This is a genomic window from Streptomyces sp. JNUCC 64, from assembly GCF_054484115.1.
Genome location: NZ_CM137015.1, coordinates 3,108,923 through 3,166,593, shown reverse-complemented (window position 1 = coordinate 3,166,593; position 57,671 = coordinate 3,108,923). Strand labels below are relative to the sequence as shown.

Sequence of the window (57,671 nt, the reverse complement as noted above, 5' to 3'; positions counted from 1 at the left end):
GTCCGCGACCGCCTCGGCGACACCCTGCGGCTCACCGCCGAACTCACCCCGCCGCCGCCCGCTCCGGAACCCTCCCCCCGCGCGCCCTGGCCGCAGACCACGATCGGCGAGCTGGCCCGGGCGGGCGCGGTCACCCTGCGCACCGCCACCCTGCACGCGGCACCGGCCACCGGCGGCACCCCGTCCGCCGCCTCCGGCGCCCTGGAGTCCGCCTCCGGCACCCGCGTCCCCGTCCTCACCGACCACGACGTCCTCGCCGGGGGCCCGCCCTCCGGGGAGCTGCCCGGGGGCGAACTCCCCGACGACACCGTGCTCACCGAACCCGGTGACGTGGTGGTTCCCGTCCTCGGCGGCGGCGCCGTGGCCCGGGTCGTCGGCCCGGAGGCGGGGGCGGCGCTCGGCCGCAACCTCACCCTGCTGCGTCCCGACCCCGCCGCGCTCGACCCCTGGTTCCTCGCCGGGTTCCTGCGCGGCACCGCCAACAACCGCCAGGCCAGCAGCTACGCCTCCACGGCCACCCGGCTCGACGTCCGCCGGGTGCAGGTGCCGCGCATCCCGCTGGACCAGCAGCGCCGCTACGGCGACCGGTTCCGCACCCTCGCCGCCTTCGAGGACGCGCTGCGGCTGGCCGGGGCGCTCGGCGAACGGCTGGTGCGCGGGATGCACGACGGCCTCACGGACGGAACGGTCGCCCCCGGCCCGTCGTCCCCGGACGCCCCCGCACCCACCCCGCCGTCCTGACCCCGTAGCTCCCGGTCTCGTCCGCCCCGGTCTCGTCCGCCCCGGGCCGTCGCCGGTCGATCCGCTGATCCGTCCGCGAGGAGCCGGAGGGACCGGAGGAGCGTGGTGCCGGAAGCCGGAAGCCGGAAGCCGGAAGCCGGAAGCGGGAAGCGGGAAGCGGGCACAGGGGCGGGCGCGTGGGCAGGGGACGGGTACACCGGGGCGGGCGGGGGTGGAGGTCAACGCCGGGACGAGACGGACGAGTCACCGCAAAACCTCCGCTCTCCCCCGGCGCGCGACAAGGGTTCGACTGATCGCCGGAGCGGGTGCCGGATCCGGGTTATACGCTCGAATCCCGCACCATCCGCATGTCACCACAGACGCCCCACCAGGCGTCTCCGGTCACCTCAGGAGAGCCATGCACGGCCACGGCGCCCCACCACGACAGCCACAGCGGCCGGGGGACGGGGTGCTGGCGCTGCTCCGGGTGCTCTTCCTGGTGCTGTGCCTGGGCAGTTGCGGGATGCTCGCGTGGGGTGCCCTGCTGAGGATCGCCCTGCTGACCCGCAGAACGCGCGACTGGGTCTACTTCGCCGCCTCGGTCGTGGTGCTCGTCGTCGCGCTCGGACTGCTGGTCTCGGACGGCACGGACGACCTGACCACCTGGCGCGGCAACACCGGCATGGCGGTCCTGCTGCTGATGGCGGTCGTCGTCGCGGTGTACTTCGTCCAGACCGACATGCGGCACTTCCAGACCCCGCCGCCCGCCGCCCCGTACGCGGCCGGTCCGCCCGCCGGGCCCTCCGCTCCGGCCCCCGGCTACGGCTACCCCCCGCTCCAGCACCGGACCCCGCCGACCCCGCCCGGCCCCTACGGAACCGTCCCCTCGTACCCCGGCCAGGCCGCCCCGCCCCCGCCGTACCCCCAGGGCACCCCGGTCCCCGGTCCGCCCGCGTACCCGGACCCCCGCCAGACCCCGCCGCCGCACCAGACCCCGGTCCCGTCCCCGCACCACACCCCGCCCCCGCAACCGCGCCCGGCCGCCCGCATCGACCAGGTCCGCGCCGAACTCGACGAACTGAGCGACTACCTGCGCCGCCAGGACCAGAGCCCGGACCAGGGCCAGGCGCAGGGGTACGGTCCCGGCCAGGGCCAGGGGTACAACAGCGGCAACAGCGGCACCGGCCGTGACGGCCACGACGGTGACGGCCACGGACGGCACCGCGACGGGGGGAACCACTGGTGACCGGAGGACGCGTCGTCGCCGACCGCTACGCCCTGTCCACCCTGATCGGACAGGGCGGCATGGGCCAGGTCTGGACGGCCTACGACCAGCGCCTGGACCGCCGGGTGGCCGTGAAGCTGCTCCGCCCCGACAAGGTCGCGGGCCCCGGCAGCGCCGAGACCGAGGAACTGCGCCGCCGCTTCGTCCGCGAGTGCCGGGTCACCGCCCAGGTCGACCACCCCGGCCTGGTCACCGTGCACGACGCGGGCAGCGAGGACGACGACCTCTACCTCGTGATGCAGTACGTCGACGGGGCCGACCTCGCCGACCACCTCGCCGAACACGACCCCTACCCGTGGCCCTGGGCGGTCGCCGTCGCCGCGCAACTGTGCGCGGTGCTCTCCGCCGTGCACGCCGTGCCGATCGTCCACCGCGACCTCAAGCCCCGCAACGTGATGGTCCGCCAGGACGGCACGGTCACCGTCCTCGACCTCGGTGTCGCCTCCGTGATGGACAGCGACACCACCCGTCTCACCCACACCGGCTCGCCCATCGGCAGCCCCGCCTACATGGCCCCCGAACAGGCCATGGGCGGCGCCGTCGGCCCGTACACCGACCTCTACGCGCTCGGCGCGCTGCTCCACGAACTCCTCAGCGGGGAGGTGCCCTTCGCCGGGTCCACCGCGCTCGGGGTGCTCCACCGCCATCTGTACGAGCCCCCGCTGCCGGTCCGGCGGCTGCGCCCCGAGGTCCCCGAACCCCTGGAACGCCTGGTCCTCGCGCTCCTCGCCAAGGACCCCCAGCACCGCCCGGCCACTGCCCAGCAGGTGTACGAGCACCTGCTGCCGCTGCTGCCGTCCCGGGGCACCCCCACCGGCGGCCCGCTCGACCCCACCCGCCCCTTCCTGCGTCCGCACGCCCCCTGGCCGGACCGCGCGGTCGTCCCCGCGCCCCGCCCCGGGGGCCCCGCCCCGGCCACCACCACCGGTCCCGGCGGACGGCCCGACGTGGCGGCCGCCGTCGACGAGGTCAAACGGCTGCTGGGGGAGGGCGGCATCACCCAGGCCGTCGACATCCTCGGCTCGATCCTCCCGGCCGCCGCCGCCCAGCACGGCGAGCGCTCCCCGGTCGTCCGCACCCTGCGCAAGCAGTACGCGACCACCCTCATGGACGACGGCCAGTACCGGCGGGCGCTGCCCGAACTGCGGCTGCTCGCCGACGAGCGCGCCGCCGAGGCGGGCCCCGCCGACCCCCAGGCCCTGCGCTTCCGCTACGACGCCGCGCACTGTCTGGAGCAGCTCGGGGAACCCGCCGCCGCGCTCGCCGAGTACCGGGCCCTGCTGCCCCACTTCGAACACCGCGACAACCCGTACGCGGAGAACCCGTACACGGCCGCCGACCCGGACCTCCCGTTCGAGATCCGCCGCCGCATCGGGCAGCTGCTGCTGGCCCTCGGTGACCGGGCGGCCGCCCACGACACCCTGGTACGGCTGCTGCACGACGCCCAGGGACGGCACGGCCCCGCCCACCCGATCCCGGCAGAGGTCCGGCGCACCCTCCAGTGGCTGGGCCAGGTCGGGGGCTGATCCCGCCCGGCGGCGGCGCCCGGCCGTCCCGGCGTCGGGACGGCACGGGGACGGTACGGCACGGGGACGGGGACGGGACGGGGAACGGTCCCGTCCCGGGGCGCGAGGGGCCGGGGTGACACGCGTACCCCGGCCGGAGGCGGCTCGTTGAGGCATCGGGGCCCCGCCGCCGTGGCGGAACGCCCCCGCCACTTCGGCGGAATCAGGTCTGCCGAACCAGTGGCCGAACCCCCGGCCACTGCCTACCATCGATCACCGCTGGACTTTGTGCACCGAAGCACAATCTCGCCGCCGGGAGGCTCCTTTGCACCGCCGCCGTCGCAACGCAGTCACTCTCTCCGCCGCCGCCCTGCTCGCGGCGACCCCCCTGCTCACCGCGTGCGGCAACGACGCCCGCCCGGGCGCGGCGGCCGTCGTCGGCGAGCAGCGGATCACCGTGGAACAGCTGGAGGGCCGGGTCAACGCGGTGCGGGCCGCCCAGCGCGCGGCCGTGAAGGACGACGCCCAGTACGAGCAGGTCCTCACCCAGACCGGGGAGCTGACCCGCTCCACCCTGCACACCATGGTCCTGGACCGGGTGCTCGACCGGGCCGTCGAGGACGCCGGGGTCACGGTGACCCGCAAGGACGTCCAGGAACTGCGCAAGGGGCTGGCCCAGCAGGCGGGCGGGGAGAAGGGGCTCCAGGCCGCCTGGCTCCAGCAGTACAACGTGCCGCCGGGGCAGCTCGACGCCAGTCTGCGCACCGAGGTCGCCGCCCAGAAGCTCTCCGAGCGGCTCGGCGCGGACATGAACACCCCGGCCGGACAGCAGGCGTTCTGGAAGGCCCTCAACGCGGCCTCCGACCAGCTCGACGTCCGGCTTAACCCCCGCTACGGCGAGTGGGCCGTGGGCGAGGGCGGCCGGGTCGGCCGGGTGGACGCGTCCACCCCGTGGGTCCGCGAGATCACCGAGCCCGCCCCGGCGGCCACCACCACCTGACCCCGCGCCGCACGAGCCCCGCGCCCCGCGCGCGGGGCCGCCCGGACCCGCGCCGGACCGGGCGACGACCCCGGACGGCTTCCGGACGGCCTCCCCGTCCGGGACCCGTTCCGGCGGACCGTCCGGGGGTGGGCTAGGTTCGTCGGGTGAGTGAGAACGACGTCGTCGGACCGGCGGGACGGATCGTCCTGGTCACCACCAGCCACCGGGTCGCCCCGGGCCTGCTGTCCTGGCCCGCCTGGCAGACCCTGCGCACCGCCGACCGCGTGTGGTGCGCGGACCCCGGCCACCCCCAGCTCCCCTATATCCGGGAGGCCGGGATCGAGGTGGAGACCGCGGCCCCGGACGCGGCGGAGCTGGTCGCGTCCGCCGAGGGCCGCACGGTCGCCGTCCTCGCCCTCGGGGAGGGGGAGCAGCGGCTCACCGACGGTCTGGCCCGGCTCGCGGGCTCCGGCCGGTTCAGCATGCCCGACCTGGAACTGCTGCCCGCCTCCTACGATCTCCCCGGCGCCCGGCTGCTGGACCTCGTCCAGCTCATGGACCAGATCCGCCGCGACTGCCCCTGGTCCTCGGTCCGCACCCACGAGGACCTGGCCAAGCACGCCCTGGAGGAGTCGTACGAACTCGTCGAGGCCATCGAGACCGGTGACCGCGACGAACTGCGCGAGGAACTCGGCGACCTGCTCCTCCAGGTGGTGTTCCACGCGCGCATCGCGGAGGAGGCCGGGGAGGACGCCTTCTCGATCGACGACGTGGCCGCCGGGATCGTCACCAAGCTGGTCCACCGCCATCCGCACCTCTTCGGCGACGAGACCGCCGAGACGCCCGAGGACGTCCGGGCGATCTGGCTGCGCGCCAAGGCGGAGGAGAAGCGGCGCGCCTCGGTCACCGACGGCGTCCCGCTCGCCCAGCCCGGCCTGGCGCTCGCCGCGAAGCTCGGCTCCCGGGTCCGCTCCGCCGGACTGGACGTCCCGCCGCCCAGCGGCGAGGGCGTCGGCTACGCGCTGCTGGCGCTCGCCGTCCGCGCCGAGGCCGAGGGCACCGACCCCGAGGCCGCCCTGCGCGCGGCGGCCCGCGCCTACCGGGACGCGATCCGCGCGGCCGAACGGCCGGGCGGCGCCGAGAGCGTCTCCGGGGACGAGCCCGGCGACGACCGGTCCGGCGACGACCGGTCCGGGGACGCCTGAGGTGACGCGCACCCCGCCCGGGCCCGTCCCGCCCGGGCCGGACCCGTCCGAGCCCGATCCGGCCGGTTCCGTGCCACCCGGGCCCGCCCCGTCCGCGCCCGCCACACCGCTCGGGGAGCAAGCCGTCCCGCCCGGGGAGCCCCCCGCACCGTCGGAGGACCCAGTCACGGCACCGGGGGAGCCCGCCACCGCGCCGGAGCGGCCCACCGGACCGCCGGGGGAGCCGCCCACCGGACCAGGGCGGTCCGCGCCCCCGCCGTCCCCGTCGGCCCCCGCCCTGTTCACCTGGGAGTTCGCCACCGATCCCTACCCGGCGTACGCCTGGCTGCGCGAGCACGCCCCCGTGCACCGCACCCGGCTGCCGAGCGGGGTGGAGGCATGGCTCGTCACCCGGTACGCCGACGCCCGGCAGGCCCTCGCGGACGCGCGGCTGAGCAAGAACCCGGCCCACCACGACGAGCCCGAGCACGCCCGGGGCAAGACGGGCATCCCGGGCGAGCGCAAGGCCGAGCTGATGACGCATCTGCTCAACATCGACCCGCCCGACCACACCCGGCTGCGCCGACTGGTCTCGAAGGCGTTCACCCCGCGCCGGGTGGCCGCGTTCGAGCCCCGGGTGCGGGAGCTGACGGACCGCTTCATCGACGGTTTCGCGGCGCGCGGCGAGGCCGACCTGATCCACGAGTTCGCTTTCCCGCTGCCCATCTACGCCATCTGCGACCTGCTGGGCGTCCCCGCCGAGGACCAGGACGACTTCCGGGACTGGGCGGGCATGATGATCCGCCACGGCGGCGGGCCCCGGGGCGGGGTGGCGCGCAGCGTGAAGAAGATGCGCGGCTACCTCGTGGAGCTGATCCACCGCAAGCGGGAGACCCTCGGGGAGGAGGGGGACGACGATCTGATCTCGGGTCTGATCCGGGCCTCCGATCACGGGGAGCACCTCACCGAGGGCGAGGCCGCGGCGATGGCGTTCATCCTGCTGTTCGCCGGGTTCGAGACGACCGTGAACCTCATCGGCAACGGACTGTTCGCCCTGCTCAACCACCCCGCGCAGCGGGCCTCGCTGGAACGCGCGCTGGCGGGGGACGACCCCGGTCCGCTGGACACGGCGGTCGAGGAGCTGTTGCGGTTCGACGGCCCCGTGGAGATCGCCACCTGGCGGTTCGCCACCGAGCCGCTGCGGCTGGGCGGCCGGGAGATCGGCCGGGGCGATCCGGTGCTGGTCGTCCTGGCGGCGGCCAACCGGGACCCGGCCCGCTTCGACCGTCCGGACGTCCTCGACCTGACCCGCCGTGACAACCCCCACCTCGGCTACGGCCACGGCATCCACTACTGTCTGGGCGCCCCGCTGGCCCGGCTGGAGGGGCGGACGGCGCTGGCCACTCTGCTACGACGACTGCCGGACCTGCGACTGGACGCCGCGCCGGAGGACTTGCGGTGGCGGGGCGGTCTGATCATGCGCGGTCTGCGGACGCTCCCGGTGCGGTTCACCCCGCGCTGAGGCACCCACCAGGGCCCCACCGAGGTCCCGCCGAGCCCCCACCGAGGTCCCGCCGAAGTCCTGACGAGTCCCGCGCCGAGACCCCCGCCCGGAGGACTCCCGGGTCCCGCGCCGAGGCCCGGTAACCCGCCGGAACGCCCCGGGGAACCCCGGGGAACCCCGGAGAACCGCCCGGACCGCCGGAAGTGCGCCGGGCGGGCGCCCGGGTCGGTCCCCGGGCGCCGCGCCGCGCGAGGAGTGGCCGGATCGCCGCCCGCGAACGTTCCCGGCGGACCGGACGATTCGCCCGCCGGGAACGGCGCGGGCCCGCACCGGCGCGCCCGGTTCCGTCCCGTCGGACCGACCACGCCGACGGAAATTCCCGCACCCGCGCCGACCTGGGATTCCACCCCCTCACCAGGGCGGGGGAGAAGCCCGTCTTCGTCCCGTTTGCGAGGGGGCGTGAGAAGGGCCTCCGCCCTGTCAACAAGCCCTGGTGCCGCAGAAGTTGAAGCGCGAACCGGGTTTGGCCGTGAGACGTCCACGATCCGCCGCGCTGACGGACCATCAGATTCGTGATGCGGGCGTGATCCGTACTGCATTGACTTGTGACAGGCGTTCGACTCCCGCTACGTTCACGACGACTCGGCGGTCCCCAGTCGCCGTGGTCGGTCCCGCTGTCGTACGAAAGGCCACCGCATGCTCTCCGGGAACGGTCGTCACCGACGCCCCCGACAGGCCCCCGCTCTGGTCGTCGCCGCCGGAGTCACCAGCTCCGCCATCGCCATCCCGTTGCTCGGGGCGACCGGCGCGCACGCGGCGGAGGCCGCGACCTGGGACCGGCTGGCGGAGTGCGAGAGCGGCGGAGCCTGGAGCTCCGACGAGGGCAACGGCTTCTACGGCGGTCTCCAGATCAGCCAGGAGGCATGGGACCAGCACGGCGGTCTCGACTACGCGCTCAGCCCCGACCAGGCCAGCCGCTCCCAGCAGATCGCGGTCGGCGAGCGCATCCTGGCCGCCTCGGGACCCGCCGCCTGGCCGGGTTGCGGCGAGGCCGTGAAGCTCACCAAGGGCGGACCCAAGGCCGATGTGGACCCGGGCGGTCCGGGCTCCGGCCGGAGCGACTCCGGGAGCGTCTCCGCCGGGGTGACGGCGGGCAAGACGGACACCTCCCGCTCCACCGCCGACCAGGCCCCCGCCACCAAGTCCCCCGATTCCAAGCCCTCGTCCGGCGCGACCGGCTCCGCCGAGCCGTCCGACCCGGCCTCCCCGTCGGCGCCCGCGACCGGTTCCACGGGGTCCACCGGCTCCGGCGAGCCCACGGACGACACGACCGGTTCCGCCGGTCCCACCGACTCCGCCGACCCCTCCACCAGCCCCTCCGAGGAGCCGGGTTCCTCCCCCTCCACGGACCCGTCACCCGGCGGGACCGAGCCGGGCGGGACCGAGAGCCCCGGCGAGGGCACCGGCAGCGGCTCCGCCGAACCCGGTACGGAGTCCCCGTCCAGCTCCCCGACCCCGGACGGCGCCGCCGCCTCCGAGATCCCGGCGGACGCGACGGCCGAGGCGGGCGCGGGCCGTCACCGTGGCGAGGCGGCGGCCGAGGACGCCGCCGCGTCCCGTGCCGAGGAGAGTGCCGGACGCCATGCCTCGCGCGCGGCGACTCGTGACGAACTGGACAAGTCGTACACGGTCCAGTCCGGTGACAACCTGTCGGCCATCGCCGACTCCCAGGGGGTCGAGGGGGGTTGGACCGCCCTCTACGACGGCAACAAGGGCACCGTCGGAGCCGACCCGGACCACATCCTCCCTGGCCAGAGCCTCGACCTCGCCCCCGAAAAAGCCGAGAAGCAGCAGTAGTTAGACCCTGAATGTCCTAATTTGGTGCGGGGGGCGGAAGTGAGACATGGGTCTCAGAGAGCCCGCTGGGCTTTGAGTTTCGCCCCCGCCCATGTCTACGGTCAGAGCCGTTCGCCGATGCGGACACCGATCGCCGTCACGCCGAATCCTGCCGACGGAGGCTCGGGAAACTCGACGCGTGAAGCGCCGTTGGCAGGAGCGGGGGACCCAAGGTAAGCGCCGTACGGGGCCGCCCCGGGAGTCGTCAGGACTCCCGGAGGGCAGCCGGACGGCTAGGGGTGGAGCCGCGCGCTGGACGCGCGGCCGGGCACTCACTCGGCCCGAACCCGACAGCTCACCTCGTACGGCGTCGGTGAGGGGATGACTCATGCTGCTTTCCGGCAAGGGCAAGCACCGCAAGCCCAGCAAGGCCACCCGTATCGTCACCCTGGCGGGTGTGACCGGAGCGGCTGTCGCCGCCCCGCTGATGACGGCGACCAGCGCGTCCGCCGCCACCGCCGCCGAGTGGGACCGCGTCGCCCAGTGCGAGTCCGGCGGCAACTGGTCCATCAACACCGGCAACGGCTACTACGGCGGCCTCCAGTTCTCCGCCTCCACCTGGGCCGCCTTCGGCGGCACCAAGTACGCGGCCACCGCCAACCAGGCCACCAAGGCGCAGCAGATCGAGATCGCCGAGAAGGTCCTCGCCGGACAGGGCAAGGGTGCCTGGCCGAGCTGTGGCGTCGGCCTCTCCAACACCCCCTACGGTGGTGGCGCCGCCGCCCCCGCGCAGCCGCAGCAGCAGGCCCCGGCCCAGCAGGCCCCGGTCCAGCAGCAGGCCGCTCCCAAGCCGCAGGCCCAGCCGCAGCAGACCGAGCAGCGCGCCTCCCGCGCCCAGGACCGCGCCCCGGCCGCCCAGCCCGCGCAGTCCGCCCCCGCCAAGACGGTGGAGACCCCCACCGGCAAGAAGGTGCAGAAGGGCGACGGCGAGTACAAGGTCGTCAAGGGCGACACCCTGAGCGACATCGCCGAGGCCGAGGGCGTCAAGGGCGGCTGGCAGAAGCTGTACGAGCTGAACGACGACATCGTCGACGACGCCGACGTGATCTACCCGGGCCAGCAGCTCCACCTCTCCTGACCCACCCCGTCCGTCCGGGCCCGGTGCCCCGGCCCCCGCGCCCCGCGCGGGACCGGAGCCCCGGCACCCCACCCGGACCTCCGGACCCCACCCCCGGCTCCGGCCCGCCCCGGCCGTGAGCCGCACCCCCGGTCCGGGCCGCGCCCCGGCCCGGCCGGGAAGCCCGTCCCCTCGGGCGGTCCGCCCCGGCGCGCGCACCCCCGCGCGCCGGGGCGGCGGTGCGTCCGGCCCCGGAAAAGCTCAGGTGAAGCCCCCCGGACACATTTGTTTGCGTTCGGAACAATTTGGTTTCCGTTTGTCCACAGGGCGGGCTGCCGAGTGGCCGGAGCCCCGGGGGCCGTTAGGCTCAGGGGCGGCGGGGTCACCGGCCCCGCGTACCCGCGTCACATCCCAGAAGGAGATGCTCGTGCCGTCCATCGACGTCGTCGTAGCCCGGGAAATCCTGGACTCCCGAGGCAATCCCACGGTCGAGGTCGAGGTCGGCCTCGACGACGGCAGCACCGGCCGTGCCGCCGTTCCGTCCGGCGCCTCCACGGGCGCCTTCGAAGCCCTCGAACTGCGGGACGGCGACGCCAACCGTTACGGCGGCAAGGGCGTCGAGAAGGCCGTCCTCGCGGTCATCGAGCAGATTGGCCCGGAGCTCGTCGGCTACGACGCCACCGAGCAGCGCCTGATCGACCAGGCCATGTTCGACCTGGACGCCACCCCGGACAAGTCGTCGCTCGGCGCCAACGCCATCCTCGGCGTCTCGCTCGCCGTCGCGCACGCCGCCTCCGAGGCCAGCGACCTGCCGCTCTTCCGTTACCTGGGCGGCCCCAACGCGCACCTCCTGCCGGTGCCGATGATGAACATCCTGAACGGCGGCTCGCACGCCGACTCCAACGTGGACATCCAGGAGTTCATGATCGCGCCGATCGGCGCCGAGTCCTTCTCCGAGGCCCTGCGCTGGGGCACCGAGGTCTACCACACCCTCAAGAAGGTGCTGAAGGCCAAGGGCCTCAACACCGGCCTCGGCGACGAGGGCGGCTTCGCCCCGAACCTCGGCTCCAACCGCGAGGCCCTCGACCTCATCCTCGAAGCGATCAAGGAGGCCGGTTACGTCCCCGGCCAGCAGGTCGCCCTCGCCCTCGACGTCGCCGCCTCCGAGTTCTACAAGGACGGCGTGTACGTCTTCGAGGGCAAGGAGCGCACCGCCGCCGAGATGACCGACTACTACGCGGAGCTCGTCGACGCGTACCCGCTGGTCTCCATCGAGGACCCGCTGTTCGAGGACGACTGGGCGGGCTGGAACGAGATCACCTCCCGCCTCGGCGACAAGGTGCAGCTCGTCGGCGACGACCTCTTCGTCACCAACCCGGAGCGCCTGGCCCGGGGCATCGAGGAGAACTCCGCGAACGCCCTGCTCGTCAAGGTCAACCAGATCGGTTCGCTGACCGAGACCCTGGACGCCGTCGAGCTGGCCCAGCGCAGCGGCTTCAAGTGCATGATGAGCCACCGCTCCGGCGAGACCGAGGACGTCACCATCGCCGACCTCGCCGTCGCCACCAACTGCGGCCAGATCAAGACCGGCGCCCCGGCCCGCTCCGAGCGCGTCGCCAAGTACAACCAGCTGCTGCGCATCGAGGAGATCCTCGACGACGCCGCCGTCTACGCGGGTCGCAGCGCCTTCCCGCGCTTCAAGGGCTGATCACCCGATCACCCACGGCCACCCCGTCCGGCCCCCGCCCGGGCCCGGACGAGGGTGGCTGCGGACGTCCCCGCACCCGGTCCCGTACCGTGTGCGGGGACGTACGCACATCACGGGAGTGACGGGGAGGCCGAGAGATGGCCGTCAAGGACCGGGACCGGTTCTCGACCGCGACCAGGCTGCGGGTGCTCGGGGAGCAGACCGCCGCCCGGGTGTACCGCTCCCAGACCCGGCGCCAGGCCCGCCGCTCGCGCCTCACCGGCCGGGCCGCCCTGCTGACCCTGGTGCTTTGCTCGCTGGTCGTGGCGCTCGCCTTCCCGATACGGCAGTACGTCTCCCAGCGCGCCGACATCGCGGACCAGCTCCGCGAGCGCGAGGACGCCCGCGCCCGGGTCGAACGGCTCCGGGACGAGAAGGCCCGCTGGCAGGACGACGCCTACGCGGAGCAGCGCGTCAGGGAGCGGCTGCACTACGTGCTGCCCGGCGAGATCGGCTACACCGTGGTCGACCCGCGCGGCGAGGACGACCACCGGGCCGACCGGAGCGCCCCCGACCGCCCCTGGTACACCACCCTGTGGGGCGCCCTGGACCGCGCCGACGCCGCGACCCCCGCCCCGTCCCCTTCTCCCTGACCTCTCCCTGACGACCCCCGCCCCCACCCCGACCCGACCGACACCCCGGGAACCCCCGGGAAGCGCCCGAAACGGAAAGACGCAGCCCCAGGCATGGAAACCGCTCCGCCGACCACCCCGCGCACCGAGCCGACCGACGCCGACGTCGCGGCCTTCAAGGAACAGCTCGGACGGCCCCCGCGCGGTCTGCGCGCCATCGCGCACCGCTGCCCCTGCGGGCTGCCGGACGTCGTGGAGACCGCCCCGAAGCTCCCCGACGGCACCCCCTTCCCGACGCTCTACTACCTGACGTGCCCGCGCGCCAACTCGGCGATCGGCACCCTGGAGGCGGACGGCGTGATGAAGGAGATGACGGAGCGCCTGGGCACCGACCCGGAGCTGGCCGCCGCCTACCGGGCCGCGCACGAGGACTACATCCGGCGCCGCGACGAGATCGAGGAGCTGACCGGCTTCCCCAGCGCGGGCGGCATGCCCGACCGCGTCAAGTGCCTGCACGTGCTGGTCGCCCACTCGCTGGCAGCGGGCCCCGGGGTCAACCCGCTCGGCGACGAGGCGATCGCCCTGCTGCCCGAGTGGTGGCGCAAGGGCCCCTGCGTGACGCCCGTGACGGACGCCGCCGAGGCGCCCGCCCCGGCCGCCGGGGGCCGGCAGTGACCCGGGTCGCCGCCATCGACTGCGGGACCAACTCCATCCGGCTGCTGGTCGCGGACGTCGACCCGGCGACGGGCGCCCTCACCGACCTCGACCGCCGGATGACGATCGTCCGCCTCGGCCAGGGCGTGGACCGCACCGGACGGCTCGCCCCCGAGGCGCTGGAGCGCACCTTCGCCGCCTGCCGGGAGTACGCGGCGGTGATCGCGGAGCACGGGGCCGAGCGCCTCCGCTTCGTCGCCACCTCCGCCAGCCGGGACGCCGAGAACCGCGACGACTTCGTCCGGGGCGTCCGGGAGATCCTCGGCGTGGACCCCGAGGTGATCACCGGCGACCAGGAGGCCGAGTTCTCCTTCACCGGCGCCACCCGGGGCCTGACCGGCCGCGCCGACCTGGACCGCCCCTATCTGGTGGTCGACATCGGCGGCGGCTCCACCGAGTTCGTCGTCGGCGACGACCACGTACGCGCGGCCCGCTCGGTGGACATCGGCTGCGTCCGGATGACCGAACGCCACCTCGCCCACGACGGCACGGTCACCGACCCGCCGACCCCGGAGCGGGTGGCGGCGATCCGCGCGGACGTCGAGGCCGCCCTCGACCTCGCCGAACAGACCGTCCCGCTGCGCGAGGCCCGCACCCTGGTCGGCCTCGCGGGCTCCGTCACCACGGTCGCCGCGATCGCCCTGGACCTGCCCGCGTACGACTCGTCCGCGATCCACCACTCCCGGATCCCCTACGAGCGGGTCCGCGCGATCACCGAACGCCTGCTGACCTCCACCCACGCCGAACGCGCCGCGATCCCGGTGCTCCACCCGGGCCGCGTCGACGTGATCGGCCCCGGCGCCCTGGTACTGCTGGCGATCATGGAGCGCACCGGCGCGAGCGAGGTCGTGGTCAGCGAACACGACATCCTGGACGGCATCGCCTTCTCCGTCGCGGAGACGGCGACCCCGCCCGCCCCGACCGCCACCGACCGGGCCTGACGCCCCGTCCGGCACGGCTGACCGGCCCCGGCACACCGTGCGTGCGCCGGGGCCGTCGTGCGCGCGCCGGACGGGTGGGCCGCAGCCTGCGGCCCGGCCGCTGGTCCGTGGTGGCCGTTCGCGCGGTTCCCCGCGCCCCTGGCTTCCGCCTCGGGCGGTGCGTCGTCTTCCTCGGGTCCGTGGTGGCTGGTCGCGCAGTTCCCCGCGCCCCTGACGGGGCGCCCTGCGGGGGCGCGGGGAACCGCCCGAGTGGCCACCACGGGCCCGTCCCCGCCCCGGCGCGGCACTCACCACCGCCCGGCGGCCGGGCCGGTCAACGCGCGACGGCTCGTCCGTCCACGTGCGTCCGTGCGATTCCGTCCGCCCTGGGAACGGGCGGAGTCCAGGCGTACGGTCGTCACGCCGAGCGGCACGGTACGAAGGAGGGCACGGGGTGAACGAGACGGCGGACAGCTGGACCACCGTCGTGGACGGCAGAGAGGTCGCGTTGCCGTCCACGATCGCGGAGGTGCGAGCGGCCCTCCCCGAAGGGCAACGGGGCGCCTTCGACGCGGAGATCACCACGGTCGTGGGCCCGGAGATCCCCCTCCGCCTGGCGCTATGGGCGCTGCGCACGGTTCCCGGCGCCCAGGAGGAGACGGACGCCCAAGTGAACCGGCTGCGGGCCGGTGACTACACCGGGGTCACCTTCCTCGACGACGAGGGGGCCTGACGGATGCCCTATCGCATCGCCTACGCCGCGCAGGCGGAGACGGCCCGCCGCCGACTGTCCGCTCAGCGCCGGGACGCGCTGGACAAGGGCATGCGGACGACCATCGGCCGCGACCCGTACGGCCACGGTTCGGTGGAGGCCCGGCGCGGCGAACGGGACTACCGCGAGGCCACCGTCACGGCCGCCGACGCCATCGTCGTCTACTACGTGAGCGGTTCCGGCGCGCTCACCGTCACGGCGGTCCGGCTCATCACGCTGTGAGGGTCGGGCCCCGCCCCGGCGGTACTCACCACCGCCCGGGCGGGCCGCCCCCGGCGGTTCGGGGCGCGGCCGTCACCTCCGCCCACACGCACTTGCCCAGGGGCAGTTCGGTCACGCCCCACCGCCCCGGGCACACCGCGTCGAGGATGACGAGGCCGCGTCCCCGGCCGCGTACGGCGGACTCGGGTCTGGGACGCGGGTGCCGCCGGACCGGGTCGTGGACCTCCACCCGGGTGCGGACGTCGTCGGCGTCGACGACGAGACGCAGGAGCTCACCGGGTCCGGTGCCGTAGCGGATGCCGTTGGTGACCAGTTCGCTGGTGACCAGGACGACCGTTTCGAGGTGGTCGTCGGAGGCGCCGGGCAGCTGACGTCGCACCTGGTCGCGGACGAACTCCCGGGCCGTCCTCGCTGACCCGGGCTCACCGGCCAGCAGGAGGACGGGAGGTGGTCCATCGGGTGAGGCGCGGCGGGCTCCGGTGTCCGGACGGAGGTCCGGAACGCGAGCGGAGCGGGCGCCCGGCTGAGGGCGCTCGGACTGTTCCATGGGCTCACTTCCCTTGTCGGAGAGACGACTTCGGTGGCAGGGGACCCGACGCATCGCCAGCAAGGTAGAGCAGTAGCCCTATTCAACGCTACTAGTAGCGCTACATGTGGGCGTGATCTACCCTCTTTCGTGTAGCGCTGCACTCGGTCAGGATGGATGTGGCACACGCGAAGCGGGAAAGGGAGACGGGCATGGCCCAGGTGGGATACGAGGGGATCGCGGCCTACTACCGCCAGCGGATCCAGGACGGAGCCCTCGAACCGGGGGCCACGATGCCGTCGCTGCGTGAGGTCTGCGAACGGTTCGGGGTCGCGAACACGACCGCGAACCGCGCGTACCGCGTGCTCAAGGCCGAGGGGCTGACCCTGCCCAGGGCGGGCGTCGGCACGGTCGTCGCGGGGCCGATCAGCAACAACATCCCGGCCCGGGTGCGCTTGTACGAGTCGACCGGCACGGCCCTGGGCGGCGGCGAGACCTCCCGCATCGTCGAGGTCGGAACGGTGGGCGCGGACGAACTGGTCGCCCCGCGCCTCGACGTCGCCCCGGGCACCCCGGTCCACGTCCGCCGACGGATCGTCAGCCGCGAGAACGCGCCGGTGCACGTCAGCAGTTCGTACTATCCGGCCCATGTGGTGGCCGTGACGCCCGAACTGGCCGAGCCCGTCTCCACCGGAGGGTCCAGGGAACTGGCCGCGGAGCGGCTCGGGGTGGCGCAGGACAGGGTGCTGGAAGAGGTGACGTCCCGGCTGCCCACCGCCGCCGAGAAGGACGCCCTGGGGCTGACGGCCCATGTCGTCGTGACCCAGGTGGTGCGGACCGTGTACCTGGCCGACGGCCGTGTGGTGGAGGTCGCCGTCAAGGTCTCCGGCGGGTCCACGATCCTGCGCTGGGACACCCCGCTGCGTTAGTCGCGCGTCGCGACCGGGGTGCGGACGGGACCGGGTGCGGGGAATCCCGCGCCGTACGCGAGCGGACCAAGAGGAGAGAAGCCTTGACCGAGACCGACGGAGCCCGACTGTTCCGGGAGGCGTGGATCGCGGGGGTGCGCGCCCACTTCCCCGGTGAGCCGAAGCCCGGGTACGTCACCCCGTGGGACGGGACGCCCGAGTGGGAGCGGTCGGCCGCCGGAGCGGTGTACGCGCAGGTGCGGCAGTTCCTCGACGTGAGCGAGGGGCACGCGGCACGGCTGACCCGGGAGCAGAAGGGCCGGTTCGTCGCCACCGCCTGGACCGCGCAGATGTACCGCCACTTCGGGGACCCCAAGCCGGGCTACGTCGCCGACTGGCCGGACCTGCCCGCGTGGCAGCGGGAGACCGACGCCGACATCTTCGAGGCGATCGAGGCGGCCGGACGCTGACGCGGGGCCCGGGGTGCGCCCGTCGCGGTCGGGGCACCTCAGGGCCTCACAGCCCCCGGTAGACGTCCCGCCGGTCGCCCACCTTGACCACTAGGACGAGGAGTTCGCCGTCCTCGACCCGGTAGGCGACCCGGTAGGGGCCGACCCGGAGCCGGTAGAGCCCGGAGGGGCCGGTGAGCCGTTTGACGTCGGCGTCCTCGCGGTACGGGTCGTCGCCGAGCGCGGTCAGCGCGGTCAGGACGCGCATCGCGGCGGTCCGGTCGAGGGCCCGCAACTGCCGTTGGGCGGCGGCCGTGAACCGGAAGGCGTACTTCACGCGACGCCCCGGTCCGGCTCCGCGAAGAGGTCGGCCAGCAGTTCGGCCATCGACACGGTGGGACCCCCTTCGGCCAGGACGGCCTCCGCCTCACGGGCCAGCAGGACGTCGGCTGCCTCCTCCAGCGCCTCGAACTCGGCGATGGGCACCACGGCGGCCACCGGCACCCCGTTGCGGGTGATCACGGTGGGGGTGCCCCGCTCGGCGTGGTTGATGTGGTCGGAGAGATGGGCCCGGGCCTCCCGGACGGTCACGGTGTTCTTCTCCACGTGGTCCATGAGGAGAAGTGTACGCGTGAGCGTGTACACGGGAGTGGGATTCGAGTGGTCGGCCGTCCCGGGGTGCCCTGCCGCCGAGCCCCCGCCGACCGCGTTCCCCGAGTCTTCGGGAGGGCCTCCGGGGGCCCTCCCGAAGACCCTCCGAGGGGCCCCGGAAGGCCCTCCGGGAGCCCTCCCAGGCACTCCGTGCCAGAAAGTTCGTGAAGTTCTTCACAAGGAAAAAGTCCCAGGCGGGGGCCCTGAAGCCCGTCGAGACCCCTACCTAAGGGTCCAAGGTCCCGAGTCGGTCCAGGGTGGGGTGTTCCCGGCGTGTTACGCGGACGGGGGGATCAAGGGGTCCGAGGGGGGTCCGGAAGGTCGACGGCGCAGCTCAGACGGTATTGACAGGGGTGTCCCAACGTATCGGGGACGTTGCGGGTTCCCCCCGGTGCGCATGACCTGTGTCACGCGGGTCGCGCACTATAGCAGAGGGTCCCCCCAACCTTGTGAAGGGGCGCACGAAGTACCCCTGCCGACCGGGTGGATACTCGATGGCATGAGCACCACGGAGCGTCCCAGGATCCTCGTAGTAGGCGGTGGGTACGTCGGTCTGTACGCGGCGCGCCGCATTCTGAAGAAGATGCGGTACGGCGAGGCGACGGTTACGGTCGTCGACCCGCGGTCGTACATGACGTACCAGCCCTTCCTGCCCGAAACCGCCGCCGGAAACATCTCCCCGCGGCACGTCGTCGTCCCGCTGCGACGCGTGCTCCCCAAGGCGGAGGTCCTCACCGGCCGGGTCACCACCATCGACCAGGACCGCAAGGTCGCCACCGTCGCGCCGCTCGTGGGCGACGCGTACGAGCTGCCCTTCGACTACCTGGTCATCGCGCTCGGTGCCGTCTCCCGCACCTTCCCGATCCCCGGCCTCGCCGAGCAGGGCATCGGCATGAAGGGCGTCGAGGAGGCCATCGGCCTGCGCAACCACGTGCTGGCGCAGCTGGACAAGGCCGACTCCACGACCGACGAGGAGGTCCGCCGCAAGGCGCTGACCTTCGTCTTCGTCGGCGGTGGCTTCGCCGGCGCCGAGACCATCGGCGAGGTCGAGGACATGGCCCGGGACGCGGCCAAGTACTACACCACCGTCTCCCGCGAGGACATGCGCTTCGTCCTCGTCGACGCCGCCGACAAGATCCTCCCCGAGGTCGGCCCCAAGCTCGGCCAGTACGGCAAGGAGCACCTGGAGGGCCGTGGGGTGGAGATCTACCTCAACACCTCCATGGACTCCTGCGTCGACGGCCACGTGGTGCTGAAGAACGGCCTGGAGGTCGACGCCGGCACCATCGTGTGGACCGCCGGTGTGAAGCCCAACCCGGCGCTCGCCCGCTTCGGCCTGCCGCTCGGCCCGCGCGGCCACGTGGACACCCAGACCACCCTCCAGGTGCAGGGCTCCGACTACATCTGGGCCGCGGGCGACAACGCCCAGGTCCCCGACGTGGTCGGCCGCAAGGCCGGGAACCCGAACGCCTGGTGCCCGCCCAACGCCCAGCACGCGCTGCGCCAGGCCAAGGTCCTCGGCGACAACGTCATCTCCGGCATGCGGGGCTTCCCGCAGCAGGAGTACAGCCACGCCAACAAGGGCGCGGTGGCGGGCCTCGGCCTGCACAAGGGCGTGGCGATGATCGTCATGGGCAAGTTCAAGATCAAGCTCCGTGGCCGTCTCGCCTGGTACATGCACCGTGGCTACCACGGCATGGCCATGCCGACCTTCAACCGGAAGATCCGGGTCCTCGCGGACTGGACGCTCGGTATGTTCCTCAAGCGCGAGGTCGTCTCGCTCGGCGCCATCGAGACCCCCCGCGAGGAGTTCTACGAGGCCGCCAAGCCCACCCCGCCGCCCGCCGCGAAGCAGGAGAAGCGGGAGCAGCTCAGCGCCTGATCCGCGCGCTCCAGCACAGCCCGAGGGGCCGTCCGCCATCCGTGGTGCGGACGGCCCCTCGGGCGTTCCCGGCCCCGCACGGTCCGCCGTTCCCGGCTCCGCGCGGCCCGCCGCGCCCGCTCCTCGCCGGGCGCCGTGCCCGTGTCCGCCGGGTGCGGTCCCGGCTCCTGCCGGGCGGGCTCCCCGGGCTCCCGCCGGGGCCGTCCCTGTTTCCACGGGGTGCCGTTCCCGCTTCCACGGGTCCTGTCGTCCCCGCTCCCGCAGCGCGTGTTCCCTGCTCCGGACGGTCCTGCCCCCGCGTCCGCCGGGCGTGTTCCCCGGGCTCCCGCCGGGCGCCGCCCCCGCGTCCGCCGGGCGTGCTCCCCGCTCCCGCCCGGAGTGGGTCCCCGGCCACACCGGGGGCGGGTCCCGGACTGGCCGGGCGTGGTCCTCCGTCCCCGCCGTGCGGGTTCCGCCACCCGGAGGGAGCTGGCGGGAATACGCCGGGCGCACCCGGTGACGGGACTGCCCACCGCCCCCGCCGGTGTTTACGTGGTGATGGTCCGTCATCCCGCCCCACCACGGAGGACACCCGCGATGCAGCCAGCCGCCCACCGGATCCGCACCCTCGTGGAACGTCTGTCGGGGGCCCCGCTCCCGCTGCGCGTCCGCGCCTGGGACGGTTCGGAGTCCGACCCTCCGGTCCCGGCCGCCGACCGGGCCGGGACCCCGCCCCCGACCCTGGTGGTCCGTCATCGCAGGGCCCTGCGCCGACTGCTGTGGAAGCCGGGGGAACTGGGGCTGGCCCGGGGCTGGGTCGCCGGGGAGCTCGACGTCGAGGGCGATCTGTACGAGGCGCTGGACCGGCTCGCCGGGCTGGCCTGGGAGCGGGAGGAGGGGGCCCCGGGGCTGCTGGGCTCCCTGCGCGACCCGTCGGTGCGCGCGGCGGCCCGTTCCTTCGCCGTCCTGGCCCGTCCGCTGCCGCCGCCGTCGCCGCCCCGCGAGGAGCGTCCGCGCGGCGGCGACCGTCCGCACCGGCACACCCGCCGCAGCGACCGACGGGCCGTCAGCCACCACTACGACGTGGGCAACGACTTCTACGCGCTGGTCCTCGGCCCCTCGATGGTCTACTCCTGCGGGTACTGGGACGACCCGGGCTCCCCGCCGGACGGCGGCCCGGTGACCCCGGGGGCCGCGGGGACCCTGGAGGACGCCCAGCGGGACAAGTTGGAGCTGGTCTGCCGCAAGTTGCGGCTGGGGCCCGGCACCCGGCTGCTGGACGTCGGCTGCGGCTGGGGCTCCCTGGCCCTGCACGCCGCCCGGGAGCACGGGGCGCGGGTCGTCGGCGTCACCCTCTCCCGGGAACAGGCCGCGTACGCCCGCAAGCGGGTCGCCGACGAGGGCCTGGCCGACCTGGTGGAGATCCGCGTCCAGGACTACCGGGACGTCACCGACGGGCCGTACGACGCCGTCTCCTCCATCGGGATGGCGGAACACGTCGGCGCGGACCGCTACCTGGAGTACGCCCGCGCCCTGTACGGGCTGCTGCGGCCCGGCGGACGGCTGCTCAACCACCAGATCGCCCGCCGTCCGCTCGACGACGAGTCGGCCTACCGGGTGGACGCGTTCATCGACGCGTACGTCTTCCCGGACGGGGAGCTGGCACCGGTCGGCACCACGGTGAGCGTCCTGGAACGGGCCGGGTTCGAGGTCCGCGACCTGGAGTCGATCCGTGAGCACTACGCCCTCACCCTGCGCCGCTGGGTGGCCAACCTGGAGGCGGACTGGGACCGGGCGGTCCGGCTCGTCTCCCCGGGCCGGGCCCGCGTCTGGCGGCTCTACATGGCCGCGTCCGCGCTCTCCTTCGAACGCAACCGGATCGGCGTCAACCAGGTCCTCGCCGTCCGCGCCGGGGACTCCGGGACCGCCGGACTGCCCCTGCGCGCCCGGGTGTGGACCGAGGACGCGGGCCCGGCGGCGGGACTGGCGGCGGGCCCGGGACGGGAGGACGCGCCGGACGGAGCCGCGTCCTGACCCCGTCCCCGCGCCCCGCCCGTCCCCGTACCAGTGCCGTCCCCGTGCCCGTCCCCGTCCCCGTGCCCGTCCCCGCTCCGGTCCCGGCCCCGTCCGTCCTCATCCCGTTGCGGCCCCGCGCGGGCCCCTGGCGCGGTGTCCGGCAAGGGGACGGCCGGTACCGGGAACGGGACGGGCCCCGGTACCGGAGGGGTCCGGTACCGGGGCCCGGGAGCGGCCGCTCCGGGAGGGGGCCCGGCGCGCTACTCCGTCTTGATCGCCGTCAGCATGTTCAGCTTGGCGGCGCTGCGCGCGGGCCACATCGCGGCCAGCATGCCGACCAGTCCGGCCAGCAGCAGGAAGAGCCCGATCCGTCCGAAGGGGATGACCAGCTCGTAGCCGGGGATGTCACCGCGGATCGTCTCGCCGATGGCCCAGCCGAGGAAGGAGCCGAGCGCGATGCCGACGAAGGCGCCGTACATCGAGATCGTCACGGCCTCCAGCCGGATCATCAGCTTGACGCGCGGCCGGTCGAGGCCGATCGCCCGCAGCATGCCGATCTCCTGCTGACGCTCGAACACCGACATGGCGAGGGTGTTGACGACGCCCAGGACCGCGATCACCAGGGCCATCGCCAGCAGCCCGTACATGATGTTGAGCATGATGTTGATCATGCCGCTCATCTCGCTGCGGAACTCCTGCTGGTCCTGGATGACCATGCCCGGGTTGTTGCCGAGGGCGTCGACGAGGGCCTGCTTGTTCGCCTCGGTGGCGCCGCCCTCCATCTTGACCCAGATCTCCCGGATGTCGGGGCGCTCCTCGTAGGGGGCGAGGACCTTCTGGTCGAACACGTACGGCGAGACGAACTCGTTGTCCTCGTAGACCGCGCCGATCGTGACCTTCCGGACCTTCTCCGCCTCGTCGCCCGCGAAGGTCAGGGAGACGGTGTCGCCGGACTTCCAGCCGTTCTTGTCGGCGGTCTTCTCCGCGACGGCGACCTGTCCCTTCGCCAGGGTGTCGAGGGAGCCGTTGACGACCGGCAGGTGGAAGACCTCGGTCACCCCGGCGGCGTCGACGCCGGAGGCGGCCCACCAGTCGTCCTCGATCTTGACCGAGGTCGCCTGCTGCGGGGAGAGCGCGGCCAGGCCCGGGGTCTTCTCCGTCGCGGTGACCGCGGCCTTCTCCAGCGGGTCCTGCATGCTGGCCGTGCTGATCCGGTAGTCGCCGCGGACGTTGTCGGTGGTGGCCCGGTCGATGGCCTGGCTGACGGTGGCGCCGATCACGGTCAGCCCGGTGACCAGGGTCAGACCGATGGCGAGCGCGGAGGCGGTGGCGCCGGTGCGGCGCGGGTTGCGGACGGAGTTCTGCGCGGCCAACTTGCCGGACACCCCGAACGCCTTGCTCAGGAAGGGCCGGAAGACGGCGATGACCGGGCGCGCCAGCTGCGGGATGAGCACGATGACCCCGATGAGGGCCAGGAACGCGCCCGCGCCGATCATCATGCGGCCGTCGTTGCCCTTGGCCGAGGCACCGGCCGCGATGGCGACGGCACCGGCGGCGGTCAGGATCGAGCCGATGATGTTCCGCACCAGCAGCGACTTGGCGGAGGCGACCGCGTGGACGCTGCTCATCGCGGCGACCGGGGCGATCTTCGCTGCCCGGCGGGCGGGCAGCCAGGCGGCGAGCACGGTGACGCCGACGCCGACGCCGAGCGCGGCGAGGAAGGCGGTGGACGGGACGACCAGCGGACCGTCCGGGAGCACCAGGTCCCACGAGGCCATCGCCGAGCGCAGTCCGACGGCCAGCCCGAGGCCGACGCCGAAGCCGATGACCGAGGAGACGACGCCGACGAACAGCGCTTCCAGGATCACCGAGCGCTTGACCTGCCGCCGGGACGCGCCGACGGCCCTCATCAGCGCCAGCTCACGGGTGCGCTGGGCGACCAGCATGGTGAAGGTGTTGGCGATGAGGAAGACGCCGACGAACAGCGCGATGGCGGCGAAGGCCAGCAGCATCGTGTTCATGCCCGACATCTCGGTCTCGATGAGCTTCGCCTCCTCGGCCGCCAGGGCGTCGGCGGTCTTGGCGTCCGAGCCCTTCGGCAGCAGCGGCTTCACATCGGCCAGGACCTGGGTGGCGGAGGTGCCGGAGTCGGCCGCGACGGTGAGGTCCTGGAAGTAGCCCGGCCGCAGGTACTGCCGCTGGGCGACGTCGGTGTCGAACAGCACCAGGCTGCCGCCGACGTTGACCGCGCCGTCCTCGGTCGTGAAGACACCGCTCAGGGTGAACTCCTTGACCAGGCCGGTCGTGGCGACCCGCACGGTGTCGCCGACCTCGTACTTCCCCTTCTCGGCGGTGGCCTTGTCGAGGGCGACCTGGCCGTCCTCCACCGGCCCCTCGCCCCGGACGAAGTCGTACGCGGGGTCCTCGCCGTCGGTGCCCGGCGCGAAGTTGCCGCCCCTGTTGGACCAGCCGACACCGATCAGCTCGCCCTTGGGGTCGGCGACCCCGGCGAAGCCGGAGACCCGCCCGGTGACTCCGGAGACCCCGTCCACGCCTTCGATCTTCTTGAGGGTGGCGGCCGGGATGCCGCCTTCCTGACGGTCCTTGACGGGACCGCCCACGGTGACGGCGACCCCCTCGTAGCTCTTGGCGGACTGGTTGCGGAAGGCGCTGCCGAGGGTTTCGGTGAAGACCAGGGTGCCGGAGACGAACGCGACGCCGAGCATGACCGCGAGCACGGTCATCAGCAGCCTGGCCTTGTGCGCGAGGACGTTGCGCAAGGCGGTACGGAACATGGGAGTGAAGTCCTGGAGTGAGGGCCGGGGTGGCGGCGGGACGGCGGGCGGGCGGCTGCCGGGCCGTGGGGCCGGGCGGAGGTCGGACCCGGTGGGTCAGCTGACGCGGCCCTTGGCGTCGAACGCCTTCATCCGGTCCAGCACGGCGTCGGCGGTGGGGGAGAGGATCTCGTCCACGATCCGCCCGTCGGCGAGGAAGATCACGCGGTCCGCGTAGGAGGCGGCCATCGCGTCGTGGGTCACCATCACGACCGTCTGGCCCAGCTCGCGCACCGAGTTGCGCAGGAAGCCCAGCACCTCGGCGCCGGAGCGCGAGTCGAGGTTTCCGGTCGGCTCGTCACCGAAGATGATCTCCGGCTGGGAGGCCAGGGCGCGGGCCACCGCCACGCGCTGCTGCTGACCGCCGGAGAGCTGGGTGGGACGGTGGCCGAGCCGGGCCCGCAGACCGACCATGTCGATCACCGTGTCCAGCCACCGCTGGTCCGGCTTGCGGCCCGCGATGTCCATGGGGAGCGTGATGTTCTCCAGCGCCGTCAGGGTCGGCAGCAGGTTGAACGCCTGGAAGATGAAGCCGATCTTGTCGCGGCGGAGCTGGGTGAGCTGCTTGTCCTTGAGCGTGCCCAGCTCGGTGTCGCCGATCCGGACGGAACCACCGGTGAAGCTGTCGAGTCCGGCGACGCAGTGCATCAGCGTGGACTTGCCGGAACCGGACGGGCCCATGATCGCGGTGAACTGGGCCTGGTGGAAGTCGACGGTGACGTGGTCGAGGGCGACCACCTTGGTCTCGTCCTGGCCGTAGACCTTGCTCAGGTCGGTGGCGCGGGCGGCCACGCCCGTGGCCCGGTCGGCGATGGAGTAGGTGGTCACGGGAGGGGGCTCCTGTCGGATCGGTGCGGGACGACTTCCATCTTGTCGGCTGATCCGCCGCCGGGAGTCAGCCGTAGTCCCGGTTCCTGGGACAGTCCCGAGTACCACCGGGCCCCCGGGAGTCATACCTGGGGATGACCCCCGGCTCCGACCGGGTGTGGTCTCCCGCCCTCTGCCCACCGGTTTCCGGAGGCGGACGCCGCACTCCTCGGTGCGCCGCCCGTCGGTGCGCCGGTCCAAGGCCCGTGGCCCCGTCCCCTCGATGCCATCAGCCCGTGACGCTGTCCGCCCCGCTGGCCCACCAGCCCTACCAGCCCCATTGGTCCCGTTCGCCCCGGGTGTCGGTGGGGTGGCCCCGGAGCGCGCCGGTCCGGTGGAGAAGGTGTGGGGGATGAGGAGAAATCGTGCGAGTGGTGTGTGGACCGTCCGATTGACGGACGTCGGTGGCGCGTTGGCCGAAACCTCACCGAACGACTGAACGACCCCTTACACGGACGGTGAAATCCCGTCATTTCGTGGACGGGCATGGGAGTCAGGCGCCAGGGGCAATCTCTGGGTGCGGGACGGTGGGGCCCCGTGTCTGATGCTCCCTCAGACCTCAATAAAATCAGACAACATCGGGCTGGGTCTCGGCTGTTCGGGCTACCTGTCCGGATAGGCTCGGGCCCCTGGTCACGGCGCCACGGCCCTAGGCCCGGATGGTGGAATGCAGACACGGCGAGCTTAAACCTCGCTGCCCCGCGCGGGGCGTACCGGTTCAAGTCCGGTTCCGGGCACTACCTCCCTCGGCCCACCGGGATCGGGGGTAATGACCGAAATTCACAGAGTATCCCGCGGGGTTGGGGAACACCGCGGGAATCTCACCGACGAGGATCCGCGCATCCCCGGTCCACCCCGTCCGGCTTCCATCCTCCCCGGGCCCCCTTCTCTCTTCCCTCTCCCTCCGTCTCTCTCGGCGCTCCCGCTTTCCCCCCTCTCCGTCCTCTCCTCTCCCCTTCCCCCGGGTTCCTCATTCCGGATTCCGGCTACGGGCGCTGTCGCGCCGTGGTGGCCGTACACCGGTCGCGCCCCGCCCCGCCGCCGGTCGTCACTCCCGGTTTCGCGGTTCCAGCGGTCCCGGCCCTTCCGGAAAAGCGGTTCATGATCGCCCGATGGCGGTTCCGGCCCCCCGGACGGGGTAATCCGGTGGCGGGCTCCGGCCCTGGGCCGGGAGAGTGGCGTCGGGCTTCCCGAGCGCGCCAGGACGGGCCCGGAGCGGGCTCTAGGACGCCGGGGAGCGCGGGCCGGATGTGAGGTGCGCGACTCCGCGCGCGGCCCGTCCGGGCGGGCCGCGCGGCCATCGGGGCGGCGGTGCGGGAAGCTGGACGGGGACAAGACGAAAACGGGTGAGGGTGCGGGAACAGACGGCGACGGCCGGACGTTCTTCCGTAACGGAAGGGGAAAGATCCTCCCTAGGCACTAGGGGAGACGCTTTGCCCGCACATTACTCTTGAGCCAAGGCCGCGCACGGCGGCCATGGAGGAGTGAGATGAGGAGCAGTAACCCGGTCTTCTCGCGTCGGGGGTTCAGCCGCGACAACGGCTACGCGGGCTTCAACGCCGCGCCGCAGGCCGGGGGACCCGCCGTCCAGACCCAGGGCAACCCGTACGCGCAGGGCACCCCCGCGCCGACCAACCCGTACGCCGAGAACCCCTACGCCCAGCCGGACGGTCTCCAGGGCTCCGGCCCGCAGGCCCCGGCCACCACCGGACGCATGACGATGGACGACGTCATCGTGCGCACCGGGACCACCCTCGGCATCCTGGTCGTCACGGCCGCGCTCGCCTGGGCGCTGCTGCCGGTGGACGACGCGAACATCGGCCGCGCCATCGGCGTCGCCGTGGTCGCGGGCCTCGCCGCGATGGTGCTGGGCCTCGTCCAGTCCTTCAAGCGCAAGGCGTCGCCCGCGCTGATCGTGACGTACGCCGCCCTGGAAGGCGTCTTCCTCGGCGTCATCTCCAGCATCGTCGACAACCGCATCGCCAGCGGCGCGGCCATGCAGGCCGTGATCGGCACCATGGCGGTCTTCGTCGCGGTCCTCGTCGCCTACAAGGCGGGCTGGATCCGCGTCAACCGCCGGTTCGTCGGCTTCGTGATGGCGGCGGCGCTCGGCTTCGTCCTGCTGATGGCCGTGAACCTGCTGTTCGCGGTGTTCGGCGGCGGTGACGGCCTCGGCTTCCGCAGCGGCACGCTCGGCATCATCTTCGGTGTCCTCGGCGTCCTGCTCGGCGCCTGCTTCCTGGCCCTCGACTTCAAGCAGGTCGAGGACGGCATCGCCTACGGTGCCCCCCGCGAGGAGGCCTGGCTGGCCGCGTTCGGCATGACGATGACGCTGGTCTGGATCTACCTGGAGTTCCTGCGGCTGATCGCGATCCTCCAGAGCAGCGACTGATCCGGTGACGGGCCCCGCGCCCGTCACCCGCTCCGACTGACGGACGGCCCCGCGAACCGACGAGGTTCGCGGGGCCGTCCCGCGTTCCCGCCCGCACCGCACCGTCCCCCCGGCCCTTCCCCACCACCTTGCCCCGCCCGGGCGGCCCGGTGCCCGTCCCCGCCGGAGCCCTGACGCCCCGGACCCCGGCGCCCGGCCCGCCGCCGTGGCCCGTCCGGATCGCATAGGGTCGGCCCCGTGCTTGATACGACGCCGCTGACCGCCGCCGTGGACCGTTTCGCCGACCATCTGCGGGCCGCCCCGCAGAGCCGCCTCCAGCGGGGCGCGGCGGCCGAGGCGCTGGAACTGGCCCGGGAGCTGTCCCGGCGCGCGCAGCGCGTCGAGGACCCGGACACCGAGCCCCGGGAGATGCCCGACGCGGGCATGTTCGCCGTCGCCGACCAGGTCACCGTGGCGGGCCGGGACCTGGCGGTCGCCCTCGGGGACCCCGGGCAGCTCGCCGAAGCGGTCGCCCTGGTCGAGGAGGCGCAGCGGCGCGCCGGGGTCTGAACCGGCGCCCCGGGGCGTGCGGACCGCCAACGCATCCGGCGGACCACCGCGCCGCCCGGCCGACGCGTCGGCGGACCACCGCGCTGCCCGGGCGGCGCGGACCCCTCGACGGATCGGTGGACCGCCCCGGCGACGGCCGATGGGCCCGCCGTCGCCGACGGCCCCCGCCGACGGCCGCCGGGTCGACGATGGTGAACGTCCCGTACGGACGTCCGCGCCCGCCGGAGGCCGGTGCCGCGACCGGGCCCGCACGGCGCGACCGGCCAGGTGGGGCGACTTGGGCGGCGGGACGACCGTACGCGTACGACGACGGGGGCGGCGGGAACCCAGCGAGGTTCCGCCGCCCCCGTCGTCGTACGCGTACGGGAGGTGCTTCGCGGGCCGTGCGGGCCCGCCGTGGGCGCCCCGCCGGGTCCGTGCGCGCCCCCCGCCGTGGTCGGGACGGGTCGGTCGCGCGGAGACGGGCCCGTGGGGCCGTGGGTCAGAGGGACGCGATGACGCGGTCCGCGAGGACGTAGACGGTGTCCGCGCCGCAGGAGAACGTCAGCGCGTAGGCGCCCGAGATCCCGGAGCCGCCGAGGAGCACCGGCGCGTCACCGGAGCGCAGCGCGGCGGCGAGCCGTTCGGCGGTCTCGCGGTGGCCGGGGGTCATGCAGAGCGTGGTGCCGTCCTCGAAGACGTAGACGTCCAGGGTGCCGAGCGGACCGGGGCGCACGTCCGCGAGGGCGGCCCGGCTCGCGGCCAGCTCCTCCAGGCAGAGCACGGTGCGCTCGTGGTCGCCGGTGGGCGTGAACGGCGTGGAGTGCGGGGCCTGGGCGGGGACGAAGTCGGGGTGCGAGGGGTGACGGCGGCGGGCGGCGGCCAGCTCGGGGGAGTCGCCGGGGTGGCCGTCCACGGCGGGGTCGGCGGTGCGCGTCACGGGCTCGGTGAGCCCCTCCACGGTGTCGGCGCCGTCCGCCAGGTCCGCCAGCGCCTCGACGAGGCCGTCCGGGCCGTCCGGCAGCTCCGCCCCGGAGGCCGGGCCGGTGCCCGGTCCGCGGTCGGGTCCGTCGGCGGGGTGCGGGATCTCGGCCTCGGCGAGTCCGGTGAAGTCGACCTGGCGGGGCAGGTACAGGTCGTCGGGGGTCAGCCCCAGCAGGGACGGCGCGTCGGCGATGTCCCGGGCCTCCTGCGCGGCCCAGAAGGCGCGCGCCTCGGCCAGCTCGCGCTCCCGCTCCTCCGCCAGGGCGGCGGCGACCGCCGCGCGTATCTCCCCGGTGTCGGCGGACCGGGCGGCGGGCACCCGCGCCCGGGCGTCCTCGGCGGCCCGCCGGGTCAGCTCCGCGCGCAGTCCGGTGAGCTGACGGCGCAGCCCGAGCACGGCGTACAGGGCGGCGGTGCCGACGGCCGTGGCGGCGGCCGTGGTGACCAGCAAAGCGATGGGCAAGGCGCTCACGAAAGTACTCCCGGTGTCAGTCGACCCCCGACTTCCTACCTCAGCTTGAAGGGCGGACCCGTCAACTGTCAGTGCATTACGTCACGAATCGGACAGCTTCCGAGGTAGACGATGACCCGGACATCACGTGTGAGCTGCGCAAACGCTTCTCCCCCAGGAGATACATCACATCCCGGGGGAGACGGGGTCACGATCCGCGGCGCACGCCCGGGGGCGCACACCGTAACGAACGCCGGGCCGCGCCCTCAAGGGGTCGGGGCGAAACGGCGGGTGAGCGCCAAGTCCGGCCCGGCGCCCGCACCCGGCCTCCAGAACCCTTCCGGAGCGCCTCCGCGCCCCTTCCGGGGTGGTCCCGGAAGGGGCTCCGGAACCGCCCCGAAGGTGCCTCCGAGCAGGCCAGGACCTGCTCCGGGGGCGTTCCGGACGGGCCTCGAACGGGCCCCGGGCGGCCTCCGGGCAGGTCAGGACAGGCGCTCGATCACCATCGCCATGCCCTGGCCGCCCCCTACGCACATGGTCTCCAGTCCGAACTGCTTGTCGTGGAACTGGAGGCTGTTGATCAGGGTCCCGGTGATCCGTGCCCCGGTCATGCCGAAGGGGTGGCCGACCGCGATGGCGCCGCCGTTCACGTTCAGCCGGTCCAGGTCCACGCCCAGCTCCCGGTAGGAGGGGATCACCTGCGCGGCGAACGCCTCGTTCATCTCGACCAGGTCGATGTCCCCGATGGCCAGCCCGGCGCGGGCGAGCGCCTGCCGCGACGCCTCGACCGGGCCGAGGCCCATGATCTCGGGGGAGAGCGCGGACAGCCCGGTCGAGACGATCCGGGCCAGCGGGGTCAGTCCGAGGTCCCGGGCCTTGGTGTCGCTCATGACGACCAGGGCGGCGGCCCCGTCGTTCAGCGGACAGCAGTTCCCGGCGGTGACCAGTCCGTCCGGGCGGAACACCGGCTTCAGTCCCGCCACGCCCTCCAGGGTGACCCCGGGGCGCGGCCCGTCGTCGGCGGTGACGACCGTGCCGTCCGGGGTGGTGACGGGGGTGATCTCCCGTGCCCAGAAGCCGTTCGCGAGGGCCCGTTCGGCCAGGTTCTGGGAGCGGACGCCGAACTCGTCCATCTCCTGGCGGGTGACGCCCTTCAGTCGGGCGAGGTTCTCGGCGGTCTGGCCCATCGCGATGTACGCGTCCGGGAGCAGCCCGTCCTCGCGCGGGTCGTGCCAGTCGGCGCCGGTCGACTCCGCGACGGCGGCGGTGCGGGCCTCGGCCCCGGCGAAGAGCGGGTTGTGCGTGTCGGGGAGGCTGTCGGAGTTGCCCTGGGTGAAACGGGACACCGTCTCGACGCCCGCCGAGACGAAGACGTCGCCCTCGCCCGCCTTGATCGCGTGCAGCGCCATCCGGCTGGTCTGGAGCGACGAGGAGCAGTAGCGGGTGATCGTGCAGCCCGGCAGATGGTCCATGCCCAGCTGGACGGCGACGATCCGGCCCAGGTTGTTGCCCTGCTCGCCGCCGGGCAGTCCGCAGCCGAGCATCAGGTCGTCGATCTCGCGCGGGTCCAGCCCGGGGACCTTCGCCAGCGCGGCGGCGACGATCGTGGCGGTCAGGTCGTCGGGGCGCAGGTCCTTCAGCGAGCCCTTGAAGGCGCGGCCGATCGGGGAGCGCGCGGCGGAGACGATCACGGCTTCGGGCATCGGGGTTCTCCTCGCCAGGGGGCTCGTTCGGGCTCGTCGGGCTCGCGGGGCTGGTCCGGGTCCTCGCGGTTCCCGTCGTCGCCCCGTTCGTTCCGCCGGTCTCCGGGACCCATGGGACCCATGGGGTCCGCGGGGTCCGCGGGGACGCGCTTCGTGAAGTTACCGTCACGTAGCCCTCGGGTCACGGGGCTCGGGATGTGACGCGGACCGCATTTCCAAGCGCTTGCTCAGCTTACTCCCCGCGCGGTGCGCGGCGGGGCGCCCATCGCGCGGGGAGGGCTTGGTGGCTGGACGGGGCCGGGTGGGGTCGTGGGCGGGAGCGGGGAGCGGGGGGCGGGTGAGCGGGGATGGGCGAGGCGGGTCGGCGAGTGGCTGGTTCTCGTCGCGAGGGTGAAGGGTTCCGGTCATGTTCCCGCTGTTCGGCGGGTCGCTCGCCCCGCCGTCCGCTCGGGGCCATCACGCCGGATTCCCGGTGGAAACGGGGAGAAAACGGATCGGTACCTCAGACATCGCGTCCGGCAAGACGCAGCGCACCGGTCCGGTCCGTTGCGGGGCGGGCCGGGCCGGGGTCGAGGACGGGCCGGGGTCGTTCGTCAGGGGGTCGCGCCGGTGGGGCGTTGCTCGCCGACCTCCGGGCCGGGGCTGTGGATGCGCCGCCGACGCCTCCGCTTGAGCAGGGCCCACGGGCCCCGGGGCCCGGTCTGCGGGGCGGCCGTGACCTCCGTGCCGCCCTCCTCCGCCGCGCGCACCGCCGCCCGGGCCACCGGCAGGAACCCCTCGTCGCGGGAGGCGTCCGGCCGCTCCTCCTCCGGCCAGACCCCGAGCGCCGCGCACACCGTCGGCAGCACGGCCATCGCCGCCGTGGCGTACCCCTCGGCGGAGGGGTGGAAGTTGTCGGGCCCGAACAGCTCCCGGGGGTTCGCTGCGAACTCCGCGCCCAGCAGGTCCCCGAGGGAGACCGTCCGCCCGCCCTGCTCCACCACGCCGATGGTCTGCGCGGCGGCCAGCTGCCGGGAGGTGCGCCGGGCGAGCCAGCGCAGCGGCTGGTACACCGGTTCGATCGTCCCCAGGTCGGGGCAGGTGCCCACCACCACCTCCGCCCCCGCGGTCCGCAGCCGTCGCACCGCGGTCGACAGACAGCGCACCGAACGGGTCGCCGGGATGCGGTGGGTGACGTCATTGGCCCCGATCATGATCACGCAGATGTCGGGCATCCGCTCCGGCCCGGCCAGCACCAGCCCGGCCTGGCGTTCCAGGTCGTCGGAGCGGGCGCCCGGCGACGCGACCGTGCGCAGTTCCACCGGGCGGTCGGCCACCGCCGCGAGCCCCGAGGCGAGCAGGGCCCCGGGGGTCTCCCGCGCCCGGTGCACCCCGACCCCGGCCGCGGTCGAGTCGCCCAGCATCACCAGCCGCAGCGGTTCGCCCCCGGCCGTCAGTGCCGTGCCGTACCGGCCGTCGGCGCGCGGCGGGGCGGAACCCGTCCCCCCGTGGTTGCCGACCTGCCGTCTCGCCAGCCGCACCTCGGCCAGCACCACGCCGACCGTCGCGACCCCCAGCAGCCCGATGCCACCGCCGCCGTACGCCGCGCCCGCGGCGATCCGCCGTGCCACCCTCGCCCTCGACATGCGTCGCAGCCACCTCCTCGGAGCCCTTACACCCACTCCTTGCCCCGCCACGACGGTGGGCCAATCGCGGGCTTCGGGTGAACGCGCCGGGGCCGAACGGCGGTGGGCGCCCCCGGCCGGGAGCGTCCGTCCCCGGCCCGCACCGCCTCCACGCGGCCTCCGCGCCGCTTCGGGGCGGCCTCCGCACCGCCTTCGGCGCGGACCGGGGTCCGTGCCGGGGCCCGGTTCCGGGCAACCCGTTCGGTACGGCCCGGGTGGGGCGCCACGGGCCGTAGGCTGAGGAACAAACCCCATCCTTCTGCGCAGGCCGGAGACAACGGTGCACTTCCACGACTCGATGATCAGCCTCGTCGGCAACACCCCGCTGGTGCGGCTCAACCACGTCACCGACGGCATCGCGGCGACGGTGCTGGCGAAGGTCGAGTACTTCAACCCGGGCGGTTCCGTGAAGGACCGCATCGCCGTGCGCATGATCGAGGCGGCCGAGGAGAGCGGGGCGCTCCGGCCCGGCGGCACCATCGTCGAGCCGACCAGCGGCAACACCGGGGTGGGGCTGGCGATCGTGGCCCAGCAGAAGGGCTACAAGTGCGTCTTCGTCTGCCCGGACAAGGTCTCCACTGACAAGATCAACGTACTGCGGGCCTACGGCGCCGAGGTCGTCGTCTGCCCGACGGCCGTGGACCCGGAGCACCCGGACTCGTACTACAACGTCTCCGACCGGCTCGTCCGCGAGATCCCGGACGCCTGGAAGCCCGACCAGTACAGCAACCCGCAGAACCCCCTGTCGCACTACCACTCCACGGGCCCCGAGCTGTGGGAGCAGACCGGGGGCCGGATCACCCACTTCGTGGCGGGCGTCGGCACCGGCGGCACGATCTCCGGCACCGGCCGCTATCTGAAGGACGCCAGCGAGGGCCGGGTGCGGGTGGTGGGGGCGGACCCGGAGGGCTCGGTGTACTCGGGCGGCTCCGGGCGGCCGTACCTGGTCGAGGGCGTCGGTGAGGACTTCTGGCCGGACGCCTACGACCGGACCGTGGCCGACGAGATCGTGCCGGTGTCCGACAAGGACTCGTTCCAGATGACGCGCCGTCTGGCCCGTGAGGAGGGCCTGCTGGTGGGCGGTTCCTGCGGGATGGCGGTCGTGGCCGCGCTCCGGGTGGCCGAGGGGCTCGGCCCGGACGACGTGGTGGTCGTCCTGCTGCCGGACAGCGGTCGCGGCTACCTCTCGAAGATCTTCAACGACGAGTGGATGGCGGACTACGGCTTCCTGGAGGACACCGGCAGCGCGGCCCGGGTCGCCGACGTCCTGCGCGACAAGGACGGCGAGTTGCCCTCGCTGGTGCACATGCACCCCGACGAGACGGTCGGCCAGGCCATCGAGGTGCTGCGCGAGTACGGGGTCTCCCAGATGCCGATCGTGAAGCCGGGCGCCGGGCACCCCGACGTGATGGCCGCGGAGGTGGTCGGCTCGGTGGTCGAACGCGAACTGCTCGACGCCCTCTTCACCCAGCGGGCCTCGCTCAACGACCCGCTGGAGAAGCACATGTCCGCGCCGCTGCCCCAGGTCGGCTCGGGGGAGCCGGTGGGCGATCTGATGTCCGTGCTGGGCTCGGCGGACGCGGCGATCGTCCTGGTCGAGGGCAAGCCCACGGGTGTGGTGAGCCGTCAGGATCTGCTCTCCTTCCTGGCCAAGGCCGGTACCTGAGCGGAGCCCGGGCCTTCGCACGGATGTCGCGTCGTTCGTTCGCGCGGTCGGTACACGGGCGACACGCGCGCGCAGCACGGGGTTAACAGCCGTCCGGCACAGTGGAAGGCGTCGGAGGGGCGGGCGCGGCTCCCCGCCCCGGCCCGGCAGCGAGCGGCGCCCTGGGGGCCGTCCGGAGCGGCTCCCGGACGCCTCAGGCCGTCATGGACGCGCGGTCCGGTCCCGAGGTCCGGCCCGTGTCCCCGCGGGGACCGTCGTCGTCCCGCCTTCCGGTCCGTCCGGGAGGTCGACGGTCTCCGCGCACCGCTCTTCCGTCAGGTCTCTTCCGTCATGCCGCCCAGTCCGAGGAACGCCGGTCCTGCTCGGCGTCCTCCCGGCGGCGGGCCAGCAGCGACCGCAGCGACCACGGGCGCGCCAAGTGCACCGCGTTGACCAGGACGATGCCCAGCCAGGTGGTGATGAGGCCGACCTTCCCCGCCTGGACCGCGCCGATCGCGGAGAGGGGTATCGCCAGGACCATGCTGATCATCGCGAAACCGAAACGGTCGCCCCAGTTGTCGGCGGAGCGGGACGGGTCGGTGCCACGGGCGACGACCATCTGCTGTTCGGCGAGCTGGCGTCGGACCCGGCGGTCCACCGCCGTGTCCACACGCTGCTCGATCTTTTCCAGGAACGAGTCCACGAAGGCGGACTCGTACTCCTCGCCGAGGTCCCTGCGGGCCTGCAGGGTGGCGTCGAGTTCCTTCTTGAAATCGGCATCGCGGGCTTCCATGGCTCCACCGTAGGAAACGGGAGCCGGTCCGCGCACTGGGGAAAGCCCCACTCTTCGGCTGGGGTTCACCGCCATCGGGCCACCGCCATCGGGCCACCGCCATCGGGCCGCCGGTGCCGGGCCGCCCGTGCCGAGGTGGTGGTGACGGGCCGGTGGTGACGGCGCGGCGCCGCCAGGACGGTGGTGCGCGGGTGAGGCGGGGAAGCGGACCCTACCCCCTAGGGCCGCTCCCCCTCACCTTCCGCGTCCACCCGCCCGGTCCGGTGTCCCGTCCGGGTGGGCGCCGGTGTGGCGGTCGCTGGGCCGAGTTCCCCCACGGTCCAGTCCGCCCGGCCGCTCCGCGGCCGTTCCGCTGTTGTTCGTCGCTCGTCGTTCGTTCGTCTGTCCGCCCGCTCGTCGTCCGGTCCCGGCGCGTTCCCCGACCGGGTCAGGTCGGGCGGTTCGGGGCGGACAAGCGGCCGGTCAGCGGGTCAGCAGGTCAGTTCGTGCGTGCCGTGGCGGGCGTCCCGGTGCGCTTCCCGACGGGTGTAGACGCCCAGTTCCTGGGCACGGGCACCGAGGGCGACCCTGCCGTTCACCTCCCAACGCTTCATCAGGTTGTGGACCCTGCGCTGGACCGTGCGGTGACCCACACACAGACGGCGGGCCACGGCCGCGTCGTCCAGTCCCTCGTGCAGCAGACGCAGGATTCGGATCTCCGTTTCGGACGCTTCTGGTACGTCGGTCATGTGGTGCTCCCCGTATTGCCGATCGATGGTCAGCGATCGTCTCCACTGTAAGAAGCGGACACCCCTCTTGGCAGGGTCATAATTTCCACCAAAGGTCAGTAAAGGGGCGGTCTAGGTGGCGTAATTACGCCAAGGTGTTCCAGTGTCGGCACGGGGGTCCCGTAAGAGCCCTCCCCGAGGGCGGGACGTGACATGCCCCCCGCCTGGCGCTGTCGACGTGAGGGTCGTCCCCTCGGGTGTCATCGCGGGGTGCGGGGCCTGAGAGCGGGGGATGACCAGGGGTTTCTTGCTGCGTGTGAGCTCAGATCGCCATGGCGCCGACGCCGTCGCGGTGGACGGCGCCCCGGCGGTCGGGTGTGGCATCGGAGAGCCCTCCGTCCGGCGCGCGAGCGGCGTCTGTCGACAGTGCCGTACCTCACGTCCGGGCCCGGTGTGCCGTTGTGGCGGCTCGCGCGGGTGATCGCCCGATCGTCGGCCTGATCCGCACGGGTTGGCCGGTTCGCCAGCGTCGTGCCGTAGCCATCGCTCAAGGTCGGGAAGGCGGCGTTCTGGAGGGGGTCGAGGCGGGCCTCGTCGACAGGCTCCCGCTCACTTCGCGTGTGGCATCGGACGAGTTAGGGCCAAAGGAAGGGGATGGCGTAAATACGCCCGAAGGTTCCGCACGGACAACTGCGCCGACCGTGTGCTGCAGGAATACGGCCCGCAAGGTGAGTGATGTGTCCATCAATGTCATGAATGATGCCATTTTCATTTGTTGTGGAACTGAAACCTCTTGGGTAGTCAATGCTAAGTCCGGTATCAGTCAATCAGGGTGAAGGATTCACCTTCTCGCTATAGGTTTTCAAACGATCGCGGGGGGCGTGAGTTCCTCCTCAAGGGTTCCATTCCTTTCCCGCGGTGAGGTCCATCGCATTCGTCTACGGGGAGATCGATGTGTCCTTGACTGCCAAGAGGGGCGTGCGCGTAGCGGTTGCCGTTGCTTCGGCCGCAACTCTCAGCCTCATCGCGCCGCAGGTGTCCGCCGCTGAGAATCCCACCGTTCCGGACGTCAAACTGTCCGCCAGTGCCGACAGCGAAACACGCGAGTTCGCCGAGGCCAATCCTGCCGTGGTCGCACAGGCGGCCAATGTGTGTGGAGCGGGCTACGTGCTGGATCGGGGGATCCCCCTTCCGGTGGGGACCCCGCCGAGCATGCGGCTCGCCACGCTGTTCTCCTACACCAAGGGGGGAAACGACTCTGGCTGTGCGATCTTCGACAACAACCTGGGTGTCGCCCGGAAGATGAGCTTGAAGATCTGCGCCGACAATCCGGCGAGGCCCTGTAGGTCTGACAGCGGCACCTTCCTCCACTACGCCGGACCTGTGTACACGAACTATCCAGTGTGCGCCAAGGTCACCGCCACGTTGGCCAACGCGGCCGGAACCAGCCTGGTCATCAACTACACGACTCAATACGCCTTTCTCTGCAACTGAGTCTGGCAGCGCACGCCGAAGCGAGCCGAGGTCACTCGAAACGCTGGCCTCGTTCCGGCGCTGGTGTCGACTGCCGCTTCGGATGCTCGCGAGTCGATTTCCGAGAGTCAGCCTCGAGGTGAACATCCGCTAACTCATCAGCGGCAGGTCAAGCAGCAGTCGCTGATCCCGCCGCTGAACGCAGTCCGGTTGCGTCTGTCCCAATTCCAGCCGGGAGTGGGCGCGCCTTGTCCTGTCACCGCACACGATCAAGTGGGGCCGGTCCCAGCCATTGTCCGGGACCGGTCCCGTAGGGGAGGATTCCTATGGCCGACGCGATGGTGCAGCGCGCCCAACGGTTCATCAACACGACCTACGGCAACGGTGCGACGCTCGGTATAGCGAAGCTGGAAGAGAACGGCCAGACATCTTGGACCGTCATGTACGCCCTCACCCGGGCGCTCCAGTACGAGATGGGCATCAGGGCCCTGTCAGACGCCTTCGGGCCGACCACGATGGCGACCATCGCGGAGAAGTACGGAAAGCTGGACGAGAGTAACATTCCCTCGGCGAACTTCTGTCGGGTCATCCAGTCCGCCCTGTACTGCAAGGGCTACGACGGTGGCGAGATAGACGGCCAGTACAACGCCCGGGTGAAATCCTCCGTCGTCAAGCTGCACCAGAACATGGGCGTGGGCGCCATCTACCCGGAAGGCTCGCTGTGGCCGAAGACGGCCAAAGGGCTTTTCAACATGGACGCCTACACCACGATCAGCGGCGGCTCGGACAGCATCCGCTCCATCCAGCAGTGGTTGAACGGCAAGTACATCCTGCGCAAGGACTACTACGTCATCCCTTGTGACGGTCACAACTCCCGTGACGTGTCGAAGTCGATGCTGCTGGCGATCCAGTACGAACTCGGCATGGCCGACGGCGTCGCCAACCGCGTCTTCGGGCCCGGCACCCAGGCCGGTCTCAAGAACCACACGGTCTCCGTTGGCTCGACCGGCACCTGGGCGTCCCTGTTCACCGCCGGGATGATCCTCAACAAGCGGCCGGTTTCCTTCGGGAACTTCACCGCCGCGGTGAAGAGCGAGACGGAGAAGTTCCAGTCGTTCGTCAAGCTGCCGGTTACCGGTCTCGGGGACTTCTCCACCTGGGCCTCGTTGTTGGTCTCCTACGGCGATCAGAGCCGTAAGGGCGAGGCGTGTGACGGCGTCACCCAGATCACCCCGGCGCGGGTCGCGACGCTGAAGGCCAACGGCATCAAGTACATCGGCCGCTATCTGACCAACCCCGATCCCACGCCGAGCGGCTCCACCAAGGAGAAGGAGATCCAGCCTGGCGAATTGAAGACGATCGCCGACAACGGGCTTCGCTGCTACCCGATCTACCAGACCTACGGGCGCGGCGCCGACGACTTCAGCTATCCGCTCGGGCGCGCCGCAGCGCAGGCGGCCATCAACGCGGCCCTCGATCACGGATTCAAGCCCGGCACCCGAATTTACTTCGCAGTGGACTTCGATGCCCTGGACTACCAGGTCACCAACAATGTGCTTCCGCACTTCAAGGGCATCCAGGACGCGATCGTCGACGACGGCAACCGGTTCGGGATCGGTGTCTACGGACCGCGGAACGTATGCACCCGGGTCGGCGAAGCCGGCCACTCCACGGCCTCGTTCGTCTCCGACATGTCCGCCGGATTCTCCGGAAACTTCGGTTACCCGCTGCCCCCGGACTGGGCCTTCGATCAAATCGTCACCCGCACCATCGGCTCCGGTGACGGAGCGATCAACATCGACCAAAACATCGCCTCCGGCCGTGACACGGGACAGGGCGCCTTCAACCCGCCCCGTTCGGTCAAGCCTGACGTCTCTCTCCATTCCACGGTCATCGAGGCGATGAAGACCGACGTCGGCAAGTACATGCAGTCCATCGGTTACCCCAACGACGGCGGCGTCCGTACCTACCAGCACTGGAAGTGCTTCGACAGCGTCGTGGTCATGCACGACGCGCTGCTCACGAGCCTGTCCAACAAGCACAACATGCGTAAAGCGCTGATCCAGGCCACCGCGTACTGGGAGATGCGGCACATCGACCCGGTCGACGAGGCCGCCGAGGTCGCGGTCATCACCGCGTTCAACACCACGGGAAAGTTCATCCAGGACCCCTCCACAGGGATCGCGCAGCAGCGGGCCCAGACCCTGATCCCCGCCTGGAACCACGCCCTCGACAAGGGTTACGCGACCGGGCAGCCACGGCGCAACCCGGCCAGCGACCAGGACAAGTACGACATCTGGAAGAAGGCCCGCGACAACGAGGAGTTCGCCCTCACCAGCGTGGTCATGATCCATCGGTGGGACATCGACGGAAAGCCCGGTGGCGACGACAGTTCGCCCGCGCTTCGCCAGCCCTCGCTGTCGTACACCGACGAGGAGGTCTACGAGGTCCTGCGGCGTTACCAGGGCCCGGCCGAACCCGCGTTCACCGACGCCAAGAAGCGGATGCCGCTGTACTACCTACTGGAGAAGTACCACTCCATCTCCCGGAACATGTGAGTAGAGCAGGGAACCATGGCAGCAGACGCCTCCTTCGCCGGGCACGACCCGGCCGCCGTCATCCTCTTGGCCTTCGCAGGTCTGGTCGCCACTGCGAGCCTCGGCGTCTACAGCCTGGTGCGTACCGTGCGTACCACGCGCGGCGGACGTCGAGGGCTGGCGGCGAGACTCCGGCTGGCCGGTGGCCTGGCCTTCACCGCCGCGATCGGCATGTACACGTGGGGCGTGCTGCATCTGGCCGTGTTCGACGAGAGCGCCCAGGCCGACGCCTGCCACAAGGCGCTGGACGGCAAGGCCCTCGTCGCCTACGAACCTACCTACGTTCCCCTCGCGTTCGGATGTGTGGCCGACGACGGCACGACCTACGACACGGCCGTACCCGGCTACGTGAACCCCCTCGCCGGCCTGCTGGGCGTCGCCGCCTTCCTCCTGACCGCCTTCAGCTTCGCCGAAGCGCACAACGACAAGAAGGACAACGACACGTGACAGCCCCCATATCCCGTCGCACCACTCTGTTCCGCGGCGCGGCCATCGCCGCTGGCGCCGCCTTCGGCTCGCAGGCGCTGACCGGACCCGGATACGCCGCCCAGGCCGGACCTTCCGCTGACGACGTCCGCGAGGCCATGCAACGGGCCCGGGCCCGCCGGGACCACGCCCTGGCCGGGCGGAAGTCCCGGAACGGCTGGGAGATGGAGAAGACCACCGACAGCCGGGGCAGCGTCTACACCCGACCGGTGCCGGGCACCGGGCTTGAGGTGAAGGTCCGCATGGGTGACGTCGAGACCGTCCTGGCCTACGTCGTGCGGCGCTTCCACTATGAGATCGACGCACTGCGCCGCGGCGACGTCGTCGGCTGGCTGCCGCCCGAGAAGGTGCACCCCCGGCGGGCCGAGTCCAACCTCGCCTCCGGCACCGCGGTGAGGATCAGGCCCGGCCACTATCCGTCCGGTCAGCGCGGCGGCTTCTACCCTGCACAGCGACTCCTCATCGGCGACATCCTCGCCGACTGCGAAGGCGTCGTCGCCTGGGGCGGAGACGACCGGACTCCCGACGAGGCGCTCTTCTCCATCAAGGCCGGGCCCGGCGACAAGAAACTGGCCAAGGTCGCCGAAAAGCTCCGGAGCTGGGACGTCACGCCCGGCAAGGGCGTCGACCGGGAAGCCGACATGACGGTACCGGTCCAGCGCGACCGCGCCCGTCGTTACGTGTAACCGGTCCATCGGCCGGGACGCACGGGAGACAGCCCGGTCGGGCGGTGTCCCGGGGCGGGAGCCGGCGCAGGAGCGTCAGGCGCGCCGTTTCGGCACTGGGCCAGGTCCTGCCTCGGTTACGGACACGGGCGGGCGATCAGCTCAATCGCGTGACCGGCGGGGTCTTCGACGCACATGCCTCGACCGTCGTGCTCGTTGTCGATGCCGCCCGGGCGGCATCGACAACGGGGCTGCCCAGTGCTCGATGCCGTCCTCGCCCGGCCCGGTTCCCTCCAGGGTGCGAACGCCTGTGCATACAGTCATGCAGAGGTGGGCGAACCTGAATAGATTGGGGTCCGGAGCGGTGTCGCGGGGTGCCGTCGCGACGGTGCCGGAAGTGCCGCGGACGAGGGGGACGAGGGGCATGGACGAGGGCGCGGAGCAGCGGTTGCGGCGGCTGTTCGAGGGGCACCGGCTGACTCCCACCCAGCGCCGTCTCGCGCACTGCATGGTCCGTCGCGCGGCCGAGGTGCCGTTCCTCTCCAGTGTGGAGCTGGCCGAACTCGCCGGGGTCAGCCAGCCCTCCGTGACCCGCTTCGCGGTCGCGCTCGGCTTCGACGGCTACCCCGCGCTCCGCCGCCATCTGCGCGAGGTCACCCCGCCGCCCGCCCCGGAGGCCGCCGGGCGCACCCCCTATCAGCGGGCGGTCGACGAGGAGATCGGCAACCTGCGGCACCTCGCCGGGCTGCTCGCCGACCCCGCCCCCGTCCGTGACGCGGGGGCGCTGCTCGCTGCCTCCCGCCCGCTGCCGGTGCTCGGGCTGCGCGCGGCCGCCGCCCAGGCGCACGGGTTCGCGTACTTCGCGGCCAAGGTGCACCCGGACGTCCGGCTGCTGGACGAGGGCGGGTCCACGCTGGCGGACCGTCTCGACCGGGCCGCCGCCGCCGGGGCCTCGGCCCTGCTGTGCTTCGCGCTGCCCCGGCATCCGCGCGAGACCGTCGAGGCGCTGGAGTACGCCCGGGGCGCCGGGCTGCGGGTGGTGACCGTCGCGGACAGCGCCTTCGCCCCGGTGGCCGCCGTGTCGGACGTCCTGCTGCCCGCCCCCGTCGGCACCGGTCTCGCCTTCGACACCGCGTGCGCGCCGATGCTGCTCGGCCGGATGCTGCTGGAGGCCGTGTGCGACGCGCTGCCCGACGCCCAGGCCCGGCTGGAGGACTTCGACGCCCGCGCGGCGGCCCGGGGGCTCTTCGCCGACTGAGGACGCGGGTCCCGCCCCCGCCTTCCCCTTGTCTCTCCCTGTCCCTCCCTGTCCCTCTTGCCCTTGGCTTCCCCAGCCTTCCCCTCACCCGGCGCGGGGCTGCCCTCGCCGACGCGGGGCGGGGAAAACGTCCGGAAAGTGTCCGCACGTCCTCATGACGTCCTCAGGAACCGCCGGTAACCTGCCGAATCCCCGAAGTGGCGACGGTGTCGTCACCAACGGCCCGGAAGAGGAGGCGGTCATGGCGCGCGGACGCGGTGGGAGCGGGAGCGGGACCACGACGGGACCGACGGGACGGACCGGGGAGGACGGCGCCGCCCGGACCGTCCGCCCCGCCCGGACCCCCGGGGACGGCGGGTCGGGACGGAGGCCCGGGCGGCAGGGCAACCACGGGCTGGCCCGGGTGGCCGTCGTGGTGCGGGCGGGCGCGGCGCCCCTGTGGTGGACGGGGGTGCTGGCCGCCGGGACGGGAGCGCTCGTCCCGGGGCTGACCGGCCGCCGGATCGGGGTCCTCGCGGGCACCGCCCTGTTCCTCGTCGCCGTCGCCGTCGTCGGCGGCCGGGGCTTCGCCCGGTACGCGGCGCTGGCCCGGGAGGCGGGCCGGGCCGGACGCCACGACGTGCTCCAGGACCGGGCGGTCACCGCCCGGGTGTGGCGGCGCGGCCATCTGCCGTGGCTCGCCGCCGCGTTCCTCGTCGCGGTCGGTGCGTCGTTCGCGCTGCCCGCCGCGCCCGGCATGGCGCTCGCGGGACTGGGCGCGGGCCGATGGGTGAAGGCGGTCCGGATCGGCCGTCTGGAGGCCGCGGACGGCGTACTGCTGTGGGTGCGCGCCGACTGGCTGGACGCCCGGGGCGGACGGCCCGCGGGCCCGGCCGTACGGGAGTTCCGCACGACGGGCCCGGGTGCGGGGGACGCGGCTCCGGGCGGGGCCCGGCGACGCGCCTGACGGTGCGCCCCCGCGTCCTGCGCCGCGCGCGCTGAGCGGTGCCGGGCGCCCGACGGTGACCCTCGGCCGGGTCAGACCTCCAGCTCGGACTCGATGCGGCGGAGCTGGTGGCGGGCCATCGCCAGGTTGGAGCGGTTCTTGTCCAGTGCGACGTACAGGAACAGTCCGCCGTGGCCGCGCCCCCGGATGAGCCGGATGAGGTGGTACTGGGTGCCCAGGGTGATCAGGACGTCCTCGATCTCGTCCTGGAGGCCGAGGAGTTCCATGGTCCGCAGCTTGGAGCGGACGACGTCGGTGTTCCCGGCGGCGGCGACCGCGAGGTCGAACTCCTTGCCGCCGCCTATCGTGCCGAGGGCCATTCCGCTGGTGTAGTCGACGAGGGCCGCGCCGATGACCCCCTCGACGGAGGTCGTGAGGTCCTTGAGTGCGGCTTCGGTGTTGCTCATGGTGTCCGTGCTCCTTCTCTTCGAGCTCTTCCGGCTCTTCCGGCTCTTGCTCTTCGGGCTCTTCGGGCTGAGGCGTTGACGGGCGCGTTCACGGGCGGGGCGGCGGTCCCGGCGGTCCCGGTTGGCCGACCGGGCGGGGCGGCAGCGGAGGGCGCGCGCCACCGTCGGGGGGCGGCGCCGACGGCCCCGGGGGACGGGACGGGCGGGGTGGCCGGAGGGCCGGATGGGCCGGGGCGCCGTCCGGACCGGCTCCGGCGGCGGCCCGGGTCGCCGTCTCGATCAGTTCGGCGATCCGGGCCCCGCTGCGCCGGCCCTCCAGGTGCAGCCGGCCGACGTTCACCCGGGCCCCGGCGATCAGGGTGAGGACGGCGGCCGGGCCCGCCGCGTAGGTGGCGGTGTAGCCGTCGGTGCCGCGCACCAGCAGTTCCTGGAAGGGGCCCCGTCCGGTCGCCTCGGTCAGACGGCCGCCCACTCCGAGGGCGGCGGCGGTGAGGGCGGCGACGCCCTCGGCCTCCACCCCGTCGGCGTCCCGGGCCAGGACGAACCCGTCGGCGCTGGCGGCGAGCGCGCCGGTGATCTGCGGGACCCGGGCGCGCAGCCGCTCCAGTTCACCGAGTATGCCGGTCTCGACGGCCATCAGTCGTTGTCTCCTCTCGGCGCGCTGCCGGAGCGCGAAACGCCTCATACGGACCCCCGGCGGCGCGTCCCGGGTCCGCCCGTACCCCGCCCGGCCGGGGCGCGGGCCTTCACTCCAGCACCAGCCGTCCCGCGATGTCCCGGAGCCGCAGCCGGGCCAGCGCCAGGTTGCCGGTGTCGCGGTCGAGCCAGAGATAGAGGAAGGCGGCGCAGTCGGGCGTCGTCTCCGCGAAGTGCATCAGGTGGTAGGCGGTCTCCGTGGTGACCAGCAGGTCCTCCACGGCGGGCGCCCGCGCCGGTTCCGGGAGTCCGCCGAGCGGGGGTCGCGTCCCGGGGGCGGTGAAGACCGTGTACTCGGCCGCCGCCCGGGCCATCTCGGCGGTCTCGGTGGCCGTCACCTCGTGGTCGTCGCCCGAGGACTCGCCGATCGAGCCGAGGGCGAGTCCGCTGGTCCAGTCGACGACGGCCGCTCCCCGGGCGCCGGGCAGGGTCATCGTCTCCAGCAGGCACGCGTCGATTCCGGGCACGCCGGTTTCCTCCCCTGGGCCGCGTGGGCGCGGTGGGCGTGAGTGCCGGGGCGCGGGTGGCGTCCCGGTGTGCGGGAGGTTATGCAACGCACACGCGTTTGGGGGACGCTCTGGGGTTTTCCCGGGAAACATCTCCAAGAACGGTCAAATGCGATCAGGGGGATTGCTGTTCCGGTCTTGTTGCGGGGTGGATCGGTCGGGTGGGTCAGGGGAGGTCGTTCCGGAAGAGCAGGGCGTCGGTGTGTGCCCCGCCCGCCTCGGCCACCACTTCCCGGACCGTCTGCGCGGTCCGCACCGTCGCGAACCGCACCCCCACCGCCGGCCCTTTCCCGTCCCCGTCGCCTTCTTCCCCGTCCTCGGCTCCGTCCCCGTGCGCGTCCCGGCCGCCGCGCCCGCCGCCGGACGTGCCCCCGTCCCCGTGCGCGTCCTCGTCCCCGGCTCCGCCCGCGTCCGTCAGGAACCCGTGGACGGCGGGCCGGGACAGCGCGTTGTACGCGTAGGGGTGCGCGAAGAAGTACGCCCCCGTGTCCAGGACGGCGATGTGATCGCCCGGCGCGAGCCGGGGCAGCGCGCGCCCCCGCGCGAGCAGGTCCCCGGCGAAGCACGCCGGGCCCGCCACGTCCTGGACCTCCTCCGGGGTGGTCAGCGGTAGCCCCCGGGCGTCGTACCCGGCGATCCGCAGCGGCCACTGGTCGGGCGCGTAGACGGTCCGGGCCGCGATCTGCGCCCCCGCGTGGGTCACCGCGATCCGCCGCCCGCCCGCCGACTTGGTGTACTCGACCCGGCTCAGCACCAGCCCGTGCTTGGCCAGCAGCGCCCGGCCGAACTCGGTGACCAGCCCGTACCGTCCGTCGAAGAGCCCCGGCACCCGCTCCGCCAGCAGCCGGGCGTACCCGGCGAACCCGGGGTCCTCCGGATCGCCGCCGAAGTCGACGGGCAGCCCGCCGCCGAGGTCCAGGGTGTCCACCTGGAAGCGCCCGGCCCGCGCGTTGACCTCCTCGGCCAGCGCGTACGTCCGGGCCACGCCCTCGGCCATCAGCTCCGTCGGCACGCCCTGCGATCCGGAGTGGACGTGCAGCCGGGTGAGCCACGGCCGGTGGAGGAAGGCGCGCACGACCGTCTCCCGGACGCCCGGATCGTCCAGCGCCACGCCGAACTTGGCGGTCCGGGTCGCCGTCGAGAGGGCGTCGATGCTGCCGCCGCCCACCTGCGGGTTCACCCTCAGCCCCAGCGGCGGGCGGCGGCCGTCCACCGTGGAGGACGTCACCAGGCCGTCCAGCCGGGCGAGTTCCTGGAGGCCGTCCGCGTTGACGGCGACGCCGAGGGCCAGCGCCTCGCGCAGTTCGGCGGACGTCTTGGCGGGGGAGTCGAGGACGGTGTGCGCGGCGGGGGTCCCGGCGGTGCGGGCGAGGGCGAGTTCGCCGGGGCTGGCGACCTCCGCGCCGAGCCCCTCCTCCCGCAGCAGCCGCACCACGGCAGTCAGCGGGCACGCCTTCACGGCGAAGGTGTGCAGCACGCGGGTGCCGGGGGCGGTGACCGCGTCGAAGGCCGCGCGCAGCGCACGGGCGCCCGCCCGGATCCCCGTCACGTCCATCAGCGCGACCAGCGGCTCCCGTTCGCCGACGAGGCCCCGGGCGACCGCCGCCCGGACGGCCGCGTTCCGGCGGGCGACCGCGTCCGGCCCGCCGGGCCGTGGCCCTCGGGCGGGTACGGGGTCCGGCTGCCCGGCCGGGGCGGGATCCGGTTGCCCGGCTGGTGCGGGGCCCGGCGGGCCGGACGGTGCGGGGCCCGGCTGCCCGACTGGTGCGGGCTCCGGTTCCCCGGCCGGTGCCGGGCGCGCTCCCCGGACGGGTGCGGGGTCGGCGGCGGGGTCCGGCACGTGGTCCGTCATGGATCCAGCGAACCACCCGGGGCGGCGGCCCGACCCGTCCCGCGCCCTATTGACTAGCTCTATTCAGAAGATCAGGATGTGAATGGAAAATCGCCATGGAGGTCCGTGCCCGCGCGTACGGCCCACGAACCCCGGCGCGCGTGCCCGGCTCGCACACCTGTTCCGCGCGCCTGTCCGCGCGCCGCCCGCCGTCCGCCCGTGCGTCCGGCCCGGACCACCGGCCCGGACGTACGGTCCGTATACCCGGGCCGGACGGTCCGGACGTGTACGTCCGGACCGTCCGGCCCGGGGCTGAACGTCCGGACCGGCCGCCCGGGCGTGAACGTCCGGGCCGGGCACCCGTCCGGACCGGCCCCGGTCCGTACGCCGAGGTCCGTCGGCCCCGGACGGACGTACGGACACCCGTGCGCCGTCCGGCCCGCGCACCCCGCACGCGAGGAGGCAGACCATGTCAGGACCCCGCCCCGTACGAGCCCCGCGCGGCACCGAACCGAGCGCCCTGGGCTGGCCCCAGGAAGCCGCGCTGCGGATGCTCCAGAACAACCTGGACCCCGAGGTCGCCGAACACCCCGACCGGCTCGTCGTCTACGGCGGCACCGGCAAGGCCGCCCGCGACTGGGCCTCCTACGACGCGATGGTCCGCACCCTGCGCACCCTCAAGGCGGACGAGACGATGCTGGTGCAGTCCGGCCGTCCCGTCGGCGTGATGACCACCCACGAGTGGGCGCCCCGGGTCCTCATCGCCAACTCCCACCTGGTCGGGGAGTGGGCGAACTGGGAGGAGTTCCGCCGTCTGGAAGCCCTCGGCCTCACCATGTACGGGCAGATGACCGCCGGTTCCTGGATCTACATCGGCACCCAGGGCATCCTCCAGGGCACCTACGAGACGTTCGCCGCCGTCGCCGCCAAACGCTTCGGCGGCACCCTCGCCGGGACCATCACCCTCACCGCCGGACTCGGCGGCATGGGCGGCGCCCAGCCCCTCGCCGTCACCATGAACGACGGCGTGGCGATCTGCGTCGACTGCGACCCCCGCGCCATCGAACGCCGCATCGCCCACGGCTACCTCGACGTCCGCGCCGACTCGCCCGCGCACGCGCTGCGGCTCGCCACCGAGGCCCGTGACGCCCGCCGCCCGCTCTCCGTCGGCGTCCTCGGCAACGCCGCCGAGGTGCTGCCCCGGATGCTCGCGGACGGCGCCCCCGTCGACGTCGTCACCGACCAGACCTCCGCCCACGACCCCCTCGCCTACCTCCCGGTCGGCACCGACTTCGCGGACATGGCGGCCGAGGCGGCCCGGGACCCCGCCGGGTTCACCGACCGGGCCCGGGAGTCGATGGCCCGGCACGTCGAGGCCATGGTCGGCTTCCAGGACGCGGGCGCCGAGGTCTTCGACTACGGCAACAGCATCCGGGGCGAGGCCCGGACCGCAGGGTACGCCCGCGCGTTCGACTTCCCCGGGTTCGTCCCCGCCTACATCCGGCCCCTGTTCTGCGAGGGCAAGGGCCCCTTCCGGTGGGCCGCCCTGTCCGGGGACCCCAAGGACATCGCCGCCACCGACCGGGCCGTCCTCGACCTCTTCCCGGAGAACGAGTCGCTGCGCCGCTGGATCACCCTCGCCGGGGAACGCGTCAAGTACCAGGGGCTGCCCGCCCGGATCTGCTGGCTCGGCTACGGCGAACGCGACCGCGCGGGGGAGCGGTTCAACGACATGGTGGCGAGCGGGGAGCTGTCCGCGCCCGTCGTCATCGGCCGCGACCACCTCGACTGCGGTTCGGTCGCCTCGCCCTACCGCGAGACCGAGGCGATGCGGGACGGCTCCGACGCCATCGCCGACTGGCCGCTCCTCAACGCCATGGTCAACGTGGCCTCCGGCGCGTCCTGGGTCTCCCTGCACCACGGCGGCGGCGTCGGCATCGGCCGCTCGATCCACGCGGGGCAGGTCACCGTCGCCGACGGCACCCCGCTCGCCGGGGAGAAGATCCGCCGCGTCCTCACCAACGACCCCGGCATGGGCGTCGTCCGGCACGTCGACGCGGGGTACGAGGGCGCCGAACGGGTGGCCCGGGAGCGGGGCGTGCGGATCCCCATGCGGGAGGCCGACCCCGCGCGGGAGGGCGCCCCGGGGCGAGGACACGACCCGGTGGTGCGGGGCCGCACGGCGGGGGAGGACCGTCCTGCTCGCCGGGGTGCCCCCACCGCGACCCCCACGGGCACGGCGGGAGCCGCCCCCGGTGACGGCGCCCGACGGGTGGCGGGCCCCGCTGGCCCGGACGCCACCAGCGCGGGCTCCACCGGCACGGCGGCAGCCGACCCTGGTGACGGTGCCCGACAGACGGTGGACCCCACCGGCCAGGGCCCCACCGGCCCGGACCCCGCCGGGCACGCCCCCGGCGCCGCCCGCCGGAAGGACGGCGGCGCATGAGCTTCCACGCCATGTGGCGCGAACTCGCCCCGCTCGGCCGCGACCCCCGTACCGGCGGCTACCGCCGCCACGCCTGGACGGGGGCCGACGCCGAGTGCCGTGCCTGGTTCCGGGAGCAGGCCGCCCGGCGCGGACTGCGCCAGGAGACCGACCGCAACGGCAACCAGTGGGCCTGGTGGGGCGACCCGGCCCGGGGCGACGCCGTCGTCACCGGCTCCCACCTGGACTCCGTCCCCGACGGCGGCGCCTTCGACGGCCCGCTCGGCGTGGTCTCCGCCTTCGCCGCCCTGGACGCGCTCCGTGCCCGGGGCGCCGCGCCCGTCCGCCCCCTGGGGATCGTCAACTTCGGCGACGAGGAGGGCGCCCGTTTCGGCGTGGCCTGCGTCGGCTCCCGGCTCGCCGCCGGACACCTCACCCGGGAGCGGGCGCACGCCCTCACCGACCGGGACGGCGTCACCCTGGCCGCCGCGATGGAGGCCGCCGGACACGACCCCGGAACCCTCGGCCCCGACCCCGGACGGCTCGCCCGGATCGGCGCCTTCGTCGAACTCCACGTCGAACAGGGCCGGGCGCTCGACCTCACCGGCGACCCGGTCGGCGTGGCCTCCGCGATCTGGCCGCACGGCCGCTGGCGCTTCGACTTCCGGGGCGAGGCCAACCACGCGGGCACCACCCGGCTGGCCGACCGCCGCGACCCGATGCTCCCCTACGCCGAGACCGTCCTCGCCGCCCGCGCCGCCGCCCGGGACGCGGGCGCCGTCGCCACCTTCGGCAAGGTCGACGTCGCCCCGAACGGGGTCAACGCGGTCCCGTCCCTGGTCCGGGGCTGGCTGGACTCCCGGGCCCCCGCCCAGGACGTCCTCGACCGGGTGGTCACCGCCGTCGAACGCGCCGCCCGCGACCACGCCGGACGGCACGGCGTGGAGCTGGCCGTGGTCCGCGAGTCGTTCAGCCCGGTCGTGGAGTTCGCCCACCCCCTGCGCGACCGGATCGTCCGGCTGCTCGACCGCGAGGGCGCCCGCCCGGTGCCCGTCCTCGGCACGGGCGCGGGACACGACGCCGGAATCCTCTCCGGGAGCGTCCCGACCGCGATGCTGTTCGTGCGCAACCCCACCGGCGTCTCCCACTCCCCGGCCGAACACGCCACCGAGGACGACTGCCTCGCGGGGGTGGCCGCGCTCACCGACGTACTGGAGGGACTCGCATGCCGTTGACGCCGGACCCCGGTGACCTGGGCGGCGCACCGCGCGCCTACTGGCTGGAGTACGCCTGGCTGGAGCCCGTCGCCGAACCGGGCGTCCTCCTGGAGACCGGACCCGACGGCCGGATCCACACCGTCCGCACCGGGGTCGCCACCGCCCCGCCCGGCGCCGAGACCCTGCGCGGACTGACCCTGCCCGGCCTCGCCAACGCCCACTCGCACGCCTTCCACCGGGCGCTGCGCGGCACCGTCCAGGCCGGTACCGGCACCTTCTGGACCTGGCGCGAGGTCATGTACGCGGTCGCCGACCGCCTCGACCCCACCACCTACCACGCCCTGGCCCGCGCGGTGTACGCGGAGATGGCGCTCGCCGGGATCACCGTCGTCGGGGAGTTCCACTACCTCCACCACGCCCCCGGCGGCACCCGCTACGCCGACCCCAACGCCATGGGCCGGGCCCTCACCGAGGCGGCGGCCGACGCGGGCGTCCGCCTCACCCTGCTGGACACCGCCTACCTCTCCGCCGGTTTCGGCGAACCCCCCACCCACCACCAGCTCCGCTTCTCCGACGGCACCGCCGACGCCTGGGCCGAACGGGTCTCGGCGCTGCGCGAGTCCCCGCACACCCGGGTCGGCGCCGCGATCCACTCCGTCCGGGCCGTCCCCGCCGACCAGTTCGGGCCGGTCACCCGGTGGGCCGCCGAACGCGGCGCGCCCCTGCACGTCCACGTCTCCGAACAGCCCGCCGAGAACGAGGGGTGCCGGCGGGCGTACGGGCGCACCCCCGCCCGGCTCCTCGCCGACCACGGGGTCCTCGGCCCCCGCACCACCGGCGTCCACCACACCCATCTCACCCCCGAGGACATCGCCCTCGTCGGCTCCCTGTCCACCGGCACCTGCATGTGCCCCACCACCGAACGCGACCTCGCGGACGGCATCGGCCCCGCCCGCGCCCTCCAGGACGCGGGCTCCCCGCTCAGCCTGGGCTCCGACAGCCACGCGGTGATCGACCTGCTGGAGGAAGCCCGCGCCCTGGAACTCGACGAACGGCTGCGCACCCGCGTCCGGGGCCACTGGACCACCACCGCGCTGCTGCGCGCCGCGTCCCCCGCCGGGTACGCGGCCCTCGGCTGGCCGGACGGCGGCGTCCTGGAACCGGGCGCCCTCGCGGACTTCACCACCGTCGCCCTGGACACCGTCCGCACGGCGGGCCCGCCGCCCCGACTGGCCGCCGAGGCGGTCGTCTTCGCCGGGACCGCCGCCGACGTCCGCCACACCGTGGTCGGGGGACGGCACGTGGTCCGCGACGGCGTCCACACCCTGGTCCCCGAACCGGCCCGCGCGCTGCGGGAGGCGATCGCGGCGCTGCACGGCTAGGATCCCCAGTGAATCGCACAAATGTGCGGTTGACGGGTTGGGTCGGGTCGCCGGTCCGTGACGCGCGTCGGGGACTCCGGGTCACGGCCCGCCCGGAGTCCGGCACCGGGTCGCACGGCGGCCCCTGTCGACGGCCGGGTCACGGCGACCCGGCGACGAGGAGCGGAGCGGACCATGACGCCACACGGCACACCGATCGCCGTCACCCTGCGCGGGATCGAGGACGACGACCTCCCCGTCCTCTTCGCCCACTCCCACGACCCGGAATCCGTCCGCATGGCGGCCTTCACCGCCGACGACCCCACCGACCGGGCCGCCTTCGACGCCCACTGGGACCGGATCCGCGCCGACCCGGACGTCCTGCTGTACGCGGTGACGGCCACCGGCTCCACGGGTACCACGGGCTCCACCGGTTCCACGGGCACCACCAGCTCCACGGGCACCACCGGCGGGCACGGCTCCGGACCCGTCCCGGGCGAACTCCTCGGCCACGCGGCGGTGTACGGACCGCCGGACGAACGCGAGGTCACCTACTGGATCGGCCGCGCCCACTGGGGCCGGGGCGTGGCCACCGGCGCCCTGCGCGCCCTGCTCGCCACCGTCCCCGAACGGCCCCTGCTGGCCCGGGTCGCGGAGGACAACGAGGGCTCGCTGCGGGTGCTGCGCGCCTGCGGCTTCACGGTCACCGGCCGGGGCCGGGACTACGCGGCCGGACGCGGCGAGGAGACCGGCGAACTCGTCCTGACGCTCGTCTGACGCCCCCCGCCCGGCGCACCCCGCCCGGCGCCCGCGCCGTCCCTTCCCGGACCCTCCGGCCCGGGAGGTCCCGGGCGCCCGGGACGGCCTCAGGAACGCTTCGGCTCCAGGTGCAGCGCGGTGATCCCGCAGGCGAAGGGGTGCGCCCCGACCAGCCGGAAGTTCCGGTACGGGCCCGCTCCGCCGAAGACGGGCATCCCCGCGCCGATCGCGGTCGGGCTGACGAACAGGTGCAGCTCGTCGACCAGCTCCCGGGCGATCAGATCGGCCACCAGGGTGCCGCCCCCGTAGGCGATGACGTCCTTGCCGGGCTCGGCCTTCAGCCGCTGGACGACCTCGGTGAGGTCGCCGCCCTCGACCACCGTGTTCTCCCAGGGGGACTCGGTCAGGGTGCGCGAGACGACCACCTTGCGGGCCTCGTTGATCTGGTCGACGGCCTCCTTGGGCTCCCCCTCCGGACCGGCGGCCCAGTGCGGGATGAACCCCTCGGCGAGCCTGCGGCCCAGCAGGATGGTGTCGAAGGACTCGGTCAGCGCGGTGGTGTAGGCGGTGAGGTCCTCGCCGTCGGGGAAGGTCATCCAGTCCATCTCGCCGTTCGGACCGGCCATGTAGCCGTCGACGGTGACCTGGACCTGGAGCTTGAGCTTGCGCATGGTGGTTCCTCTTCCTCGTCCGTCCCGGGTGGCCCCGGAGCTGTCCGTTCCGGGGTGGTCCCGGAGCCTTCGGGCCCCTGGCCGTCCGGCCCGGAGTGTTCCGGCGGCCCTTGCCCGGCCCGCCCTCCCGATGTGCCTTCAGCGTGCCGGTGACCGCTTACGGATCGCTTACGGTCGGCTTCCCCGGAGGCGGCCGGACCGGGGACGGGTCCGTAACCGGCCGGGGGGTTCTGCCCCGGAACCCGGCGCGCCGGAGCGCCGACGGTGACAGGGTGGACGCGCCGACAGCCCGTGAACAGGAACGGAAGACGCGTGACGGACGCCCGCACCGCCGTATGGGACACCCACCCGAGGAACAGGACCCCGCTGGGGCCGGGCCGGGCGCACCCCATAACCGGGACGGTCGCGCGCGCCGCCCCCACCTCGTTCGGCTGGACCCCGCACCCCGGCCACGGCCCCGGCCCCGAACTCCTCGCGCTGGAGCCCGGGGACCGGGTGGTGGACCTGGGGTGCGGCACCGGGGGGAACCTGGCGCACCTCGCCGCCCTCGGCATGCGGGCGGTCGGCGTCGACCAGTCCGCGGTGCAGCTGGCCCGGGCCCGGGAGCGCTGGGAGGACGTGGTCGGCATGGAACTGCGCTGGGGCGACGCCCTGGCGTACCTGGCCCGCACCACCACCCGTTTCGACGCCGCCTACTCGGTGTTCGGCGCGGCGTACTCCACCGCCCCCGGGATGCTGCTGCCCGCCGTCCACGAACGCCTGCTCCCGGGCGGCGTCTTCGTGATGTCCCAGCACCCGCCGGTGGAGGGCTGCTACGGCTGCCAGGCGTCGTACGTGCCCCGGGGCCCCGGCGAGGACCCGGCGGTGGTGAAGCGCTGGGACTACCCGCCCGCCGCCTGGGTCCGCCTTCTCACGGAACACGGATTCGAGGACGTGACGGCGTCCGTCCTCCCGCCCCCGGCCCAGGGGGAGCGGAGGCTCGGGACGTTGGTGGTGCGGGGGGTGCGGGGGTCGGACGGGACCGCCGGGACGGGGAGCGGCTAGCGGGAGACCGGCCGGACTCACGCCGCCCGCACCGCTCCTGACACTGAACGTCGGGCACGGGCCGGGACCCGAACTCCTCGGCGCGCCGGAGTCCGTCCTCGAAGTCGGCTGCGGCACCGGCCGTGCCCTGGCGTACCTCGCTCAGCGGGGGACCAAGGCGACCGGCGTTGACATGTCGCCGGTCATGGTGGCGAACGCCACGGAACGGTGGGGCTCCCTGGGGGTCCGGTTCGTGTGTACGGAAGTGCTCTCGTACCTGTCCGGGACCACGGAGACCTACGACGCCGTCTACTCGGTGTTCGGTGCCGTCTGGTTCACCGACCCGGCCAGGCTGCTCCCTCTGATCGCCGCCCGCCCTCACCCCGAGCCGTCCTCCGAGCCGGTGGGCCGGGTGGGCACCGTGTGGGAGCTGGCCGCCGCCGCGGCGGCGTAGTGGGCGGGGGTGGGCGGGCCGGTGGGGCGGACCCGGCCGATCAGGAGGGCCAGGGCGACGCCGAAGGCGCAGAACAGGGCGAGGCCGACGGAGGCGCGGGAGAACCCGGCCGCGAGGGCGTCGGCCACCGCCTTCCCGCTGGTGTACTGATGGGTGTAGACCGCGCTGAACAGCGCGGCGGTGACGGCGGTGAGCACGGCCGCGCCGACGTAGCGGCCCATGTTGGAGATCCCGGACGCCGCGCCGACCTGGTCGGTGTCGACACAGGCCGTGGCCACCGACGAGGACGGCCCGTTCGCCAGCCCCAGCCCGAAGGCGAGCACGACCAGCGGCACCACGAAGGCGGCGTACCCCCAGGACGCCTCGGTGAACGCGAACGCGGCGAGCGCGACGGCCGCGATCCCGAACCCCGCCGCGATCACCCGGCGGGCGCCCAGCCGGTCGACGAACCGGGTGATCAGGGGCGCGGTGACCACGATCCCGGCCGCCGCGGGGAGCGTCGCCACCCCCGCCTCCAGCGGTGACATGCCCAGACCGTCGGGGTTCTGGAAGTACAGACTGCACACGTACATGACCGCGTTGATGCACCCGGCCACCACGAGGATCGCGACGCTCGACCCCACGAGGACCTTGTTGCGCAACAGCGCCAGGTCGAGCAGCGGCGCGCGCACCCGTTTCTCGACGGCGACGAACCCGGCCACGGACGCGGCGGAGACCGCGAAGCAGACGAGCGTCGGCGCGCTGAGCCAGCCCCACTGCGCGCCCTCGGTCACGGCGAACACGAACGGGACGAGCACCCCCGCGATCAGCACGGTCCCGGCCAGATCGACGGACCGGGGCCGGGCGGGGTCCGAGGACTCCGTCACCGCGCGCAGGGTCAGCGGGACGCACGCCAGGGCGATGGCGGCGTCGATCCAGAACAGCCCCTGCCACCCCGTGACGTCCACGAGCGCGCCGCCCAGCAGCGGCCCGGCGGCGGCCCCGGCGGCCGACGCCGCCCCCCACAGCGACACCGCGCGCATCTGCCCGTCGCCCGAGGACCCGGCGGACAGCAGACTCAGCCCGCAGGCCAGGATCGTCGAGCCCGCCGCGCCCTGGACGGCCCGGCCCGCGATCACCATCCCCCCGCTGTCCGCCAACGCGATCAGCAGGCACGAGGCGACGAAGAGCAGCAGCCCGCCGAGGAAGATCCGCCGTCGGCCGAAGATGTCCCCCAGCGCCCCGGAGGTGACGATGACGGCCGCGCCGACCAGCGAGTAGCCGGTCACCGCCCACTGGAGGGTGGCCAGCGAGGTGCCGGTGTCCTCGCTGATGGCGGGGAGCAGGATGCTGACGGCGGACGTGTTGGCGTTCACCACGAACGCCGAGACGCAGGTGGCCGCCAGCACCCCGCCAGCGGCCCGCCCCGCCCCGTCGGAGGAGCCCTTCCCCGCGGGCGCGCTCACCCCGCCGCCTCCGCCGCACCCGTCGCACCCGTCGCATCCGTCGCACTGGGAGACGCGGCCCCCGGATCGCGAGACACGGCCTCCGCACCGGGAGACGCGACCCCCGGATCGGGGTCGAGGGGGAAGCCGGACCGGGGAACGCCACCGCACACCATGTACCACCTCTTATCGGATGATCGAGCGCTCGGCGCCTCGAATCGGTCTGAAAGGGTGCAAGAGGTCGCTTCTGGCCAGCCCGGTCCGGTCCAGTCCGGTCCGGATGGGTCTGGGGCAGCCGTCGCGGTCGCGGCGCGGGTACGGGCCGCCGCACCCGGGCCACGGCCCTGGCCTCCGTCCGGACAGACAGAGCCCCCACCACGCGGGGGACTCCCTCGCCGGACCCGGAAGCCCCGAAGCCGATCGGCCCGTCGCACGGCACCACGTGGCCTCCGCGTCGTACCCCCTCCTCGTCCAGCGGGCGTGGGTCCGTCTCTGCCAGATGTACGAGGCCGACGCGACGCCCGCCCCGGACCGGTGCCCGTACGGTTCATCGCGTGGCCCCGCCGAGGTGTCGGCTCCGCCTCCGGCCCCGGCGCCCTGACCTGGCAGGAGGGCCATGGGCACCGGTCCGGCGCGCCGAGGGACGCGCGTCGGTGCGTGGCCCCGGGCTCCGCGCGCCCCGGGCCCTGGCGCCTCCCTGGACGGGACGGTTCCGGAACCCCGTACGGCACCCGGGACGCGGGTTTGCCGGGGCGGACCGGAAGCCAGACACCCCAGCAGGGAACGGGGGGGCGTGATGGCACCGGTGAACAGGCCGACGCGACGGGGCCGACAGGGGCTCCCACAGTTGCGACGGCGCCCGAGAGCGCCACGACGGCGGACGCCCGCACCGGCGGGGACGCCCGCACCGGCGGGGACGCCCGCACCGGCGGGCCGGCCGTCGGTGTGGGTCAGATTCGGGATCCCGACCGCGGTGGGCGCGGTTCTGGTGGGGTTCGTGCTGACCGACGGCGGGAAGGCCGTCGGGAAGCTCCTGAACGACTGGTGGAACCCTCCTCCGCCCAACACCCTGGAGGTCCTCACCGGCTGGCCCACGGCGGAGGGCTGCGACCTCGACTCCATGGTCGCCATGAAGAAGGGCGGCCCGCCCGTGGCCTCCCTCGACCTCGACGACTTCACGAAGGACCCGCGCACCGCGGCCGTGGAGAAGGGCGCGGCGTCCTGGTCCTCCGGCGTGCTCAACCTCACCCTGAGCACCAGGGGCAAGGACAAGATCTCCATCAGGTCGGTGACCCCGCACGTCACCAAGCGGAACACGACCACCGCGTACGACTGGGTGCTCAGGAAGAGCAAGTCGTGCGGCGGCCCCGGCGG

Annotated in this window: 48 protein-coding genes, 1 tRNA gene, 2 pseudogenes and 1 riboswitch (2 of these 52 running past the window's edge); of the genes and pseudogenes, 35 read left to right on the top strand and 16 right to left on the bottom strand. The window is 73.5% G+C overall.

What is annotated here, in order from left to right; genetic code table 11:
- The 14 genes from ACVWNX_RS12830 to ACVWNX_RS12765 form a co-directional block, all read left to right on the top strand.
- On the top strand, positions 1-741 hold the 3' portion of the coding sequence (locus ACVWNX_RS12830; RefSeq protein WP_454414046.1) for an N-6 DNA methylase. The gene continues 1,512 nt to the left of window position 1, outside the view; the window shows 741 of its 2,253 coding nt (coding positions 1,513-2,253); its start codon lies off the left edge, out of view; the stop codon is at positions 739-741.
- Between the two features lie 397 nt (positions 742-1,138).
- A complete protein-coding gene (locus ACVWNX_RS12825) occupies positions 1,139-1,966 on the top strand; it encodes a hypothetical protein (RefSeq protein WP_454414045.1) in 828 nt (275 codons plus the stop codon).
- Positions 1,963-3,531 (top strand): serine/threonine-protein kinase, encoded by a 1,569-nt coding sequence (locus ACVWNX_RS12820; protein WP_454414044.1) that lies wholly within the window; start codon positions 1,963-1,965, stop codon positions 3,529-3,531. Before ACVWNX_RS12825 ends, ACVWNX_RS12820 begins: the two co-directional genes overlap by 4 nt.
- Before the next feature lie 304 nt (positions 3,532-3,835).
- Positions 3,836-4,510, top strand: coding sequence for a SurA N-terminal domain-containing protein (locus ACVWNX_RS12815; protein WP_454414043.1), 675 nt, complete (start codon positions 3,836-3,838; stop codon positions 4,508-4,510).
- A gap of 146 nt (positions 4,511-4,656) precedes the next feature.
- Positions 4,657-5,697, top strand: a complete 1,041-nt coding sequence (locus ACVWNX_RS12810) for a nucleoside triphosphate pyrophosphohydrolase (RefSeq protein ID WP_454414042.1) — start codon at positions 4,657-4,659, stop codon at positions 5,695-5,697.
- Between the two features lie 277 nt (positions 5,698-5,974).
- Positions 5,975-7,198 (top strand): cytochrome P450 family protein, encoded by a 1,224-nt coding sequence (locus tag ACVWNX_RS12805; RefSeq protein ID WP_454414740.1) that lies wholly within the window; start codon positions 5,975-5,977, stop codon positions 7,196-7,198.
- A 678-nt stretch (positions 7,199-7,876) separates the two neighbouring features.
- Entirely contained in the window at positions 7,877-9,037 is a 1,161-nt protein-coding gene (locus ACVWNX_RS12800; RefSeq protein WP_454414041.1) for a transglycosylase family protein, read from the top strand.
- A gap of 174 nt (positions 9,038-9,211) precedes the next feature.
- A riboswitch (cyclic di-AMP (ydaO/yuaA leader) is annotated at positions 9,212-9,401 on the top strand.
- Between the two features lie 3 nt (positions 9,402-9,404).
- Positions 9,405-10,154, top strand: a complete 750-nt coding sequence (locus tag ACVWNX_RS12795; protein WP_454414040.1) for a transglycosylase family protein — start codon at positions 9,405-9,407, stop codon at positions 10,152-10,154.
- Between the two features lie 406 nt (positions 10,155-10,560).
- Entirely contained in the window at positions 10,561-11,841 is a 1,281-nt protein-coding gene (gene eno, locus ACVWNX_RS12790) for a phosphopyruvate hydratase (RefSeq protein ID WP_454414039.1), read from the top strand.
- 137 nt (positions 11,842-11,978) lie between these two features.
- Positions 11,979-12,473, top strand: coding sequence for an FtsB family cell division protein (locus ACVWNX_RS12785; protein WP_454414038.1), 495 nt, complete (start codon positions 11,979-11,981; stop codon positions 12,471-12,473).
- A 93-nt stretch (positions 12,474-12,566) separates the two neighbouring features.
- Positions 12,567-13,127, top strand: coding sequence for a DUF501 domain-containing protein (locus ACVWNX_RS12780; RefSeq protein ID WP_454414037.1), 561 nt, complete (start codon positions 12,567-12,569; stop codon positions 13,125-13,127).
- The gene (locus ACVWNX_RS12775; protein ID WP_454414036.1) at positions 13,124-14,107 is read left to right on the top strand and encodes a Ppx/GppA phosphatase family protein; all 984 of its coding nucleotides are present in this window, start codon (positions 13,124-13,126) and stop codon (positions 14,105-14,107) included. Before ACVWNX_RS12780 ends, ACVWNX_RS12775 begins: the two co-directional genes overlap by 4 nt.
- A 433-nt stretch (positions 14,108-14,540) precedes the next feature.
- The gene (locus tag ACVWNX_RS12770; protein WP_454414035.1) at positions 14,541-14,819 is read left to right on the top strand and encodes a hypothetical protein; all 279 of its coding nucleotides are present in this window, start codon (positions 14,541-14,543) and stop codon (positions 14,817-14,819) included.
- A 3-nt stretch (positions 14,820-14,822) separates the two neighbouring features.
- Positions 14,823-15,080 (top strand): hypothetical protein, encoded by a 258-nt coding sequence (locus ACVWNX_RS12765; RefSeq protein ID WP_454414034.1) that lies wholly within the window; start codon positions 14,823-14,825, stop codon positions 15,078-15,080.
- A 25-nt stretch (positions 15,081-15,105) separates the two neighbouring features.
- Here the strand turns inward: ACVWNX_RS12765 and ACVWNX_RS12760 are convergent, their stop codons facing one another.
- A complete protein-coding gene (locus tag ACVWNX_RS12760; RefSeq protein ID WP_454414033.1) occupies positions 15,106-15,627 on the bottom strand; it encodes an ATP-binding protein in 522 nt (173 codons plus the stop codon).
- A 191-nt stretch (positions 15,628-15,818) separates the two neighbouring features.
- Between ACVWNX_RS12760 and ACVWNX_RS12755 the strand changes: the two genes are divergently transcribed.
- Both ACVWNX_RS12755 and ACVWNX_RS12750 read left to right on the top strand, forming a co-directional pair.
- On the top strand, positions 15,819-16,535 hold the full coding sequence (locus ACVWNX_RS12755) for a GntR family transcriptional regulator (protein WP_454414032.1): 717 nt from the start codon (positions 15,819-15,821) through the stop codon (positions 16,533-16,535).
- A gap of 83 nt (positions 16,536-16,618) precedes the next feature.
- On the top strand, positions 16,619-16,984 hold the full coding sequence (locus ACVWNX_RS12750; protein ID WP_454414031.1) for a hypothetical protein: 366 nt from the start codon (positions 16,619-16,621) through the stop codon (positions 16,982-16,984).
- A gap of 46 nt (positions 16,985-17,030) precedes the next feature.
- On the opposite strand, the gene ACVWNX_RS12745 is transcribed toward ACVWNX_RS12750, so the two are convergent.
- Entirely contained in the window at positions 17,031-17,300 is a 270-nt protein-coding gene (locus tag ACVWNX_RS12745; RefSeq protein ID WP_454414030.1) for a type II toxin-antitoxin system RelE family toxin, read from the bottom strand.
- Positions 17,297-17,569 (bottom strand): type II toxin-antitoxin system Phd/YefM family antitoxin, encoded by a 273-nt coding sequence (locus ACVWNX_RS12740; RefSeq protein ID WP_454414739.1) that lies wholly within the window; start codon positions 17,567-17,569, stop codon positions 17,297-17,299. Before ACVWNX_RS12740 ends, ACVWNX_RS12745 begins: the two co-directional genes overlap by 4 nt.
- Positions 17,570-18,113: 544 nt before the next feature.
- Between ACVWNX_RS12740 and ACVWNX_RS12735 the strand changes: the two genes are divergently transcribed.
- Positions 18,114-19,496 carry an NAD(P)/FAD-dependent oxidoreductase gene (locus ACVWNX_RS12735; protein ID WP_454414029.1) on the top strand — a complete coding sequence of 461 codons (1,383 nt, stop codon included), beginning with the start codon at positions 18,114-18,116 and terminating at the stop codon, positions 19,494-19,496.
- A gap of 576 nt (positions 19,497-20,072) precedes the next feature.
- Positions 20,073-21,509 carry a class I SAM-dependent methyltransferase gene (locus tag ACVWNX_RS12730; protein WP_454414028.1) on the top strand — a complete coding sequence of 479 codons (1,437 nt, stop codon included), beginning with the start codon at positions 20,073-20,075 and terminating at the stop codon, positions 21,507-21,509.
- A 242-nt stretch (positions 21,510-21,751) separates the two neighbouring features.
- Here ACVWNX_RS12730 and ACVWNX_RS12725 read toward each other — a convergent pair whose 3' ends face one another.
- Positions 21,752-24,286, bottom strand: a complete 2,535-nt coding sequence (locus ACVWNX_RS12725) for an ABC transporter permease (RefSeq protein ID WP_454414027.1) — start codon at positions 24,284-24,286, stop codon at positions 21,752-21,754.
- 96 nt (positions 24,287-24,382) lie between these two features.
- Entirely contained in the window at positions 24,383-25,153 is a 771-nt protein-coding gene (locus ACVWNX_RS12720) for an ABC transporter ATP-binding protein (protein WP_454414026.1), read from the bottom strand.
- A 692-nt stretch (positions 25,154-25,845) separates the two neighbouring features.
- On the opposite strand from ACVWNX_RS12720, the gene ACVWNX_RS12715 reads away from it, so the two are divergent.
- The 3 genes from ACVWNX_RS12715 (at position 25,846) to ACVWNX_RS12705 (ending at position 28,133) form a co-directional block, all read left to right on the top strand.
- A tRNA-Leu gene (locus ACVWNX_RS12715) sits at positions 25,846-25,929 on the top strand.
- A 752-nt stretch (positions 25,930-26,681) separates the two neighbouring features.
- Positions 26,682-27,584 (top strand): Bax inhibitor-1/YccA family protein, encoded by a 903-nt coding sequence (locus ACVWNX_RS12710; protein ID WP_454414025.1) that lies wholly within the window; start codon positions 26,682-26,684, stop codon positions 27,582-27,584.
- Positions 27,585-27,821: 237 nt separating this feature from the next.
- The gene (locus ACVWNX_RS12705) at positions 27,822-28,133 is read left to right on the top strand and encodes a hypothetical protein (RefSeq protein WP_454414024.1); all 312 of its coding nucleotides are present in this window, start codon (positions 27,822-27,824) and stop codon (positions 28,131-28,133) included.
- 481 nt (positions 28,134-28,614) lie between these two features.
- Here the strand turns inward: ACVWNX_RS12705 and ACVWNX_RS12700 are convergent, their stop codons facing one another.
- The 3 genes from ACVWNX_RS12700 to ACVWNX_RS12690 form a co-directional block, all read right to left on the bottom strand.
- Positions 28,615-29,568: a hypothetical protein gene (locus tag ACVWNX_RS12700; RefSeq protein ID WP_454414023.1), complete on the bottom strand. Its 954-nt coding sequence runs from the start codon at positions 29,566-29,568 to the stop codon at positions 28,615-28,617.
- Positions 29,569-30,029: 461 nt separating this feature from the next.
- Entirely contained in the window at positions 30,030-31,250 is a 1,221-nt protein-coding gene (locus ACVWNX_RS12695; RefSeq protein WP_454414022.1) for an acetyl-CoA C-acetyltransferase, read from the bottom strand.
- A gap of 593 nt (positions 31,251-31,843) precedes the next feature.
- The gene (locus tag ACVWNX_RS12690) at positions 31,844-32,875 is read right to left on the bottom strand and encodes an SGNH/GDSL hydrolase family protein (RefSeq protein WP_454414021.1); all 1,032 of its coding nucleotides are present in this window, start codon (positions 32,873-32,875) and stop codon (positions 31,844-31,846) included.
- Positions 32,876-33,194: 319 nt separating this feature from the next.
- On the opposite strand from ACVWNX_RS12690, the gene ACVWNX_RS12685 reads away from it, so the two are divergent.
- Positions 33,195-34,580, top strand: a complete 1,386-nt coding sequence (locus ACVWNX_RS12685; RefSeq protein WP_454414020.1) for a cystathionine beta-synthase — start codon at positions 33,195-33,197, stop codon at positions 34,578-34,580.
- Between the two features lie 328 nt (positions 34,581-34,908).
- On the opposite strand, the gene ACVWNX_RS12680 is transcribed toward ACVWNX_RS12685, so the two are convergent.
- Positions 34,909-35,352 (bottom strand): hypothetical protein, encoded by a 444-nt coding sequence (locus ACVWNX_RS12680; protein ID WP_454414019.1) that lies wholly within the window; start codon positions 35,350-35,352, stop codon positions 34,909-34,911.
- Positions 35,353-35,822: 470 nt separating this feature from the next.
- Complete coding sequence (locus tag ACVWNX_RS12675) at positions 35,823-36,080, bottom strand: LuxR C-terminal-related transcriptional regulator (RefSeq protein WP_454414018.1); 258 nt, start codon at positions 36,078-36,080, stop codon at positions 35,823-35,825.
- Between the two features lie 897 nt (positions 36,081-36,977).
- Here ACVWNX_RS12675 and ACVWNX_RS12670 point away from each other — a divergent pair.
- From ACVWNX_RS12670 to ACVWNX_RS12645, 6 genes are all read left to right on the top strand, one after another.
- The gene (locus ACVWNX_RS12670; RefSeq protein ID WP_454414017.1) at positions 36,978-37,553 is read left to right on the top strand and encodes a hypothetical protein; all 576 of its coding nucleotides are present in this window, start codon (positions 36,978-36,980) and stop codon (positions 37,551-37,553) included.
- 305 nt (positions 37,554-37,858) lie between these two features.
- A complete protein-coding gene (locus ACVWNX_RS12665) occupies positions 37,859-40,090 on the top strand; it encodes a glycoside hydrolase domain-containing protein (protein ID WP_454414016.1) in 2,232 nt (743 codons plus the stop codon).
- A gap of 15 nt (positions 40,091-40,105) precedes the next feature.
- Positions 40,106-40,576, top strand: coding sequence for a hypothetical protein (locus ACVWNX_RS12660; protein ID WP_454414015.1), 471 nt, complete (start codon positions 40,106-40,108; stop codon positions 40,574-40,576).
- A complete protein-coding gene (locus tag ACVWNX_RS12655) occupies positions 40,573-41,301 on the top strand; it encodes a hypothetical protein (RefSeq protein WP_454414014.1) in 729 nt (242 codons plus the stop codon). The genes ACVWNX_RS12660 and ACVWNX_RS12655 overlap by 4 nt, the downstream gene beginning before the upstream one ends.
- 403 nt (positions 41,302-41,704) lie before the next feature.
- Entirely contained in the window at positions 41,705-42,538 is an 834-nt protein-coding gene (locus tag ACVWNX_RS12650; protein ID WP_454414013.1) for a MurR/RpiR family transcriptional regulator, read from the top strand.
- Between the two features lie 403 nt (positions 42,539-42,941).
- A complete protein-coding gene (locus ACVWNX_RS12645; protein WP_454414738.1) occupies positions 42,942-43,484 on the top strand; it encodes a hypothetical protein in 543 nt (180 codons plus the stop codon).
- 71 nt (positions 43,485-43,555) lie between these two features.
- Here the strand turns inward: ACVWNX_RS12645 and ACVWNX_RS12640 are convergent, their stop codons facing one another.
- The 4 genes from ACVWNX_RS12640 to ACVWNX_RS12625 all read right to left on the bottom strand — a co-directional run bounded on the left by ACVWNX_RS12640 (position 43,556) and on the right by ACVWNX_RS12625 (position 46,984).
- A complete protein-coding gene (locus ACVWNX_RS12640) occupies positions 43,556-43,930 on the bottom strand; it encodes a roadblock/LC7 domain-containing protein (RefSeq protein WP_454414012.1) in 375 nt (124 codons plus the stop codon).
- A gap of 88 nt (positions 43,931-44,018) precedes the next feature.
- Positions 44,019-44,567 (bottom strand): roadblock/LC7 domain-containing protein, encoded by a 549-nt coding sequence (locus ACVWNX_RS12635; RefSeq protein WP_454414011.1) that lies wholly within the window; start codon positions 44,565-44,567, stop codon positions 44,019-44,021.
- A 109-nt stretch (positions 44,568-44,676) separates the two neighbouring features.
- The gene (locus ACVWNX_RS12630; RefSeq protein WP_454414010.1) at positions 44,677-45,093 is read right to left on the bottom strand and encodes a hypothetical protein; all 417 of its coding nucleotides are present in this window, start codon (positions 45,091-45,093) and stop codon (positions 44,677-44,679) included.
- A gap of 205 nt (positions 45,094-45,298) precedes the next feature.
- A complete protein-coding gene (locus tag ACVWNX_RS12625; protein ID WP_454414009.1) occupies positions 45,299-46,984 on the bottom strand; it encodes a type III PLP-dependent enzyme domain-containing protein in 1,686 nt (561 codons plus the stop codon).
- A gap of 448 nt (positions 46,985-47,432) precedes the next feature.
- Between ACVWNX_RS12625 and hutU the strand changes: the two are divergent.
- From hutU to ACVWNX_RS12605, 4 genes and pseudogenes are all read left to right on the top strand, one after another.
- Positions 47,433-49,094 (top strand): annotated as a pseudogene (hutU, locus tag ACVWNX_RS12620) (urocanate hydratase); the annotation flags it as partial.
- A gap of 311 nt (positions 49,095-49,405) precedes the next feature.
- Complete coding sequence (locus ACVWNX_RS12615; protein WP_454414008.1) at positions 49,406-50,623, top strand: allantoate amidohydrolase; 1,218 nt, start codon at positions 49,406-49,408, stop codon at positions 50,621-50,623.
- Positions 50,614-51,987: a formimidoylglutamate deiminase gene (locus ACVWNX_RS12610; protein ID WP_454414007.1), complete on the top strand. Its 1,374-nt coding sequence runs from the start codon at positions 50,614-50,616 to the stop codon at positions 51,985-51,987. Before ACVWNX_RS12615 ends, ACVWNX_RS12610 begins: the two co-directional genes overlap by 10 nt.
- A gap of 174 nt (positions 51,988-52,161) precedes the next feature.
- Positions 52,162-52,743: a GNAT family N-acetyltransferase gene (locus tag ACVWNX_RS12605; RefSeq protein ID WP_454414006.1), complete on the top strand. Its 582-nt coding sequence runs from the start codon at positions 52,162-52,164 to the stop codon at positions 52,741-52,743.
- Between the two features lie 89 nt (positions 52,744-52,832).
- Here the strand turns inward: ACVWNX_RS12605 and ACVWNX_RS12600 are convergent, their stop codons facing one another.
- Positions 52,833-53,396, bottom strand: coding sequence for a dihydrofolate reductase family protein (locus ACVWNX_RS12600; protein ID WP_454414005.1), 564 nt, complete (start codon positions 53,394-53,396; stop codon positions 52,833-52,835).
- Between the two features lie 312 nt (positions 53,397-53,708).
- Here ACVWNX_RS12600 and ACVWNX_RS12595 point away from each other — a divergent pair, with 312 nt between their 5' ends.
- On the top strand, positions 53,709-54,440 hold the full coding sequence (locus tag ACVWNX_RS12595; protein ID WP_454414004.1) for an SAM-dependent methyltransferase: 732 nt from the start codon (positions 53,709-53,711) through the stop codon (positions 54,438-54,440).
- A gap of 37 nt (positions 54,441-54,477) precedes the next feature.
- Positions 54,478-54,804: pseudogene (locus tag ACVWNX_RS12590) on the top strand (class I SAM-dependent methyltransferase); the annotation flags it as partial.
- On the opposite strand, the gene ACVWNX_RS12585 reads toward ACVWNX_RS12590, so the two are convergent.
- Positions 54,798-56,318, bottom strand: a complete 1,521-nt coding sequence (locus ACVWNX_RS12585) for an MFS transporter (protein WP_454414003.1) — start codon at positions 56,316-56,318, stop codon at positions 54,798-54,800. The pseudogene ACVWNX_RS12590 and the gene ACVWNX_RS12585 sit on opposite strands and share 7 nt — an antisense overlap.
- A gap of 952 nt (positions 56,319-57,270) precedes the next feature.
- Here ACVWNX_RS12585 and ACVWNX_RS12580 point away from each other — a divergent pair.
- Positions 57,271-57,671: the 5' end (the start) of a hypothetical protein gene (locus tag ACVWNX_RS12580; RefSeq protein WP_454414002.1), read on the top strand. Its footprint extends 430 nt past the window's final position; the window shows 401 of its 831 coding nt (coding positions 1-401); its start codon is at positions 57,271-57,273; its stop codon lies off the right edge, out of view.

Bases quoted from the DNA above. Each gene is read 5' to 3' on its own strand.
- ACVWNX_RS12760 (WP_454414033.1), bottom strand. From the start codon at position 15,627: ATGGAACAGTCCGAGCGCCCTCAGCCGGGCGCCCGCTCCGCTCGCGTT.
- ACVWNX_RS12765 (WP_454414034.1), top strand. From the start codon at position 14,823: ATGCCCTATCGCATCGCCTACGCCGCGCAGGCGGAGACGGCCCGCCGC.
- ACVWNX_RS12660 (WP_454414015.1), top strand. From the start codon at position 40,106: ATGGCAGCAGACGCCTCCTTCGCCGGGCACGACCCGGCCGCCGTCATC.
- ACVWNX_RS12795 (WP_454414040.1), top strand. From the start codon at position 9,405: ATGCTGCTTTCCGGCAAGGGCAAGCACCGCAAGCCCAGCAAGGCCACC.
- ACVWNX_RS12635 (WP_454414011.1), bottom strand. From the start codon at position 44,567: ATGGCCGTCGAGACCGGCATACTCGGTGAACTGGAGCGGCTGCGCGCC.
- ACVWNX_RS12650 (WP_454414013.1), top strand. From the start codon at position 41,705: ATGGACGAGGGCGCGGAGCAGCGGTTGCGGCGGCTGTTCGAGGGGCAC.
- ACVWNX_RS12710 (WP_454414025.1), top strand. From the start codon at position 26,682: ATGAGGAGCAGTAACCCGGTCTTCTCGCGTCGGGGGTTCAGCCGCGAC.
- ACVWNX_RS12755 (WP_454414032.1), top strand. From the start codon at position 15,819: ATGGCCCAGGTGGGATACGAGGGGATCGCGGCCTACTACCGCCAGCGG.
- ACVWNX_RS12600 (WP_454414005.1), bottom strand. From the start codon at position 53,396: ATGCGCAAGCTCAAGCTCCAGGTCCAGGTCACCGTCGACGGCTACATG.
- ACVWNX_RS12730 (WP_454414028.1), top strand. From the start codon at position 20,073: ATGCAGCCAGCCGCCCACCGGATCCGCACCCTCGTGGAACGTCTGTCG.
- ACVWNX_RS12610 (WP_454414007.1), top strand. From the start codon at position 50,614: ATGCCGTTGACGCCGGACCCCGGTGACCTGGGCGGCGCACCGCGCGCC.
- ACVWNX_RS12680 (WP_454414019.1), bottom strand. From the start codon at position 35,352: ATGGAAGCCCGCGATGCCGATTTCAAGAAGGAACTCGACGCCACCCTG.
- ACVWNX_RS12605 (WP_454414006.1), top strand. From the start codon at position 52,162: ATGACGCCACACGGCACACCGATCGCCGTCACCCTGCGCGGGATCGAG.
- ACVWNX_RS12665 (WP_454414016.1), top strand. From the start codon at position 37,859: ATGGCCGACGCGATGGTGCAGCGCGCCCAACGGTTCATCAACACGACC.
- ACVWNX_RS12625 (WP_454414009.1), bottom strand. From the start codon at position 46,984: ATGACGGACCACGTGCCGGACCCCGCCGCCGACCCCGCACCCGTCCGG.
- ACVWNX_RS12725 (WP_454414027.1), bottom strand. From the start codon at position 24,286: ATGTTCCGTACCGCCTTGCGCAACGTCCTCGCGCACAAGGCCAGGCTG.
- ACVWNX_RS12825 (WP_454414045.1), top strand. From the start codon at position 1,139: ATGCACGGCCACGGCGCCCCACCACGACAGCCACAGCGGCCGGGGGAC.
- ACVWNX_RS12615 (WP_454414008.1), top strand. From the start codon at position 49,406: ATGAGCTTCCACGCCATGTGGCGCGAACTCGCCCCGCTCGGCCGCGAC.
- ACVWNX_RS12735 (WP_454414029.1), top strand. From the start codon at position 18,114: ATGAGCACCACGGAGCGTCCCAGGATCCTCGTAGTAGGCGGTGGGTAC.
- ACVWNX_RS12690 (WP_454414021.1), bottom strand. From the start codon at position 32,875: ATGTCGAGGGCGAGGGTGGCACGGCGGATCGCCGCGGGCGCGGCGTAC.
- ACVWNX_RS12800 (WP_454414041.1), top strand. From the start codon at position 7,877: ATGCTCTCCGGGAACGGTCGTCACCGACGCCCCCGACAGGCCCCCGCT.
- ACVWNX_RS12640 (WP_454414012.1), bottom strand. From the start codon at position 43,930: ATGAGCAACACCGAAGCCGCACTCAAGGACCTCACGACCTCCGTCGAG.
- ACVWNX_RS12785 (WP_454414038.1), top strand. From the start codon at position 11,979: ATGGCCGTCAAGGACCGGGACCGGTTCTCGACCGCGACCAGGCTGCGG.
- ACVWNX_RS12675 (WP_454414018.1), bottom strand. From the start codon at position 36,080: ATGACCGACGTACCAGAAGCGTCCGAAACGGAGATCCGAATCCTGCGT.
- ACVWNX_RS12695 (WP_454414022.1), bottom strand. From the start codon at position 31,250: ATGCCCGAAGCCGTGATCGTCTCCGCCGCGCGCTCCCCGATCGGCCGC.
- ACVWNX_RS12780 (WP_454414037.1), top strand. From the start codon at position 12,567: ATGGAAACCGCTCCGCCGACCACCCCGCGCACCGAGCCGACCGACGCC.